Source organism: Bifidobacterium sp. LH_230, assembly GCF_056357555.1.
Map to the genome: position 1 here is coordinate 54,436 of NZ_JBKEWJ010000008.1, position 57,671 is coordinate 112,106.

Here is a 57,671-nt window from a genome sequence, read left to right on the forward strand (position 1 = left end):
GTTTATACGGGTTGCTGAAAACAAGACAACATGCGCCAGTAGCCCAGCGGATTAGAGCAGCTGACTACGGATCAGCAGGTCGCAGGTTCGAATCCTGTCTGGCGCACGCCTCTTGCCACAAGAGGTTAAAGAGTGGTGTTGCGCCAGTAGCCCAGCGGATTAGAGCAGCTGACTACGGATCAGCAGGTCGCAGGTTCGAATCCTGTCTGGCGCACGAGTCTTGGAGGAATCCGGGACGCAGATAACCGAATAACGGTATGCGCCAGTAGCCCAGCGGATTAGAGCAGCTGACTACGGATCAGCAGGTCGCAGGTTCGAATCCTGTCTGGCGCACGCCTCTTGCCACAAGAGGTTAAAGAGTGGTGTGTTGCGCCAGTAGCCCAGCGGATTAGAGCAGCTGACTACGGATCAGCAGGTCGCAGGTTCGAATCCTGTCTGGCGCACGCTGAAACCCCTTGCTTCCGTATGGAGGCAAGGGTTTTTTCAATACCGTGCCGAACGTGCTGCGCCGATGCGGTGTGCGTGGACACGCTCTCGGTGGAATAGAACATATGTTCGGCTATAATCGGAGCAATTGATATGGAAGACGCCGGAACATGGCCCGCAGCGGCGGGATGTACCGGCCTCAACGGATGGGACGCGAACGTATGGAGGATGATATGACCACGCGACGGGGATTGTGGGGCATGATACGGCATATCGCCGCATCCGACCGGCTGTCGGGCCTCATCATGCTCGGATTCGCGCTTGCCGGCCTGATCCTGGCGAATCTGCCGGCGACCGCCCACCTGTTCGAGGCGGTCGCGGAGACGCGTATCGCGGTGCCTCACACCAATCTCGACCTGCCGATCGGCCACTGGGCGCAGGACGGGCTGCTGACCGTGTTCTTCCTGACCGTCGGACTGGATCTCAAACAGGAACTCACCACCGGCTCGCTCGCCAACCCCAAGGCGGCGGCCGTGCCGATGCTGTGCGCGGTCGGCGGCATGATCGCCCCGCCTATCCTGTTCACCGCGGTCACCTTCCTGTTTGCCACATTCGGTCCGGGGGATGCCGGTAGCGTGATTCTGCCGACCACGGGCAGTATGATTCCGTTCTCCGAAGCCGTGCACGGTTGGGCCGTGCCCACGGCCACGGACATCGCGTTCTCTCTGGCCGTGCTCGCCCTGTTCGCCAAAGGGCTGCCCGGTTCTATCCGTGCGTTCCTGATGACGCTGGCCACGGTCGATGACCTGCTGGCGATCATCCTGATCGCCGTGTTCTTCTCTTCGGTCAACGCCTGGTACTGGTTCGCCGGCATCGCCGTATGCGCGGCGGTCTGGGCCGTGCTGGTGCGTATGAGGCGTGTGCCGTGGATCGCCGTCGCCGTGGTGGGCATACTCGCATGGGTGATGATGTTCGAGGCGGGCATCCATCCCACGCTGGCCGGCGTACTGGTCGGATTGCTGACGCCCGCCCGGGAGTGCTTCGGCGAATCGACGCCTCGCGCCGAACGGTATGCCGGCAAACTGCAGCCGTTGTCCGCGCTGCTGGCGTTGCCGGTCTTCGCCCTGTTCGCCACGGGCGTGCATTTCGAGGCGCTGACGCCCGAACTGCTGCTGTCCCCGGTGGTCGTCGGCATCATCGTGGCGCTCGTCGTGGGCAAGCCGCTGGGCATCATGGCCACGGCCTGGCTGTCCACGCATTTGGGCGGGTTGAAGATGGCCGAAGGGCTGCGCGTGCGCGACATGTTCCCCGCGGCATGCGCGTGCGGCATCGGATTCACGGTGTCGTTCCTCATCGCCTCGCTGGCGTATGCGAACCTCGAACTGTCCGCCGAGGCGCGTTTCGGCGTGCTGGTGGCGTCGTTGATCGCCGCGGCGGTGTCCGGTATACTGCTCAGCCGGCAGTCGAAACGGTATGCGGCCGCATACTCGGCCTGAGACGATTCTACAGACGAAAGGAATTGGAATACATGGCTACTGCGGGCAATGATGGCGAGCCGCTGGGCGCGGCATATCAGCGTGGACCGGCCGTTCTTCGCGGCTCGATGATCCCCTCGGACAGCAGCACGGCCACGCTGCTGCGCAATGAGAAAAGCGCTGACTGGCGTGACATGGACCCGTGGCGTGTGCTGCGCATCCAGTCCGAATTCGTGGAGGGATTCGACGAACTCGCCGGCATCGGGCCGGCCGTCAGCGTGTTCGGCTCCGCCCGGGTCAAACCGGACAGTGACGACTATCGTGCCGCCGAACGTATGGGACGCATGATCGCCGAACACGGCATGGCGGTCATCACCGGGGGAGGCCCGGGCATCATGGAGGCCGCCAACAAGGGCGCCGCACTGGCCGGAGGCACATCGGTCGGCCTGGGCATCGAACTGCCCCATGAGCAGGGATTGAACGAATACGTGAACCTCGGCCTGAGCTTCAGGTACTTCTTCGTACGCAAGACCATGTTCACCAAATACGCGTCCGGCGTGATCGTCTGCCCCGGAGGCTTCGGCACCTTCGACGAGATGTTCGAGGTGCTTACGCTCGTGCAGACGCACAAGATGACCTCCCTGCCGGTCGCCTTGTACGGAAAGGACTACTGGCAGGGATTGTTCGACTGGCTGAACGGCGAAGTGAAGCGGCGCGGCATGATCTCGGACATCGACCCGAACCTGGTCGTATTGACCGACGACGTCGATGAAGCGGTGGCCGTGGCCACCAGCGCAGCCGCGCACTGAGCTTCGGCATATGCAGTGATGGCCGTCGGCCACGAATCATCGCAATTCGTGGCCGACGGCCATCACTGCATAAGAGGCATCCCATGCGGGATGAAGCGGCGTGCGCTCAACGTTTGACGGCGATCAGCAACCCGGTGCCGGTGGGCGTGATCGTGGACGTGAACCGTTCGTCCGATTCCACCGTCTCGATCAGTTCACGCATGGCGACGGCCTTGCCGTTGCGGTTCGCCGGATTGAGCACGCCGCCGCTCGTGTCCTGCCCGTCCAAGGCCAGCACATCGGTGAACACGACCGTGCCGTGCGCGCGCAGCAGACGCGGCGCCTGGGCGAATGTGGCGGCATAGTTCGCCGCATCGCCGGCGACGACGATCAGATCGTAATCGTCGCCGTTCAGCCGCGGCAGGAACACGCCGGCCGGCGCGTTCACGGCACGCAGTTTGGTCGCGGTGCCGTCCGCCAGCGAGGCGAACAGCGAGCGGATCAATACGATGCCCTGCTCCGAGGAATCCACGGCCGTCAGCTGGCCGGCCCCGTTTAGACCGTTGATCAGCTGCATCGTCTCCACGATCGAACCGGTGCCGACGACGATCACCGAGGAAGCGTCGGTCACATGCACGAGCGTGGCCAGCAATTCGGCCTGCGCGGCGGACCCTTGCGAGAATCCCGCCTCCTCGGCACGCATACGGGCCGCCTGCAGGGCCTCCGTCTGGCGCGCGAGCGCATGGTTCTCGGCAAACTCCCACGTTTTGGCGAGATTCGTGTACGACGTCCTATCCATAACCACCTACTGTAATCGGTACGTTCCGAATGATTGCCGGAACTCAGCGTTCCTTGACCTTGGCCACGATCTGCCACATCTCCTCGCCGACGTCGATGCCGCGCGGGCATTGACGGGAACACGCGCGCACCGACTGGCATGCGGCCACGCCGTCCGCCGTGTCGATCGCGTCGAGACGCGCCGCCGTGGCCGTGTCACGCGAATCATTGACGAACCTGGAGGCCGCGATCAGCGCGGCCGGTCCGATGAACGCGTCGCCGCCGGCGAACACCGGGCAGCTGCCCTCGCACACGCCGCACGCGATGCAGTTCGTCAGCATCTCGTACTTGGCCAGCTGCTGCGGGTTCTGCAGGTATTCGAACACGTCCACCTTGCCGTCATGCGTGGTGGCGAGCACGCCGTCTGCCTGAAGATACGGCTTGAGCTTGCGGATCTGGTCGAGCATCGGATCGATGTCGGCGATCAGATCGCGCTGCACGGCGAATCCGGGAAGCGGCGACAATTCGATGACGCCAAGACCATCCGATACGTCGGCGGCGTCCGCGGCATCATCGGCGTCCACGGACACGTCGCCGGTATGACGGAACCCCTCGTCATCCGTATGCGACAGCATGGTCGGCCGTTGCGCCCAATCCTTGACGCTGGCGGTGCACAGCAGGGTCGGCGTGCCGTTGATCGCGACGGCGTCCGATCCGCACATGCCGTGCCCGCACGAATACCGGAAGGCGAGCGTCGGGTCGACGGTGCGTTTGATCGTCAGCAGACAGTCCAGCACCGTGTCCTCCGGGCGGACGGACAGCGTGTAATCCTGCGTCCATTGCTTGCCGCGCGGGCGACGGTTGCGGGACGCCCCGCCGCCGAACGGGGAGCCGCCCTTCTTGGCGAACGGGCTGCCGCCGCGCGCGCCGCGGTCGCGTTCGGGGCGCGGCGTGAATCTGTTCACCCGCAACGTCACCGTGGTCAGCGCATCGTCCATGCCGCTCATATTGCCTCCCTCAACACCAGAAACGACATCATATTGTGCCATAAGCCGTGGCCGTCAGTATGCGCGCGCCTTGGGCGGGTAGTCGACGATATGCACCGGCTGCCAGAGGATGTCGCCTGTGGCCGAGGCCATCGAATGGGCGAGGAACCGCTCGTCGTCGCGTTCGGGGAAGTCGAGCCGTTTGAGCGAACCGCGAGACTCATGTCGCGCGTCGGAGGCTGCGAGCACCGCGTCCGCGAGCGCGACCAGATGACGAGCCTCCCAGATCGCGGTGATCTCCTGATTGAACGCCGCGGTGTCGCTGTGCGCGTGCAGGGCGTTCGCGCGGGGCGCCAGCTCGTCATGCAGCTGTGCGCGTGCGGCGGCGATCGTTTCGGCGCTGCACCGCACGGCGAGGGCCTGTTCCATGACACGGCCGAGATCGGCGAGCAGCTGATACGGGTTGTCGTCCGGCGATTCGACCGTTTCGGCGGGGGAGAGCAGTTCGGTGACGTCGTGCTTGCGGCTGTCCGCGATCGTGTCGACCGCCGCGGAGCGTTCGTCGTCGCTCGTGTCGGATTCGTCGGCCATCGGGTCATCCACGGGATGCTCGGCGATGCGTTCGGCCAAGGCCAGTCCCGCCCGGTTGCCGAACAGGCATGCGTCGAGCAGCGAGTTGCCGCCGAGCCGGTTCGCGCCGTGCACGGACACGCAGGAACATTCGCCGGCGGCGAACAGTCCGTCGACGATCATGCGTTGCCGGCTCTCGCCATCCTGCGTCCAACGGTACACTTCGCCGTCGGTGGTGATCGGGATGCCGCCCATCGTGTAGTGCGCGGTCGGCTTGACCGGCACCCACTGGTCGGCCGGATCGATGTCCGCATATTTGCGGATCGTTTCGACCACCTGGGGCAGCACGGATTCCATATGGTCGCGGTCGATGCCGGTCATGTCCAGCCACACGCAGTCCTTCGGCCCGTCCGGGTCCTTCGGGTCGGCGACACCGCGTCCCGCGTCGATTTCGGCCATGATCGAACGGCTCACCACGTCGCGTGCGGCCAGATCGCGATGCTCGGGCGCATAGTCGGCCATGAACGCGTCGCCGTTCGCATTGCGCAGCACGCCTCCTTCGGCGCGTGCGGCCTCCGACAGGAGGATGCCGGTGTGCGCCAGCCCGGTCGGATGGAACTGGATGAATTCGGCGTCCTCCAACTGCAATCCGGCGGCGAGGGCGAGCGCCATGCCGTCGCCGGTCAGATCCCACGAATTCGAGGTCGTATGGAACAGGCGGCCGGCGCCTCCGGTGGCGAACAGCACGTTGCGCGCATGAACCGCGTGCAACGTGCCCGCATGCGTGTCGTAGGCGACCACGCCGGCGACCGCGCGGCCGTCATCGGCGAGCGCCAGATCGGTCACATACCATTCCTCGGCGAATTCGACGCCGGCCGCGACGCACTGCTGCCATAGCGAATGCAGGATCTGATGACCTACACGGTCGGCCGCATAGGCGGCGCGGCGCACCGGCTCCTTGCCGAAGTCGCGCGTGTGACCGCCGAAGCGGCGTTGCGCGATATGCCCGTCGTCGGTGCGCGAGAACGCCACGCCGTCGCGTTCCAGGTTGATCACCGTCTGCGGCGCGTATTCGGCAAGCAGCTTCGCCGCATCCTGATCGACCAGCCAGTCGCCGCCCTTGATCGTGTCGTAGTAATGCCAATGCCAGTCGTCGGCCTCCACATTGCCCAGGCTGGCGGCGATGCCGCCTTCGGCCGAACCGGTATGCGAACGCAGCGGCTGCAGTTTCGAGATCACCAGGATCTTCGGCTCGATGCCGGCCTCGCTCAGGGTGCGCATATGGTCGGAACGCAACGCTCCCAACGCCGCTGACAGTCCGGCCGCGCCGGCTCCGACGATCACCGCATCATACATGTCTTCGATATGCTTCGGACTCATACCCTTGATTGTCGGGAGACGTCGGGACGAACGCGCGATAATGGGGCGTATGACAGGAACGTTCAATCAGCGGGTGTATGCCGTGGTACGGCGCATCCCGCGCGGCATGGTCGCGACCTACGGGCAGGTCGCGGCGTTGGCCGGCAATCCGCGCAACGCACGGTTCGTCGGATTCGCATTGCACGCCAATCCCGAACCCGGCGTGATCCCATGCCACCGCGTCGTGTTCCGCGACGGTTCGCTCGCACCCGGCTTCGCGTTCGGAGGCCCGGACGAGCAGCGCATGCTGCTCGAAGAGGAAGGCGTGCCGTTCCTCCCGCCGAAACCGGACGGTAATGCGGGAGACGCCGGATGGCGCGTGGATCTGGCCCGATGCCAGTGGGATGCCTGAATCCGATTCGCCGTCGGAGTTTCAGTTCTTCCTGACGATCGACACGATGCCCTGCGCGATGGTGATCAGGCCAGCCAGTTCCATACGCCCCAGCGTCGCCAGCACGTCGGGCAACGACATGGCCCCGTCCGTGTATGCGGCGATATGCTCCGCATCCGCCGGCATCCGTTCCTTGCGACAGCGACGGATCGCGGCCAGCAACGTACGCTGACGTACGGCCGATTCATCATCGAGATCGTTCTCCGCCGGCTCCTGCCGGCGCGTGGCGGAACCGGCCTCGGCCTCGACGGGACAGGCATCATGCGATGACGGCTCGCCCGGCGAATCCGGCGCATCGAGAGACATCGCCGGCCGATGCGACAGATGGCAGATCTCCTCGACGTCCTGCGCGCCCATAAGCAGCATCGCCTGCTGGTCGCGAATCAGACGGTTGCACCCCGCGTTATACGGCATGCCCGCATACCCGGGCGCCGCATACAACGCACGATTGAGCTCCACGGCCCAATTCGCGGTGTTCAACGCGCCCGAACGTAATCTGGCCTGCGTGACGATCACCGACGATGCCAACGCCGCGATGATCCGATTGCGCAACAGAAACCGCCGGCCCTCGGGAATCGTATCGGGACACAATTCGCTGACCAGAGCGCCACGCGCCTCAACGATCCGATCGAACAACAGCCGATTGCATTGCGGCCCCGCATGATTCAACCCGCCCGCGAACACCGCCACGGTACGGCCCACGCCATCCGCGTCCCCACCGGACTCCACCGCCGCCAACGCACCCCAATGCGCGGCGGCATCCGCGCCCATCGCACCACCCGACACCACCAGATGACCGGCAGCGGCGATCCTACGGCCCAACTCACGTGCCAACGATCCGCCATACGCGTTCGCATCACGCGAACCGACCACCGCCACCGGACTCGGACAGCTCGTCAACGCACGCGCGTCCCCCACACCCCACAGACACAACGGCGGAGCCCAGTCCTTACGAATAGACAGATCCGCCAACTGAGACGGCCACCACGGACTATGCGCGGCGATCACCCACTGAGATCCACCGGCCGTCAGCCAATCCTCCAACACGCCGGCATCCGACGACGGCAGCAACGCCAGACGAGACAGCCAACGATCCCGCGCAAGATGAAACGAATCCATCATCCGAGCAGTCAAACGCCGCCCCCACCTCACCACGCCACGCGCGAACGCATCATCCAACGCACCGCGCGCAGCGACAGCCAACGACGATTCCCCATCACGCGCATCACGCAACAGACGCACCGTATCGCGCGCGCAACCCACGCCCCTGACCGTCACGCACATGATCGCATCCGCGCCATCCAAGCAAAACGTCAACACGGCACACGCCAACGTCTCCTCATCAACCATCACCCCGACACCTCCCACTCACGTCACCCGAGTACGCAACATGATGCCCTGATTCATCTCATCGACACCCGGCGAAACCCGACCGGACAAATCAGCCAACGTCCACGCCAAACGCAACGCACGATCCGCGCCACGCAGACTCAGCCGCTTCGACTCCAACGCACGGTTCACCACCTCGATCGCCTTCACCGACGTATGCTTATGCAGCCAATCCCCGGACGCCTGAGCATTGCACGACCAATCAAACCCCGCAAACCGCTCACGGGCCGTATTACGGGCAAGAATCACCCGCTGACGCATATCACGACTCGACTCGGACGGCTCCACCGAACCAACCTCAATACGATCCACCGGCGGCACCTCCACCTGAATATCGATCCGATCAAGAATCGGCCCCGACAAACGCGAAAAATACCGCACCCGATCCCGAGCCTTACACGTGCAGCGCTCGCCATTGCCATACGCAAACCCGCACGGACACGGATTCGCCGCCATCACCAGCTGAAACCGCGCCGGAAACAACGCCGTCCCCTTCGAACGAGACAACGACACATACCCCGACTCCAACGGCTCACGCAACGTCTGCAACGTCCGCGTCGAAAACTCAGGCGCCTCATCCATGAACAACACCCCACGATGCGACCTCGTAATCGCACCAGGCTGCGCCACGCCACTGCCGCCACCCACCAGCGACGCCGTCGACGACGAATGATGCGGAGCCTCAAACGGCGGCACATCACTGATCCCATGACGAGGCAGCGTCCCACACAACGACCGAACCGACGCAACCTCCAACTGCTCCAACGGCGTCAACGGACACATGATCCCCGGCAACCGCGACGCCAGCATCGTCTTGCCCGACCCGGGAGGCCCCGTCATCAACACATGATGGCCACCCGCCGCAGCCACCTGCAACGCCCACTTCGTCATCCGCTGACCAACCACCTCGCCCATATCGCCCAACACCGGCGACCCCGACGAATCCTCATCGCACACACGAGCAACCGACGGCGAATCAGACGGCAGCGAATACCGCGCACGCCCACCCATCAGCTCAATCAACTCACCCACATGGCGAATACACGTCACCTCAAGCCCATCAATCAACGACGCCTCATCCTCATTCGCCTTCGGCACAATCAGCCGCCGCATACCCTGATCGCGCGCAAACAGCATAATCGGCAACAACCCATGAATCGGCAGCACCGTGCCATCCAAATTCACCTCGCCAAGCGTGATCGTCCGAGCCAAACCATCCAACGGAATCGCCCCCGCCGCACCCAACACACTCGCCGCAATCGCCAAATCATGCGACGAACCACGCTTCGGCATCGACGCCGGCGACAAATTCACCGTCACCCGCGTCTCCGGCCAACGAAACCCACTCGCCTGACACGCCGACTTCACGCGCTCGCGGGCCTCGCTCAGCGACGCGTCCGGCAATCCGATGATGGAGAAATAGGGGAGTCCCGGCGAAATGAACGCCTGCATCTCGACGAGGAAGGCCCTCAAGCCGAGCAATCCGACCGATGTTGCGCTGCCGATGGCCATGTCAGAACGCCTCCCGGATGTGCTGGAGGGAAGGCGACTGTCCGAGCGGCGCGAGGATGCCGATCACGTCGAACCGTACGCCCCGATGCGGGGTGCGATGCGCCGGGTCCATCAGCCATTGCACGCTGGCCCGGCGCAGATTGGTCTGCTTGTGCGACGTGACCGCCTCCTGCGGGGAGCCGAACCGGGCGGAACGTCGCGTCTTGACCTCCACGAACACCAGAACCCGGTTCGTGTCCAATACGACAAGATCGATCTCCCCGTATCTTGACTGCCAGTTGCGGTCGAGCACGATGCATCCCTGGTCCTGCATCCACAGCGCGGCGATCTGCTCGCCGGCCTTGCCGAGCTGTTTCGTGGTGAGCAGATCCTCGGCCAGATGGTGCGCGAGACGGTTCAGCGCAAGATCCGGCGGCATGCCGTCCATGATGTCGAGCGACGGACGCGTCGCGGATGCCGCCGCTGATGGTGCTGTTGATGCTGTTGTAATGTCCATGACACCAGTGGACCAGATCGCGCGGCTGCACACAAGGAAAACAGGGGGCTGTGGACGCAACCTCGAGTTTCGGGCGTGTTGTGGATAACTCGCTGTGGATAAGGCGTCGAACAGACCGTATCAAACGTTTGACGAAGGGGTAACGTATGCCAAATAATGGCAATTATTGACGTTGTGGACAACCCGAGCCAGCTTCGTGACCGTCGCGGATCGTCCTCGACCGTCACAAACCGGCATCGGCCAGCGAAATATACCCCGGATCGATCAGCGCATCCTTGAGATTGTAGGCGCTGACGGCCTGCGGTTCCGCGCCGATGGTGGGGACGGTCTTGCCATTCACCTTCGACGACGTCAGCGAGGGAATGTCGATGGATTTCAGCTCGACGCCCTTGTTCAGCCGCACGCATGCCTTTGCCGTGTCCGACGCGATCGACAGACGGTCCTCGAACGCGGTCATCCACTGCTGGCCGGAGACGATCTGCGGCATGACGTCCGTATACGCCCCGTATCCGGTGACGATGGGCCAACGGGAGTTGATCTCGTCGAGGGATTTGCTGTCCTTGTCGCCTGACGATGCCGCGTCGCCTGATGTGCCGGACTGATCCTCGGGCGCCTTGATCGGGTCCGGCACCTTCTCGCGTTGCAGGTCCTTCTTGCCGGTGATGTTCTCCACGATGCCGGAAATGGTGATCGACGGGTTGATGTCGGCCGCCGAACCGGTGTATCCGAGATCGTCCAGTTCCTTGACCGCGCCGGCGGCCACGAAATCATTCATCGCGATGATGCCGTCGATACGCGTGTGGACGGTGCCGTGCGAGGTCATGCCCAGACGCTCGCGAAGGGCGTCGCGCGCGTCGCTGTCTTTCGCGCAGGGGAACGTGACGTCCTCCCAGTCGTCATCCGTGGTATTCGCCGTCAACGTCGCGGAAGTGCTGACGGCCTTGCCGCTGGCGAAATACGGTTTCAGCACGGACCACAGTCCCTTGAAGGCGGCCTTGGCGAATGTCGCGCTGGCGTCGGTCGGCTCGTCCCGCGACCCGTCGTCGGTGGAGGGCGTCAGTCCGAGCACGGTACCGACGCCGCCGTCCTGCGAAGAGCGCGGCGTCACCGGTATCAGAACCTCGATGTTCTTGGGATTGTCCTTGCTGACCTTGTCGAGGTCCAGCTTGTTCACCAGTTTCTGGGCCTGGACCTTGCCGATCGACTCGGCGGTGGACATGCGCACGTATAGATTCGGCTGGAAACCCTCGACGGTGCCGGACAGCATGACCACATGCATGCCGTTGTCCTGTGCGAGCTTGAGCGCCGAGACAAGGCGGTTGACCGCTTCTCGCGTGGTGGCGGCCGCATCATCATCCGCATCTGTCGTGTTGTCGGATGCGGACTTATCGGCGCTGATGTGCTGGCTGACGTAGTCGCCGTACTGTCGGACGGCGTCGTCCGCTTCGATCACCGGGGCGACGACCAGCGTGACGGGCGTCGCCTGGCCGGCTGCGGAACCATTGCTCGCCTGTGCCGACGACGAGTCGGACGCGGACACGCGATCAACCACGTAATCCTGGATGTCGCGGCTCTGCTTGTCCAGGCTGTCGGCGTTCGACGTGCTGATGTTCTTCTTCGCCACGCCCTCCTCGCGCAGCGCGGCGGTCAGCGCGGGAACGAATTTCGTCCACTTGTTCAGCGGCGTGTTGCCGGAGATCGTCACGCCGTCGGACGGGGTGAAGATGGCGACGCTGCCGACGGTGGAAGTCTGCGAGGAGGGCTGCTCGCCGGACTGTTCGCTTGCCGCGCACGCCGCCGTGGACAGCGTCATCGCCGCGCACGCGGCCAATGCGACCAGTCTCGACACGAGCGTCCTTGGGGTTGTTCGTGATGTGGTCGTCATGCTTCGCAGGGTCATCGTCCATCCTTTGCGCGTCGCGTGCGGTTCCTGTCTGCCACACGATTCTAGTCGACCGCATGAGAAAAGGTCCTCAACCGCACGGATGATGCGGTCGAGGACCTTGTCGTTTCAGCTGCCCGGCGTGAGGATGCCCTCGAGCCGAAGAGGATCGTCAGTGCAGCGCCTTGGCAAGATTCTCGTCGAGCGCGTTCATGAAGCCCTCGGTGTCGAGCCACGGCTGGTCGGGGCCGATGAGCATCGCGAGGTCCTTGGTCATCTGGCCTCCCTCCACGGTGTCCACGATCACCTTCTCCAACGTTTCGGCGAAGTGGCGCACCTCGGGCGTGCCGTCAAGGTCGGCGCGGTGCTTGAGACCGCCGGTCCACGCGAAGATCGAGGCGATCGGGTTCGTGGAGGTCTTCTCGCCCTTGAGCCAGCGGCGGTAGTGGCGCGTCACCGTGCCGTGTGCGGCCTCGGCCTCCACGGTCTGGCCGTCCGGGGTCATCAGCACCGAGGTCATCAGGCCCAGCGAGCCGAAGCCCTGCGCCACCGAATCGGACTGCACGTCGCCGTCGTAGTTCTTGCACGCCCAGATGTATCCGCCGTGCCACTTGAGCGAGCTGGCCACCATGTCGTCGATCAGGCGGTGCTCGTACGTGAGTCCCTCGGCCTCGAAGCGCTCCTTGTATTCCGTCTCGTACACCTCGGCGAAGATGTCCTTGAACTGGCCGTCGTACGCCTTGAGGATCGTGTTCTTGGTGGACAGGTACACGGGGTAGTGGCGCATCAGGCCATAGTTGAAGCAGGCGCGCGCGAAGCCGCGGATCGAATCGTTCACGTTGTACTGCACCTGCGCCACGCCGCCGTCCGGGCCATAGTCGTAGACGACGTGCTGGATCGGCTCTGAGCCGTCCTCGGGCGTGAACGTGACGGTCAGGCGGCCCGCGCCCGGCACCTTGAAGTCGGTGGCCTTGTACTGGTCGCCGAACGCGTGGCGGGCCACGACGATCGGCTTGGTCCAGCCCGGCACCAGACGCGGCACATTGCTCATGACGATCGGCTCGCGGAAGATCGTGCCGCCCAGAATGTTGCGGATCGTGCCGTTGGGGGACTTCCACATCTTCTTGAGGCCGAACTCCTTGACGCGCGCCTCGTCCGGCGTGATCGTGGCGCACTTGACGCCGACGTGCTCGCGCTGGATCGCATGCGCCGCGTCGATGGTGACCTGGTCGTCGGTGGCGTCGCGGTTCTCGATGCCCAGATCGTAATAGTCGAGATTCACATCCAGATAGGGCAGGATCAGCCGGTCCTTGATGTCCTTCCAGATGACGCGCGTCATTTCGTCGCCGTCGAGTTCGACGACGGTGCCTTCGACCTTGATTTTGGCCATGTTCCCTCCTTGGCGGGGATATCGTGCAGATGCGGATACAATCCCAAGTCATAACGCATGTTTGTAACGGTGCGGTCGGGCCTTCCGAAACGTGGGACCGACGCGTCCGCAGCCGCCGGGACTGTCACGAGCCGGCATTAGCCTTGAAGCCATGTCTCAGGAAATTGAAATCGGATTGGGCAAGAAGGGCCGTCTGGCCTATTCGCTCGACGACGTAGCCATTGTTCCCTCCCGCCGCACCCGCGACCCCGAGGACGTGTCCACCGGTTGGCAGGTGGACGCCTACGAGTTCGACGTGCCGGTGATCGGCGCGCCGATGGACTCGGTCACCAGCCCGGCCACGGCCATCGCGATGGGCAAGCTCGGCGCGCTCGGCGTGCTCGACCTCGAAGGCCTGTGGACCCGCTATGAGGACCCCGAACCGCTGCTGGCCGAGATCGCCGATCTGCCGGCCGACAAGGCGACCGCCCGCATCCAGGAGATCTATGCGGAGCCGGTCAAGCCGGAGCTCATCACCGCTCGTCTGCACGAGATCCGCGACGCCGGCGTGACCGTCGCCGGCGCGCTCTCGCCGCAGCGCACCCAGCAGTTCTATTCGACCGTGGTCGATGCGGGCGTCGACCTGTTCGTGATCCGCGGCACCGTCGTGTCCGCCGAGCACGTCAGCCAGGACCATGAGCCGTTGAACCTCAAGAAGTTCATCTACGACCTCGACGTGCCGGTCATCGTCGGCGGCGCGGCCAACTACACGGCCGCCCTGCATCTGATGCGCACCGGTGCGGCCGGCGTGCTGGTCGGATTCGGCGGCGGCGCCGTGGCGGCCACGCGCAAGACCATCGGCGTGCATGCCCCGATGGCGACGGCCATCGCCGACGTGGCCGAGGCCCGCCGCGACTACATGGACGAGTCGGGCGGCCGTTACGTGCAGGTCATCGCCGACGGCGGCATGGGCGACTCCGGCAGCTTCGTCAAGGCTTTGGCGATGGGCGCGGACGCGGTGATGCTCGGCGCTCCGCTCGCCCGCGCGGTCGAGGCGCCCGGCCACGGCAAGCACTGGGGCTCCGAGGCCCGTCACCAGACGCTGCCGCGTGGCTTCCGCACGGACGTCGGCACGGTGGGCACGCTCGAACAGATCCTGTTCGGACCGAGCCACCAGGCCGACGGCCAGGTGAACTACATCGGTGCGCTGCGCCGCGCGATGGCATCCACCGGCTACGTGGACGTCAAGAACTTCCAGCGCTGCAACGTGGTCGTCACCCCGTACGGACGCTGAGCCGGCGGACGATAGCCGCGCCGTAAGTTATCCACATATCCACAATGGCCTTCCCTCACTCTTGACGGGAAGGCCATTGTGTGTTGAGGTAGGGGGACGGCCGCTCGACGAATGAGCGGCCGGCGGCCGGCACAAACCGACCGTACCAAGAAGAGAAAGAACTCCCCTATAGTGGATAGCCATATTCCTGACTACCATCCGTGGATGCGCGATCCCATCCCGTCCGAAGACGGCTTCCTGCATCTGGAATACTCCGGCAGACCGGTGCCCTACCATATTGCGCGTTGCTTCGACGGGCGGGTGGACTCGCACACCTGCCGCACGCTGGCACTGTCGGCATGCCGTGTCTCGTGCATGTCGATGGACATCGTGCGCGGCCGTCTTCCGTCAAGCAAGTTGCACCGCACCGTCACAGGCCAATGCCTGAGACGGTTGGACACGATGCGCGTTCTGCTGGGGCGGGAGACCGACAGCCGTCTCAAACGGGACCGGCTTCCGTTCCATCCTTTGGGGATATTGCCGGTGGTCCCGCAATCATTGACCGGCATGCTGGTCAGCCCGACACGCATCGAGCTGACCACCCATCTGACCATCGGCTCCGACCATCATTCGGTGAACGTCATCCTGCGGCAGCAGGGCTGCCGATGGATCTGCGTCATGGTCGACGTGGGCTGATCGATACGCGACGGGCCGGTTCAGTCCAGTGGCGCCGAGGGCGCTATAGTATCTGATATGTTGCGTGAATATTCAGTGGATACGATTCGGCCCACAACCGAGAAGGACACCATCTATTCGCTGCTCGCCCATCGCGTCGAGCGCGATCCCGACGAACTGATCGCCCAATGGCAGGACGATGAGACGCGCCAATGGCATGACGTGACCGCCGGTCAGATGGGGCAGCGGGTCCGCCAGATCGCCAAAGGCTTGATGGGTCTCGGTGTCAAGGCCGGCAGCATGGTGCTCATCTATTCGGCCACCTGCTATGAATGGGGCGTCGTCGATTTCGCATGCGCCGCGATCGGTGCGGTCAGCGTTCCCGTGTACGAAACGGATTCGGCCAAGCAGGCCGCGACCATCGTCGAGGACGTCGATCCGGTCATCGCCTTCGCCGGCGACTACGCGCACGCGCAGATCCTCGACCAGATCCGCGACGGTCGAGACGGCTTAAAGTACGTGTTCAACTTCAAGTCGTCGGGGCTGGATGCGGTGGCCGACTTCGGCGAGTCCGTGTCGGACGAGGAACTCGACGCGGCCATAGCACGGGTCAAGGCGGACGACATGGCCACGATCGTGTACACGTCGGGTTCCACCGGCAAGCCGAAGGGCGCGATGCTCTCGCACCGCAACTTCACCCACACGGTGCTCAACGGCTACGAGGTGCTCAACGACATGCTCTACCAGCCGAGCCGTCTGCTGCTGTTCCTGCCCCTGGCGCACTGCTTCGCCCGTTACATCCAGTACGTGGCGATCGGATCGAACGGCGTGGTCGGCTACATCCCGGGCGCCAAGCACCTGCTGTCCGATCTGCGCAGCTTCAAGCCGACCTATCTGCTCGGCGTGCCGCGCGTGTTCGAGAAGGTCTACAACGCGGCCTCGCAGAAGGCCGGCAACGGCATTCAGGGCCGGGTGTTCGCCAAGGCGGTCGCGCATTTCGTCCAATGGTCGAAGGACGAGCAGGACAGCGGCAGGCACTCCGTCAAGGCGCGCATCGAGCATGCGTTCTACATGAAGACGGTCGGCGCGTCGATCCGTTCCGCCCTCGGCCCGAACCTCAAGTACCTCGCCTGCGGCGGCGCTCCGCTCAACGTCGATCTGGCGCATTTCTTCAATGGCCTCGACGGCATCACGTTCATCCAAGGCTATGGCATGACCGAAACGGCCGCGCCATGCATGGTCAACTTCCAGGATTCCAACCGCGTCGGATCGGTGGGCCACCCGGGCTGCGCCGAGGTGAGGCTGGCCGACGACGACGAACTGCTCATCCGCGGCGAAAGCGTGTTCCTCGGCTACTACAAGCAGCCCGAACTCACCAAGGAGGTGCTCGAACCGGACGGATGGCTGCACACCGGCGATCTCGCGAAGATCGACGACGACGGGTTCATCTACATCACCGGCCGCAAGAAGGACATCATCATCACCGCCGGCGGCAAGAACATCAGCCCCGCGCCGATGGAGGACACGATCGGCACCTGCCCGATCGTCTCGCACGCCGTCGTGGTCGGCGACGGCAAGCCGTTCGTCTCCGCGCTCATCGAACTCGATCCGGACATGACCAGGTCGTGGCTCGAATCCCAAGGGCTCGACCCGGACATGCCGCTCGAGGAAGTCGCCCAGTCGGATGCTGTCCGCGCGTTCATCCAGCAGTACATCGACCAGGCGAACAGCAACGTGTCCCGCGCCGAATCGGTGCGCAAGTTCGCGATCCTCGACGATACGTTCAGCCAGGACAAAGGCACGCTGACCGCCAGCATGAAGGTCGTACGGCCGAAGGTGCTCCAGCGCTACGCCGACGTCATCGAAAACGTGATCTACACGTCCAAGTCCCCGGCTCGCCCGCTGCCCAAGACCGTGCAGATCCTCGACCGGACAACCGAGACGGTCAAGCAGGCGTCCGAAAGCGTCAAGCAGGCGTCCGAGAACGTCACGCCGATGGTTCGCCAGGCATTTGATACCATGCAGGACAGGATCAAGCGGCAGCAGACCGAGCCCGCGCAGGAATCCGAAGCGGACGAGTCCGCGGACGGATCGGAAGACAAGTCGGCCGCAGACACCGAACACCAGGAGTAACACAGTGACCATTCGAGACATCAGAGTCGTTCCCGATCCCGTGCTGCGCACCCCGTGCGACGAGATCACGTCCATCACGCCGGCGGTGCGCCGTCTGGTCGAGGACCTGCTGGAAACCGTCGACGACCCGGGCCGCGCCGGTCTGTCCGCCAACCAGATCGGCGTCAGCCTGCGTGCGTTCTCGTACAACATCGAAGGCAAGATCGGATACATCCTCAACCCGGTGATGGAGGAGCAGCGCGGCGAACAGTACGGCGACGAAGGATGCCTGTCGGTTCCCGGACTGTGGTACAAGACGCGGCGCGCCGACTATGCGCGGGTGCGCGGCATCGATCTGGACGGCAACGAGGTCGTGCTCGAAGGCAGCGGACTGATGGGCCGCATGCTGCAGCACGAGTGCGATCACCTCGACGGGCATGTCTATCTCGACCGGCTCGAGAAGGAGGAGCGCCGCGAGGCGATGCGCTACATGCGCAACCACACGAAGTAGCCCGCTGGCCTCGCATCGTTCGCAACGTGTCGCGGCCGCCCACCACGTCAGGGCGGCCGCGACACGTTGTTGTATACGGCATGTAATATCCTGAAACCTTGTGTGCCATCCGGCAACGATCGCAGTCGCAGGCGGTCCGAGCCAACCAACTGTTGTCAACCGGCACACACCATATCGCGCCATGTCCGCGACGACCTGTGTCGGTCGGCCAAGCCCGCAAGGGCGACGCTGCACGCAGGTGCGCATGGCCAGGCAATAACCGACAAGAAAGGTAGTGCATCATGGCACAGATCACCATGAGCGAAATGCTCAAGGCCGGCCTCCACTTCGGCCACCAGACCCGTCGTTGGAACCCGAAGATGAAGCAGTTCATCCTCACCCAGCGCAACGGCATCCACATCATCAACCTGTTCAAGTCGCTCGACATGATCGACAAGGCGTACGACTTCATCAAGACCACGGTCGCCCACAACGGCACCGTGCTGTTCGTCGGCACCAAGAAGCAGGCCCAGGAAGCCGTCTCGGCCCAGGCCACCCGCGTGAACATGCCGTATGTCTCCGAGCGTTGGCTCGGCGGCATGCTGACCAACTTCCAGACCGTGTCCAAGCGCGTGAGCCGCCTCAAGGAACTCGAGGAGATGGACTTCTCCGACGTGCACGGCTCCGGTCTGACCAAGAAGGAACTGCTGCTGCTCGAGCGCGAAAAGGACAAGCTGTCCAAGCAGCTGGGCGGTATCCGCAACATGACCCGCACCCCTTCCGCGATGTTCGTCGTTGACATCAACAAGGAAGCCCTGGCCGTCGAGGAAGCCCACAAGCTGGGCATCCCGGTCGTGGCCCTCGTCGACACCAACGCCGATCCGGAAGCCGTCGAGTACCCGATCCCGGCCAACGACGACGCCATCCGCGGCATCGAGCTGCTGACCAGCCTCATGGCCGACGCCGTGGCCGAGGGCCTGCTGGAGCGCTCCGGCAAGGCCGCCAAGGCCGAAGGCGAGACCGAGCAGCCGATGGCCGCTTGGGAGAAGGAACTGCTGACCGAGGGCAACGCCGAGCAGGCCGCCCCGGAAGCCGCTCCCGCCGCCGCTGAAGCCGAGGGCGAAGCCCAGGCCTGAGCATCCGTTATGATGGGAGGCGGCAACGTCTCCCATTCATATATGGGAACACATCGAGTCTAGAGGAGACAAACCAATGGCAGCAATCACTGCAGCTCTGATCAAGCAGGTGCGCGAGGACACCGGCGCCGGCATGATGGACGTCAAGAAGGCCCTGACCGAGGCCGAAGGCGACGTGGCCCGCGCCAAGGAGATCATCCGCGCCAAGGGCATCCAGGCCGCCGGCAAGCGCGAAGGCCGCAAGGCCCAGGAAGGCACCATCGCCTCCAAGGTCGTCGAGACCGCGAACGGTGAGACCGGCTACGCCGTCGAGCTGAACTCCGAGACCGACTTCGTGGCCAAGACCCCGAAGTTCGTCGAGTTCGCCGACACCGTGCTCGGCTACGCCGTGGCCGCCGACGCCAACTCCGCCGACGAACTGCTCGAGGCCAAGGCCGAGGACGGCACCGTCAAGGTCGCCATCGAAGAGGCCGCCGCCCTGTTCGGCGAGCACGTCAAGGTCGGCCAGTTCGCCAAGATCTCCGGCGAGCACGTCGAGATCTACGCGCACAAGAAGTCCGCCGAGATGCCGCCGAGCATCGTCGCCATGATCGCCACCGACAAGGCCGGCGCCGCCGTGGCCCACGAGGCCGCCCTGCAGATCTCCGCCATGGGCGCCAAGTGGCTGACCCGCGAGGACGTCCCGGCCGACGTTGTCGAGTCCGAGCGTCGCGTGGCCACCGAGAAGTCCCTGGCCGAGGGCAAGCCGGAGAAGATCGTCCCGAAGATCGTCGAGGGCCGTCTCAACGCCTTCTACAAGGAAGTCGTGCTGCTCGAGCAGCCGTTCGTCAAGGACCCGTCCAAGACCGTCGGCAAGCTGTTCGAGGAAGTCGGCGGCAAGGCCACCGCTTTCGCGCGCATCGAGGTCGGCAAGGGCGAAGAGGACGCCGAGTGATTTAGGCTACATGCCTCATCACACGGCGGCTCACGCTGAACCGCACTGATAAAGACGGACTATGCCAAGACGCATGGTCCGTCTTTTTGCATCTTCATCGGTCTATAGTGGTACCCGGAAATCACCATCCGACCTGTGAAACGACATGAGGGAGCCACATGATAGAGACAACGATGGGGGAGGGCGGCATCACGCCCACCTGCGCCCGACGGGGCTGGCGCAAGAACAGGATCGCCGCGCAGGACGCGTCCAAACGCGTGCTGCTGATGCCGGGCACCGGCTACAACTGCGACCGTCCGCTGCTGTACTACGCGGCGACGGCGTTGATCGAGGACGGCTGGCACGCCGATCGGCTGGACGTGAACGCCGATCTGTCGAAGACGCCGGCGCGACGCATCTTCGCCATGCTGTCCGCGGCGGTGGACCAGTGGCTGGACGACGTGCGTGCCGACGCCGGCGACGGTCCCATGCCGGACGTGTTGATCGTAGGAAAATCGCTGTCCACCTTCATCTATCCTCACGTCGCGCAACTCGGCGTGCCGATGGCATTGCTGACGCCGGTGTTCTCCCCGGCCGATTTCGATCCCGCCCGTTCCGTGATCCCCGTGCCGGGCGATGCGGATTACCAAGCCGGGCACGCTCCCGACCCGCTGATCTGCGCAGGCACCGCCGATCCGCTGTATGACAGCGACCGTGCGCATCGTCTGAGCACGAAGGTCCACGAATACGCCGATGCAAACCATTCGATCGAGATTCCGAGGGACTGGCGCACCTCGATGCGCTATCTTGGCGAGGTGACCGAGAACGTCGTGCGATATGCGCGTTCCGCGACCCTCGGTGACGGCGAAGAACGACCTGCAGACGGGCGCACAAGCCATGAACCGGCGCTGTCGTAGTTTACGGATAATCTGATAGACGGTAAATTTACGGTCCGTCGGACCATGTCGGTTCGCGGGCCGGTTGAAGAAAGGCTGTGTATGACTGGAGAAAACAAGCCTCGCAGAGTGCTGCTCAAGCTGTCCGGCGAAGCGTTCGGCGGCGGCAAGGTCGGCATCGACACGCATGTGGTGCGTCGCATCGCCGAGGAGATCGTGCCCGCCGTCCAGCAGGGCGTGCAGGTCGCGATCGTGACGGGCGGCGGCAACTTCTTCCGCGGCGCCGAATTGCAGCAGGCGGGCATCGACCGTTCCCGCGGCGATTACATGGGCATGCTCGGCACCGTGATGAACTGCCTCGCTCTGCAGGACTTCCTCGAGCAGGAGGGCCAGGCCACCCGAGTGCAGACCGCCATCACGATGGGTCAGGTCGCCGAGCCGTACATTCCGCTCAAGGCCATCCGGCATCTTGAAAAGGGCCGTGTCGTCATCTTCGGCGCCGGCGCCGGCATGCCGTACTTCTCCACCGACACCGTGTCCATCCAGCGTTCCCTGGAAATCCACTGCGACGAGGTCCTCATGGGCAAGAACGGCGTCGACGGCGTGTACACCGCCGACCCGCGCAAGCACCCGGACGCGAAGCGGTTCGCCACGCTCGACTACAACCGCGCACTGGTCGACAACCTCGCCGTCATGGACGCGTCCGCGCTGTCGATGGCGCGCGACAACAAGCAGTGCATCCGCGTGTTCGGCCTCGAAGGCGCCGGCAACGTGACCAAGGCGCTGCTCGGCGAAGGTATCGGCACGCTCGTGTCCGAGGCCGAATCCACGCTGGCCGAGTGACGGCCGCGCGGGCGAACCGGCACCATTCAACGAAGAATCGCGAATAACCAAACCAATCACAAAGGAGCACAATCATGGCTAACCTCGTCGATCAGGCCAAGGACCAGATGAAGAAGACCGTCGAGAACACCAAGGAGAACTTCTCCGGCATCCGTACCGGCCGCGCCAACCCGGCGCTGCTCAACGGCATCACCGTCGAATCCTACGGCATGACCATGCCGCTCAAGTCCGTCGCCACCATCGGCGTTCCGGAACCGCGCACCCTGTCCGTCTCCCCGTTCGACCCGTCGCAGGCCAACGCCGTCGAAAAGGCGCTGCGAGACTCCGACCTCGGCGCGTCCCCGCGCCGTGACGGCAACGTGATCCGTCTGACCATGCCGGAGCTCACCGAGGAACGTCGTAAGGAATACGTCAAGCTCGCCAAGACCAAGTCCGAAGAGGGCAAGGTCGCCGTGCGCAACATCCGCCGCAAGACCAAGGAGACCATCGACAAGGCCGTCAAGGACGGCGACATGGGCGAGGATGAGGGCGATCGTCTGCTCAAGGAACTCGACAAGGTCACCAAGCAGGTCACCGACGAACTCGATGCGCTGCTCGAGACCAAGCAGAAGGAGATCATGGAGGTCTGACACCTCCCTGCGAGGGGCCGCCCAGATCGTTACGAGCAGCCCCTCACCATTGGACGATGCACGGCGAGAAAGAAAACCGAACGATGGAAACCCGCGAACAACGAGAGCATGAAGCCGAAGAGGCGATCGATGCGATCAACAAGAAGACCGGTCGCAACATGCCGCAGGCAATCGGCACCGCGGTCGTATTGATCGCGATCATCCTTGCGTGTCTGCTCATCAGCATTGACCTGTTCATGGCGTTGCTGGTCGTGTTCATGATTCTTGCCTTGTGGGAGCTGCGAGTGGATTTCGCCACCGCCGGACTGCATATCCCGGTGGTGATGCTGTGGATCTGCTCGACCGTGACGTTGACGGCCGCATATTACAGCCCGTACCATATCGTCACCATGGCGATCTGCGTTATGGTGTCGGCCATTCTTGTCGCGTTGTCCGCCAGCGCCAAGATCAGCATCGGCACCAGACTGTCCACGGCCGTCGCCAGCAAACTCGCCAATACCGATGCCGCCGCACGACTCGAATCCTCCTTCAATCACGAAGGCGGCGAGCAGCATCACAGCCGGCTCAGCCACGTGGCGGTATCCCTGTTCACGCTGCTGTATATTCCCGTGCTCGGCTCATGCCTGGTCATCCCGTTGACGTTCAACGGGCACCCCGTCTCCCACGCGATCATGCTGGTGTTCCTGCCGGCGTTGAGCGATACGGGCGGACTGTTCGCCGGCGCATGGTTCGGCAAACATAAGCTCAGCCCACGCATTTCTCCCAAGAAGTCGGTCGAAGGTCTGGTCGGTTCCATGCTGTTCGCGATGGCCGGAGCGTTCGCCGTCTTCGCCTGCACCTATGACGCATCGCTGTGGGCGACCCGCTGGTGGGTTCCGATCATCGCCGGCATCATGATCGGTGTCGTCGGCACGTTCGGCGATCTGTGCGCGTCCATGCTCAAACGCGATATCGGCATCAAGGATATGGGCCATCTGCTTAAAGGGCACGGCGGCGTCATGGATCGTGTCGATTCGATCCTGATGTCCGCGCCGTTCACCTGCGTCCTGCTGTGGGCCACGGGCCTGTGAGCCATCCGTGTGAACAGTGAACATACGTAGCAATGCCATTTCAGCCTTGCGACTGGAATGGCATTGTTCATGATAAGGGGATTGCAATGACCAACGAACATGACGAATCGCCGGAAACCGGCATCACTCCGGGAGGCACTTCCGGGGCGTTCCGCGACGTGTTGTCCAAGGACCATGCGCGTCGCGGCAAGCCGCCGCTGCATTTCGCGGACATGACGCCGGACCAGCGCGTCGACAAGGCCAAGGAACTCGGTCTGCCGAAATTCCGGGTCAAGCAGCTGGCCAACCACTATTACGGCCATTTCGACGTGAACGCCGAGGAATTCACCGATTTCCCCGCAGCGCGCCGCGCCGACGCCGCCGAAGCGTTCTTTCCGGAACTGATCCACGAGGTCACCCGTCAGGTGGCCGACAACGGCACCACCATCAAAACCCTGTGGCGCCTGTTCGACGGATCACACATCGAATCGGTGCTCATGCGATACCCGACCCGCACCACCCTGTGCATCTCCAGCCAGGTCGGCTGCGGCATGGGATGCCCGTTCTGCGCCACCGGCAAACTTGGTCTCACCCGCAACATGTCGGCCGGCGAGATCCTCGAACAGGTGCGCGTCGCCGCCCGTATGATGCGCGACGGCGAAGTCGCCGGCGGTCCGGGACGCCTGAGCAACATCGTGTTCATGGGTATGGGCGAGCCGATGGGCAACTATAACTCGGTACTGTCCGCCGTACGCCAGATCAGCGCCATGCCGCCGGAAGGATTCGGCATCTCCGCACGCAACATCACCGTGTCCACCGTGGGCGTCGTCCCCGGCATCAAGAAACTCACCGCCGAAGGCATCCCGGTCCGTCTGGCCGTCTCCCTGCACGCGCCCAGCGACGAACTGCGCGACGAACTCGTGCCGATGAACAGACGATTCAACACCACGCAGGTGCTGGACGCCGCGCATGACTACTATCTGGCCACCAAACGCCGGGTGAGCATCGAATACGCGCTCATGCGCGGCATCAACGACCAGGCGGAACACGCGAAGCTGCTGGCCAAGCGGCTCAACCATTACGGTGACGACTGGGTGCATGTCAACCCCATTCCGCTCAACCCGATCGAAGGCTCCCGCTGGACCGCATCCAAGCCGGAGGACGAACAGCGCTTCCTCGACATCCTCCATGCCGCAGGCATCACGGCGACCCTGCGCGACACGCGCGGCCAGGACATCGACGGCGCCTGCGGCCAGCTCGCCGCGAAGACCAGGGAAGCGTTCGGCCAACAGGCGGCATAATGCTCGTCACACCGCGGTCGGGGGAAAGGTCCCATTCCTCCGACCGTTCGCATGCGGCTTGGGGAAGGACTGCGCTTGTCGCTCATGGCAGACGATGATTGTCGGGGCGGCAAGTCAACGGGCGACGTGCAGGGAATGTCTTTGGACCGGTTTTTCGAACATCCGCTGCATATTTCGCAACAAGGCGATTATGCTGTCATGCGGCAGTTTTGTAGGCTCGGAAAGGAACGACAATGGGGTTCATCGATTTCGTGGAGCATTTATTTACGCACGACGCGCCGAATACGGTGACCATCGGCAAGCCGTTGACGTTGCGTGATGCGAAAACCGCGCTGGCGATGATCGCCGTGCATCAGCCACTGGCCGATATGCGCAAGGTCGCGGATGCGGTCAAACAGCTGCAGGACGAGTTTCCGCAATTCGTCACATATGGCATGACTCACTATTACAACGAGCCGAAGCGCGTACGTTTCCAATCGGAGGGAGGCAAGTTCATCGACGCGGACGCGATCGCCACGGCGTTCGCTCAATCCGCGATTCTGCAGGACGAGATCACGATCCAGCATCTCATCGGTGATATTGCCGACAACCGCGAGCATCGCGATCCGTCCACGACGCCGGCGATCCCGATCGACGAACTGGCGAAACGTACCGGTGACCATCTCACCGGTCAGGACGACGCCGCGCGTCGTGCGTGGCTGTTCGCCTTGTACGACCAGCTCGACGACATCGACGAGGCGACCAAAGGCGGATTGGAGCCGCTACGGGTTGTTTTGGCGAATGCCGGGGCATCGGACAAGACCGCGGATGAAGCGGGCGATGCCAAGTCGTTGGTGCGGGCGCAAATCATCACGCTGCTGTTCCCCGACGTTCCGTCCGCATCCGGCGATGCTGCCTATCGCGCGCTGTCCAACCCCCAGACCGCAACCGACGACTATATGGCCGCGGTGCAGATCTTCCGCGACCACGGCGTATCCGTCCCCGAATCGGTGACACTGGAACGCTGACGCTGACCGAGGCCTGAACACGCATCACCGTCGCAACGATTAGGCCGGTCTCGGGAACAACACGTCGAAGCCAGCCCAGGAACCCGGATAAGGAACCCATGACGACAAGAACGAACACGAAGGATTCGGGTCTCGGCACCAGACCGGTGCCGCGTCTTGCCCTGACGATGTCGATCCCGACGATCGTCGCGCAAGGGGCGAATGCATCGTATACGATCATCGACCGACTGTTCATCGGGCATATTCCCGATGTCGGCAACGAGGCCATGACCGGAGTCGGTATCTGCTTCCCGATCCTGCTGGCCGTCACCGCGTTCGCGTCGCTGATCGGTGCGGGAGGCGCGCCGCGGGCATCCATCGAACTCGGCCGCGGCAACTTCCGCAAGGCCGAGCGCATTCTCGGCACCAGCGCCGCGTTCCTGATCGCCATAGCCGTGACGCTGACCGTGCTTCTGCAACTGACGAAACGCCCAATCCTCATTGCGTTCGGCGCAAGCGACGCGACCATCGAATACGCCGTCGACTTCATTTCGATCTACCTGTGCGGCACGATCTTCGTGCAATTGACGCTGGGACTCAACAATTTCATCTCGGCGCAAGGCCGTACGATGATCGCCATGATCTCCGTGCTGATCGGCACCGGCATCAGCCTCGCGCTCGACCCGATCTTCATCTTCGTCTTCGGCTGGGGCGTTCGCGGTGCTGCGGCCGCCAATGTGATCGCGCAGATGATCTCCACGATCTGGATCGTATGGTTCCTGTCCTCCGGACGCAGCGCGATTCGACTGCGACCGCGCAACATCCGTTTCGAACGGCTGATCCTGCCGGTCCTGTCGCTTGGCCTGGCACCGTTCATCATGCAGATCACCGAATGTCTGATCAACGTGGTGTTCAATGTTGGACTGCAACGTTACGGCGGCGACGATTATGTCACGTCGATCACCATCATCACGTCGCTCATGCAGATCGTCAGCGTACTCACCGCCGGATTCCAGCAAGGCATCCAACCGATCATCGGATACAATTTCGGCGCACGTGACATGGACCGTGTGCGGCAGGCGATCCGCATGGCGTTCATCACGCAGATCACATCGGCGACGGTGCTCGTCTCGGTGCTCGCCGCGTTCCCGGCCTTCTTCGCCGGATGGTTCACGGGCAGCGAGGACGTCATCGGCATCGTGACGCGGATGATGCCGATATTCGTCTGCGGATGGGGAGTGTTCGGCATCCAGATGGGCGTGCAGTGCGCGCTGGTCGGCATGGGACAGGCAAAACTGTCGATCTTCCTTGCCATCCTGCGCAAGATCATCCTCCTGGTGCCGCTCGCGCTGGCATTGCCGCACTGGCTTGGCGTCAACGGCATTTTCATCGCCGAGCCGATCTCCGATGCGACGTCCGGCATCGTCGCCGGCATCCTGTTCTTCTTCGCCTACCGCCGTATACGCGCATCCATCGGCTCTGAGACCGGCGTCAGTCGGCAGACCGACGACCTCGCATCAGCGAATCGATGACGCCGATGGCGACGCCGACCATCGCCGGAACCAACCAGCCGAGCTGGTACCGCTGCAGCGGCAGCATGGAGAGCATCGCATCCAGCCACGGCAGCGATCCACCGAATACGACGGCCAGACTCGCAACGCAGGTGGCGAACGAGGTCAACGCGACCAATGCCACGGTCCAGATGTATACGCGCTCGAATCGTCCGGCGAGCACGCGGTGGGTGAGCGCCAGCAGCACCAGTACGATCGAGATCGGATACAAGGCGGCCAGCACCGGTACCGACACCTTGATGATGGCGCTCAGACCGGCGTTCGACACGACAAGGCTGAAGACGGTGAACAGCATCTGCCACATGCGGTAGCTGACCGGCCGGCCGGCGACGGTGCCGAAGCGTTCGTGGAAATACGTCGCGCAGGTGCAGATCAGACCGGTGCAGACGTTCAGACAGGCGATGACGAACACGAGTCCCAGAAACACGACGCCGACAGTGCCGAACATCGACGAGGTGAGATTGGTGAGCACGGTCGCGCCCGTATCACGGGACGGATCGATGGCGGTGATCGCTCCGGACACCACGCCGACATAGCTCAGCACGCCGTAGATCACGATGAGCAGCACGCCGGTGCCCAGACCTGCGATGGCGGTTTCGCGACGGACTTGCAGCTCGTCGGTGATGTGCTGTGCGCGGATATTGACCGAAATCACGATGCCGAAATACAGTGCGGCGAGCAGATCCATCGTCTGATAGCCGTCCAGGAATCCCCGCGTCAGTTGGTTCGTCGTGTAATCGCCGGACGGTGCGGGCAGCATGCCGGTGCCATGAATGAGACAGGTCACGAACAGCGTTACGATCAGGGCCAACAGCAGTGGTCCCATGAACCGGCCGAGCACGTTCGAGAGTTTATCGGGATGCTGGGCGAACAGGAAGGACAGGGTGAAGAACATCAGGGAATACGCCAATTGCACCACGCTTCGGACGGAATCCTGCGGCAGAAACGGCGTCACCATCATTTCGAACGATGTGGTGGCGGTGCGGGGGATCGCGAAGCAGGGGCCTATCGTCAGGATGATCGCCAAGCCGAGGAAGAGCGCGAACTTGGGGGAGACGCGGCCGGCGAGGGCATCGAATCCTCCTGCGAACGTCACGGCCAGGACGCCGAGGATCGGCAGGCCGACCGCCGAGACGATGAATCCGGCCGAGGCGGGGAGTGCGGCCGTCCCTGCCTGTGCGCCGACGAACGGCGGGAAGATCAGGTTGCCGGCACCGAAGAACATCGAGAAGAAGGTGAACGTCATCACCAGTCGTTGACGTGCGGTCAGTTGCATGGATGTCTCCTTCGGATTCTTGACTACGGTCCGGATGGGATGGGGCGGCACGAGTGCCGATATGATGGCGGGTCTCCACCTTACCGGACGCACGAGAAGAACGGTGTCGGATGCCGGCTCCTGCTCGTGACCGTAAACGAAAAGCTCCCGACCCGCGAGATGGACGCGGATCGGGAGCTTTGCTATCCCTGACTAGTCAGCGATGAAGACGCTGCAATCAGGCGTTGACGCGGTCGATGCCGGACTGCACGTCGGCGAGGACGGAATCCCAGGACTTGATGAAGGCGGCGACACCGTCGGCCTCCAGCTTGTCGGTGACATCCTTGAGGTTGATGCCCAGCTCGGCCAGCTTGTTGATGATGGCGTGGGACTCCTCGTAGGTGCCCTCGATGGACGGAGCGCCGTTGCCGTGATCGGCCAGAGCGTTCAGGGTCTTCTCCGGCATGGTGTTGACGATGTGCGGAGCGACGAGCTCGTCAACGTACTTGCAGTCGGAGTAGGCCGGGTTCTTGGTGCCGGTGGAGGCCCACAGCGGACGCTGGACCTTGGCACCCTTGGCGGCCAGCTCGGCCCAGCGCGGGTCCTCGGCGAACTTCTTCTCGAACAGCTCGTAGGCGAGGCGAGCGTTGGCGACGGCGGCCTTGCCCTCGAGGGCCTTGGCCTCGTCGGAGCCGTTGGCTTCCAGCAGCTTGTCGACCGCGGTGTCCACGCGGGAGACGAAGAAGGAGGCGACGGAGCCGATGTGCTTGAGGTCGTGGCCGTTGGCGGCAGCCTGGGCGATACCCTCGATGTAGGCGTCGATGACCTGCTCGTAGCGCTCGAGCGAGAAGATCAGAGTGACGTTGACGGAGATGCCCTTGGCCAGGGTGGCGGTGATGGCCGGCAGGCCCTCGAGGGTCGCCGGGATCTTGATCATCGCGTTCGGACGGTTGACCTTCTCCCACAGCTCAACGGCCTGCTTCTCGGTGGCCTCGGTCTCGTGGGCGAGGCGCGGGTCCACCTCGATGGAGACGCGGCCGTCGACGAAGTCGGTCTTCTCGGCGATCTCACGGAAGATGTCGGTGGCGTTGCGCACATCGGTGGTGGTCAGCTCGCGCACGGCGGTCTCGACGTCGACCTTGCCGAGTTCCTTGAGCTGCGCGTCGTACGGACCGACCTGGCTCAGGGCCTTCTGGAAGATGGACGGGTTGGTGGTGACGCCGACGACGTTCTTGTTGGCGATGAGGTCCTGCAGGGAGCCGGACTCGATGCGGGAGCGGGACAGATCGTCCAGCCAGATGGACACGCCGTTGTCGGACGTACGCTGAGTTGCTTCAGTCATATTGTTTTTCTCCTTGATACCTTATTGGATCAAATCTTTTGGTTGTGGGGAGGGAACCTTCGTGTTGTTGCGAGGTTCCCTCCCGGACCGTCTGACGGGAATCAGGCGTTGGCTTCGGCGATGGACGCCTCGGCGGCCTCGACCACGTGCTCGGCGGTGATGCCGAGGTCGATCATGTTCTGCGCGCCGTTGCCCTGCAGGCCGAACTGCTCGATGGAAACCGGCTTGCCGTAGGAGCCGAGGTACTTGTACCACGGCATGGCCACGCCGGCCTCGACGGAGACACGGGCCTTGACGGAAGCCGGAAGCACGGCCTCCTTGTACTCGGCGTCCTGCTCCTCGAACCATTCCATGGACGGGAAGGAGACCACGCGGGCCTTGACGCCCTTCTCGGCCAGGGTCTTGGCGGCGGCCACGGCCCACTGGACCTCGGAGCCGGAGGCCATGATGATGACGTCCGGGGTGCCCTCGGTGTCAACCAGGACGTAGGCGCCCTTCTTGACGCCGTCCTTGGCCTTGGCGGCGGTCTCGGCGAGGGTCGGCACGCCCTGACGGGTCAGGACCATCGCGGTCGGCAGCGTGTTCTTCTTCTCGAAGAAGTAGCGGTAGGCCTCGGCGGTCTCGAAGGCGTCGGCCGGGCGGACGACCTCGAGCTGCGGGATCGCGCGGAAGGAGGCCAGGTGCTCGATCGGCTGGTGGGTCGGGCCATCCTCGCCGACGGCGACGGAGTCGTGGGACCAGATGTACAGGTTCGGGATCTCCATGAGGGCGGCCAGACGGACGGCGGCGCGCTCGTAGTCGGAGAACATGAAGAAGGTGCCGCCGAACGGACGGGTGTAGGAGCCCAGCAGGATGCCGTTGGTGATGCAGCCCATGGTGAACTCGCGCACGCCGAAGTGCAGCTGACGGCCGAACTCGTTGCACACCGGCCACTGCTTGGTGGCGCACTCCGCCGGGGCGAAGGTTGCGGCACCCTTGAGGTCGGTCTTGTTGGAGCCGCCGAGGTCGGCGGAGCCGCCCCACAGTTCCGGCATGACGGCGGCGATGGCGTTGAGGACGGAGCCGGAGGCGCCACGGGTGGCGACGCCCTTGCCGACCTCGAAGGTGGCCTCGAGATCATCGAGGGCCTTGTCGAAGCCTTCCGGCAGCTTGCCTTCCTTCAGGCGGTCGTACAGGGCGGCCTTGTCCGGGTTGGCCTTGCGCCAGGCCTCGAACTTCTCGTCCCAGGCCTTGTGGGCCTCGAGGCCGCGGTCGGCGACCTTGCGGGCGTGGGCGAGGGCCTCCTCGTCGATCTGGAAGGACTGCTCCGGATCGTAGCCGAGGACCTTCTTGAGGCCGGCGACGGCCTCGGCGCCCAGCTTGGAGCCGTGGGAGGACGGATCGTTGGTCTTGCCCGGGGTCGGCCACGCGATGAGGGTGTCGACCTTGATGAGCTTCGGCTGGTCCGGGGCGGCGGCCTCGGCCTTGGCGATCACGTCGGCCAGGCCCTCGACGTCCTCCTTGTAGGAGCCGTCGGGCTGGATGAAGCTGAACTCGTCGGTGTACCAGCCGTAGGCCTGGAAGCGCTTGAGCACGTCCTCGGCCAGCACCAGGTTGGTGTCGCCTTCGATCTGGATGTGGTTGGCGTCGAAGATCACGGTGATGTTGCCGAGCTTCTGGTTGGCAGCCAGGGAAGCGGCCTCGCCAGAGATGCCCTCTTCGATGTCGCCTTCACCGCAGATGACCCAGATCTTGTGGTAGAACGGGGAGTCTTCCTTCGGGGTCTGCGGGTCGAGCAGACCGCGCTGGAAACGCTCGCCGTAGGCGAAGCCGATGGCCGAGGCGAAGCCCTGGCCCAGCGGGCCGGTGGTCATTTCGATGCCCGGGGTCAGGCCGTATTCCGGGTGGCCCGGGGTGTGGGTGTCCGCGCCGCCGCGGAAGTGCTTGAGGTCGTCCAGGGTCAGACCGTAGCCGGAGAAGTACAGCTGGACGTACTGGGTGAGGGAGGCGTGGCCACCGGAAAGGATGAAGCGATCGCGGCCTTCCCACTTGGGGTCGTTCGGATCATGCTTGATGAAGTGCTGGTAGAGAGTGTAGGCGATCGGCGCCAGCGAGACGGGGGAACCGGGGTGGCCGCTTCCCGCCTTCTCGACCGCATCAGCCGAAAGGACCTTGGCCAGCTTGATGGCGCGCTCGTCCAGTTCGGTTTCCTTGAATTCGGTCATGTCTGTAATTTTCCTTCCAATACTTCGGGCACCACGCGCTCGGCTTATGCCGGGTCATGCATACCCTCACATTGCTCTTACATAGTAACCGCGTGAACAGACTTCACGGTGCGATTTTGGCGTGTTTTTGTGACTTTGTGTGCTGTTAGCGTTCACAGTTATCAGAAAAGATATATTTCGTGAACTTGGTGTGACGCGACAGGCACTGGAAATACTCTCTGGACGAACGCGTTAGCACTCGACACGCGCGAGTGCTAATACAATAGGAACGATTGAAAACGAACACCATATAACAAGGAGGCGCGTATGACGCAATCTCGTCGTATGTTGGTGCTGCGCGCCGTCGTGGAGGACTACATCCGTTCGCAGGAGCCGATCGGCTCATCGGCGCTGACGAAATCGCATGACCTCGGAGTCAGTTCGGCGACCATTCGCAACGACATGGCTGCTTTGGAGGACGAGGGATACCTGATCCAGCCGCATACGTCCGCCGGCCGCATCCCGACCGAAAAGGGGTACCGATACTTCGTGGATCGTCTGGCCACGGTAATGCCGCTGTCGAAAGCGCAGCGCAACGGCATCACCACGTTCCTGTCCGGTTCGGTCAGCCTGCAGGACACCCTGCAGCGTGCGGCCCGTCTGCTGTCGCAGATCACCGGCCAGGTCGCGGTGGTCGCGTCGCCGGCCCTGTCCAAGGCCACGCTGCGTCACGTCGAGATCGTTCCGGTCGCAGTCAACGTGCTATTGGCCGTCGTGATCACCGACACCGGCCGCGTGGCGCAGCATACGCTGCCGGTGGGGCAGATGCCGCAGTCGGACGAACTGTCGGCCTTTTGCGAAAAGGTGAACGGCCAGTGCGCCTCCCTGTCGTTCGCGAAGGCGGCCGATCAGGTGCGTGCGCTGGGACGTTCCGGGATCGGCCCCGGTGCGTCGTCGCTTGCGGAATCCCTGGCGAACGCCTTCGCGACGATGGCGGACGACGAGCGCGCGAACGAACTGTACATGGCGGGTACCTCCCATCTGGCCAATCAGACGTCGACCGCGGACCTGGCGCCCCTGTTCGACGCGCTGGAGGAACAGGTGGTGCTCATGCGACTGATGAGCACGCTGAGCGAGGAAACCAACCGTGACGGCGTCGGTGTCGCCATTGGTTCCGAAACGCATACGCCGGGACTGATGCACGTGTCGGTGGTGACCAGCGGATACGGCAGATCGGCGGCGAACGCCGTGGACGAGAGCGTCAAGGCTGGCGATGCCGGTAGTTCGGCCGATGGCATGGAGAGCGATGACATGGGAGCCGACGGCGGAACGTCTGCAGGACAATCGTCGGATGCCGAACCTGATGCCGCAGACGGAAGCAAGGTCGCCCCGGTCGCATTCGTCGGATCGATCGGACCCACGCATATGGACTACGCCACGACCATCGCCGCCGTGCGGGCCGTGGCGAAATACCTGACCGATTCATTGGCGCACGGCAGCCAGGAGATTTCCTGACCCCGCCTTATGGCACAATAACTCGCGATAAAACACGAATAAAGGACGGACATTGGCAGACTACTACGAGGTGCTCGGCATCGAGCACACGGCCAGCGAAGACGAGATCAAGAAGGCGTATCGCAAGATGAGCCGCAAATACCATCCCGATATCGCCGGTCCCGAATTCGAGGACAAGTTCAAGGAAGTCAACAGCGCCTACGAGGTGCTGAGCGACCCGGACAAGCGCCGCATGTACGATGCCGGCGTCGATCCGAACGATCCGACTTCCGGCGCCGGCGCGGGGGGATTCCCAGGCGGCTTCTCCGGCATGGGCGACGTCGGCGACATCTTCGGACAGTTCTTCGGCGGCGCGTTCGGCGGCGCGCAGGGGCCGACCCCGCGCACCCAACCCGGCCGCGACGCGCTGGCCTCCGCCACCATCGACCTGAAGACAGCAGTGTTCGGCGGTGTCGCGCACGTGAAGATCAACACGTTCGGACTGTGCCAGCAGTGCGGCGGCTCCGGTGCGCAGAACGGCTCCCAGCCGGTCACCTGTCCGCAATGCCACGGTCAGGGGTCCGTGCAGAAGGTCGTGCGCACGATGCTCGGCCAGATGATGACCTCGTCGCCGTGCGAGCGATGCGAGGGCCACGGCACGATCATCGAGAATCCATGCCCGTCGTGCCTCGGACACGGCCGTGTGCGCACCACGCGCGACGTCGGCGTGACGATTCCCGCGGGCATCAACGACAATGCGCGTCTTCGCCTCGCCAGCCAGGGCGAGGTGGGCGAAGGCGGCGGCGTGGCCGGCGACCTGTACATCGACGTGCGCATCCGTACCGACAAGCAGTTCACCCGCGAAGGCGACGATCTGCACTGCTGGATTCAGGTGCCGATGAGCTGGGCGATTCTGGGCCATGATCTCGAGATCGAGACGTTCGACGGCCCGAAGACCATCAGCGTGCCCGAGGGATGCCAGCAGGAGGATACGGTCACGCTCAAGGGGCTGGGCGTCGCGCGCATGCGCCAGCAAGGGGAGCGCGGCGATCTGATCGCGCATATCGCGGTGCGCGTTCCCACCAAACTCAGCGAGCGCGAACGCAAGCTGATCGAGGAATTCGCCGACCTGCACGACGGCGACGCCTCGCACGTCGCGCAAAGCTCCAAGCCTGCAACCTCCGGCGCCCGCAAGGGCTTCTTCAGCAAACTGAAGGACGCGCTGAGCTGAGCACAAGTCGAAAACGGCCGTTTTGCTTTATGAAGGTGAGGCAGGACAGCTGTTTTGAACCGCACCCCGATTGTTGGACTGAAGTAGTTCGGATTCGATGATCGGAGGTGCGGTTTCTCATGTCCGGGGATCGCAGACGTCATTGCGACGATGATTTCATGCGGGTTGCTGTCGTTTATGGTCCGGCTTTGTCATACATTGGAAGAATCGGATGTTGTTGGCAGTGTGTGACAGCCGATCTGTCACACACTGCCGGAAATGCCTCATAAGAGCGTGTCCTGACAAACCCGACAATCCACGGAACCTTGGAATTACAGGCAAAGTGGTTCTTCGGTCGGAAAACGTCTGACACGGCACCTTGTCACACTTGAACGTAATCCCGGGAAAACCTCTAGGTGTGACGCTGTGACATGCCATGTTTCGCCGGTTTCAGGCCGTTTCACCAAAGTGTGACAGACAGCCGTAAATGACCTGTTGCTCGCGGTCTGCTTTCGGTCAGGCAGGAACGCGGTTCATGCCAAGGTATGAGAGGCATGAACCGTATCCTTACGGTATTTCCGATGATTAGGGCGGCTTTTACTGCGCAAAAGTGACCCGGTACAATTGATTAGGGGATGTGCTTGTAAGTCTCTTCGCGCAACAAAGGAGTCGATATGGAGAGGACAGTAAAAATCGGATCGAGCGTTGAAGGATCCTTTGAGGCTGATCAGCTTACCGTAACGGTCAGCATCGAGGGCAATCATGACACCAAGGAGGAATGCGCCAAGGCATACAATGACAACCTTGCTCTGGTCCGGAGCATGCTCTCTCGATCCGGCGTTCCGGAGGCGGCCATCTCCACAAAACGGTTTGTGCTCAGGCCGCACACCGAACGTCTGTATTACAAGAAGGCGCGCAACGATTATTATTATGCCAAAACCATCGTGGAAGGATACGAATATTCCGGCGAAGTTGTCGTGACTACATCGAATCTGGAATTGGCGGCACCGATATGGCTTGCACTATCGGAATGCGGTTCAGACATCACCTTCGATATGAATTTCGGTCTGGCTGATGAGACGCCGTCACGTGACTCTCTGCTGCAATACGCCGTACAGGAGGGGGAGAAGAACGCTCGGACGTTGGCGAAGGCATCAGGCGCCGAACTTGGCCCGGTCGTTTCGATTCAATACGATTTTCGTGCGGGTGGACTCGCATATGAGGACGGTCGTGCATACGCGCCAATGGCTTATGGGGCAGCGCCCACTACACCGCAAGCACCGGAGTTCGTCCCCGAGCCGGCCCGTATCTCATGCCATGTGGACTGTGTGTGGAGTCTGCAATAAGCACAGGGTCGCGAACGCACAAAAAAGTGGTGTCCGTTCCTTGGCAAAAAAGTGAACGGGCACCACGGCATTCCTTAGATCGTCATGGTAACAAAATCACAGCAGCGAGCGGCACATCGAGCGGTATTCGCTGACGTAGCCGCCGCCGAAGAACACGCAGTGGCCGGCGATCGGATACAGTTGCCACAGCGTCGTGCGCTCCTGCCAACCGGCCTTGAGCGGGTGTACCGACTGATAGCCGTCCATGATCTCGCTCAGATAGCTCATGCCGAACAGGTGCAGCATCGCCAGATCCTCCTCGCGATGACCGCCGTGAGCCGCCGGATCGATCAGCACCGCCTCGCACGAACCCGAATCCGCGGTCCACATCACGTTGCCGCTCCACAGATCGCCATGCACGCGCGCCGGCTTGTCCGCGGCCGCACGGCCCAGCAGATCAGGAAGCGCGTCGATCACGTGCTGCGTCAGGTCAAGGTCGTCCTTCGTCAGCTCGCCGCGCGCGATGCCCAGTTCGACCATCGGCAGCAGTCGACCCTCGGCATAGTAGGTCGCCGGATCGTCCCACGTGCCGGTCGCCATCGGCACCGGGTCCTGCAGCGGGCCGAAATAGCAGGTTCCGTCGTATCCGGCGGGTGCCGAACCGAAATGGTCGGCTCCGAAATCGTGCATGCGCGCCAACGTCGCGCCGAAATCATAGGCGGCCTTCGCGGTGGGGGAACAGGCGTTCACGCGCTCGATGTCGAGATAGTCCTTGCCCCAGTCGTACACGTCCACCACGCGGGGGCCACCCGCCGCGTGCGCCTCGCCGAGCCATTGCAGGCCGCGTCCCTCGCACTCGAAGAACCCCTCCGGCGCCCACATGCGCGATTTGCGATACTTGCCCATTGCATCCTCCCATCGGCCTTGCTGTTCACCAACGATTGTGGGTATTTGGCGAGACAATGCCGGCCTTGGCGCATTCTTAGGGGGCTGTGAGTAACCTAGGGCGAGGCAAATGAAACCAAAGACATGAACTAAGAGGGATCATGAATTTCTTTCAGGCAATCATCCTGGGATTGGTGCAGGCGCTGACCGAATACCTGCCGGTCTCGTCGAGCGCGCATATCCGCATCATCGGCGATCTGATGCTCGGCGCGGACCCGGGCGCCGCATTCACCGCCATCATCCAGATCGGCACCGAACTGGCGGTCATCCTGTACTTCCGTCGCGACATCATCAACATCCTGTCGCACTGGTTCGCCTGCCTGTTTGGCAAGAACGGCAAGGACTGGAAGTCGCGCATGGGCCGCGGCGACAAGTGGGCCACGCTCGGCTGGAACGTCATCGTCGGCTCCATTCCGATCGTGATCCTCGGCTTCACGCTGCAGAACGTCATCGAGACGACGCTGCGCAACCTGTGGATCACCGTGACCGTGCTGTTCGTCTTCGGCGTGCTGCTGTGGGTCGTCGACGCCAGGGCACGTCAGGTCAAGACGATGGACGACATGACCAACCGCGACGCCTTCCTGTTCGGTCTCGGCCAGTCGATGGCCCTCATCCCGGGCGTGTCCCGCTCCGGCGGCACCATCACCGTGGGCCGTGCGCTCGGCTACACCCGTGAAGCCGCGGTCCGGCTGAGCTTCCTCATGGCGATCCCGGCCGTGGTCGGCTCCGGTCTGCTGGAAGCCGTCAAGGCCGTCAAGGACTATAAGACCGACGCCATGTTCCCGGGCTGGGGGCCGACGATCGTCGCGACGATCATCAGCTTCTTCGTCGGCTACATCGTGATCATCGGCTTCCTGAAGTTCGTGTCGACCTTCTCGTACAAGGCGTTCGCGATCTACCGCATCATCCTCGCCGTCGTCGTGGCGATCCTGCTGCTCACCGGTGCGCTGGTGCCGCTGGAGGCCATCTCCGCCGCCGCGTAGTGAGCGCAACTTTGCGACGACGGTTCTTCAGTCGAGGTCTTTCAGGAACGCCTCGGCCTCACGAATAAGCCGTTCGCATGCCGGCCCGCCGAGAGACGCCTCTTGGCGGGCTTTTTCGTCCCTGTCGTACTGGCATTCGAGACGCTGGACATAGTCCGCCAGATCATCGTTGCGTTCGACCAGTGCCGTCGCCTGGTCCTTCCACTCGGCGGCCTTGGCCGGCAGATCGCCCATGTCGATCGGCATGTCCATCATTTGCGCAAGCTGCTGCAGCAGTTGCAGCGTCGCCTGGGCGCATCCGTCGCTGCCGAGGTACTGGGGGATCGACACCCACATGGACGTCGTGTCGAAACCTTGCGAGCCGGCCATGTCGTCGAGGATCGTGGGAATGCCCACGGGACCGCTGTAGCGTTGCCCCGGGTCCGATATCGCTTGGTCTCCGTGTTCGATGTCCAGCGGCAGCTTGCGGGTATGGGGGCAATCCGCGAACATCGAGCCGAGCGTCACCACATGCGTGACGTCCAGTTCGTCGGCGATGCGCAGCGTTTCCTGACAGTATTCCTGCCAACGATAATTGGGTTCGGGCGCGATCTGCGCGAACACATGATGACCGGGGGAGAGCGCAATGTCATAGAACGTGGTCTGCGGCCAGATGATGCGTCGTCTGCCGGTCGCGTGGCAGACGATGGGACGGGTGGACTGGTAGTCGTAATATCCGTCGCATCGAATATGGCGGATCTCGCGGCCGTCGTACCGGTTGACCAGATAGCGCACCGCGTCGGTGGACGCCTGGCAGGCATCGTTCCAGCCCTCGAATGCGCTGATCATCACCGATCCGTTTCCCATCGCTTGTCTCTTCATGCTTCCTAATGTAACCTCTGCCCGAAAGCCTTGGGAATCCTTATGCCAGCGGCGTACCGCAAGGGTTTTCGGCATCTTGGGCGACGGTGCGACACGCCGGATTTGGCAAACCACACGAGTGTCAGTATAGTAATCACTCGTGCTCAGGCAGCGACAAGTTGTCAAGCATCGCGGACATAGCTTAGTTGGTAAAGCGCAACCTTGCCAAGGTTGAGACCGCGGGTCCGAGTCCCGTTGTCCGCTCTAAGGTCCGATGAGTTGACGACCTTTACGGTGGGTTAGCCAAGCGGTTAGGCAGCGGCCTGCAAAGCCGTATAGACGAGTTCGACTCTCGTACCCACCTCTCGATCGGCCGAAGCGATTCGGCTGATGACATGCAGGCCCGGGCGGTTGGCGCAGAGGTAGCGCACTTCCCTGACACGGAAGGGGTCACAAGTTCGAATCTTGTATCGCCCACGAACGTCGGCGACGGTTCGGCATTCATAATTGGATATGGGTGATTGGCGCAGCGGCTAGCGCACTTCCTTCACACGGAAGGGGTCGTAGGTTCGATTCCTACATCACCCACGAGCGTGGCAACACGTTTCGGGGCTATGGCGCAGCTGGTAGCGCATCTCCATGGCATGGAGAGGGTCAGGGGTTCGAATCCCCTTAGCTCCACTGGAATCCGCTTCTCACGGCGGAATCCTCTGCGGACATAGCTTAGTTGGTAAAGCGCAACCTTGCCAAGGTTGAGACCGCGGGTTCGAGTCCCGTTGTCCGCTCCGGTTTCACAAGCTCCCTTTCGGGAGCTTTTCTGTTTTACGCCGTCCACATCCATGTCCTGAGAACGTTCACAGCCAATGTCGGCACTCGATCCTATCGTGTCCCATGTTGATTACCGGTCCAGGCCTGCCCATTGGTAACGCGGGCCCCGATAGCAAAGGACACATCATGGCGCAAAGCTCCATCTCCATTACGGTCAACGGCGAAGCGAAGGAGGTGGAAGCTACCACCACCGGCACCGAACTGTTCGCGGACGACAAGAACATCATCGCCGTGCGCCTCAACGGCGAACTGCGCGACCTGTACACGCCGCTTGCCGACGGCGACACGGTCGAATCCGTCGCGCTCGACAGCGAGGACGGCCTCGGCATCATGCGTCACTCCGCCACCCACGTCATGGCGCAGGCCGTGCAGGAACTGTTCCCGAACGCCAAGCTCGGCGTCGGCCCGATCATCAAGGACGGCTTCTACTATGACTTCCAGGTCGACCAGCCGTTCACGCCGGACGATCTCAAGAATATCGAAAAGCACATGCAGCGGATCATCAAGTCCGCCCAGTCCTTCCGCCGCCGCGTCGTCACCGAGGAGGAGGCGCTCAAGGAGGAAGCCGACCAGCCGTTCAAGATCGAACTGATCGAAGACAAGGAAGCGCATCTCGACCCGTCCACCGCCACCGAGATCTCCGGCAAGGAGCTGAGCTTCTACGACAACGTCGACCGTGACGGCAACGTCGTGTGGAAGGATCTGTGCCGCGGGCCGCACCTGCCGAACACGCACTTCATCAAGGCGTTCAAGATCGAACGTTCCGCCGCCGCCTACTGGCGCGGCAACGAGAAGAACCCGACCATGCAGCGCATCTACGGCACCGCATGGGCCACCAAGGAGGATCTCAAAGCCTACCAGACCCGTCTTGAGGAGGCCGCCAAGCGCGATCACCGCAAACTCGGCGCCGAAATGGATCTATTCTCCTTCCCGGAGGAGATCGGACCGGGCCTTGCCGTGTTCCATCCGAAGGGCGCCGCGGTCATCAACGCGATGGAGGACTACTCGCGCGAAATGCACCGCAAGTACCACTACAGCTTCGTGCAGACCCCGCACATCACCAAGGGCGGCCTGTACGAGACCTCCGGCCACCTGCACTGGTACAAGGACTCCATGTACCCGGCCATGCGTCTGGACGAGGAGCGCGACGCGGACGGCAACATCACCAAGCAGGGCTTCGACTACTACCTCAAGCCGATGAACTGCCCGATGCACAACCTCATCTTCAAGTCCCGCCAGCGCTCCTACAAGGAGCTGCCGCTGCGCCTGTTCGAGTTCGGCACCGTGTACCGTTACGAGAAGTCCGGTGAGGTCCACGGCCTGACCCGCGTGCGCGGCTTGACTCAGGACGATTCCCACATCTACTGCACGCGCGAGCAGATGAAGGGCGAGCTGACCAACCTGCTCACCTTCGTGCTCAAGGTGCTGCGCGACTTCGGTCTGGACGACTTCTACCTCGAGCTGTCCACCAAGGACGAGCACAAGTACGTCGGAAGCGACGAGATCTGGGAGGAGGCGACCAACACGCTCGCCGAGGTCGCCAAGGACTCCGGCCTCAACCTCGTCGCCGATCCGGGCGGCGCCGCGTTCTACGGCCCGAAGATCTCCGTGCAGGCCCGTGACGCGATCGGCCGCACCTGGCAGGTGTCGACCATCCAGCTCGACTTCAACCTGCCCGAGCGTTTCCAGCTCGAGTACATCGCGGCCGACGGCACGCACCAGCGTCCGGTCATGATCCACCGTGCGCTGTTCGGCTCCATCGAGCGCTTCTTCGCCGTGCTGCTCGAACACTACGCGGGTGCGTTCCCGGTGTGGCTCGCCCCGGTGCAGGTGCTCGGCATCCCGGTCGCCGACGAGTTCGCGCCGCACCTCGCCGGCTTCGTCAAGTCCCTCGAGGACGAGATGGTCCGTTGCGAGATCGACTACTCCGACGATCGCTTCGGCAAGAAGATCCGCAACGCGTCCAAGTCCAAGACGCCGTTCATCCTCATCGTCGGCGAGGAGGACGCAAAGAACAACGCGGTCAGCTTCCGCTTCCGCGATGGCAGCCAGCTCAACGGCGTGCCGGTCGATCAGGCCCGCGAGCAGATCCTCGATGTGATCAAGAAGCGCGTCCAGGTCAACTCCGTGGACGACTTCAAGGCCGCCGTGGCGGCTCCGGCCGAGGACTGATACCGGTCCGTCGCCGATGGGTGTCCCGTGGGACGTGCATGTGTCCGTCCCACGGGACACCCATGTCCGGTGCTTTGCGATGATGCCGCTGGCAGTTGTCTGCAAAGCGCTCTAAACTTATCCCGTTTGCCAGTTTTATCCGTAGATCTGCTAGGAGCATTATGTCAGGTCATTCCAAGTGGGCGACCACCAAGCACAAGAAGGCCGCCATCGACGCCAAGCGCGGCAAGCTGTTCGCCAAGCTCATCAAGAACATCGAGATCGCGGCCCGTATGGGCGGCGGCGACCCGGACGGCAACCCGTCTCTGTACGATGCCATCTACAAGGCCAAGAAGGCCTCCATGCCGGCTGATAACATCAAGCGCGCCGTCAAGCGTGGCTCCGGTGAGGAGGCCGGTGGCGCCAACTACGAGGACATCGTCTACGAGGGCTATGCTCCCGCCGGCGTCGGCCTCATTATCGAGTGCCTGACCGACAACCGCAACCGCGCGGCCGCCGAAGTGCGTTCCACCCTGACCAAGGGCAACGGCTCGCTGGCCACCTCCGGTTCCGTGTCCTTCAACTTCGAGCGCAAGGGTCAGATCGAAGTGCCGTCCGAGGGCGTGGACTTCGACGACCTGTTCGAGAAGGCCGGCGACGCGGGCGCCGAAGACGTGATCGATGACGGCGACGTGTTCACCGTGATCACCGATCCGTCCGACCTGCACACCGTGCGCAAGAGTCTGCAGGACGCCGGTTTCGACTACGATTCCGCCGATATGGTGATGCGTCCGAAGAACGAGGTCGAGCTGACCCTCGAGGACGCCCGCAAGGTCTCCAAGCTCATCGACAACCTCGATGACCTGGACGATGTGCAGAACATCTACTCCAACTGGACCGCCTCCGACGAGGTCATGGCTCAGCTCGACGAGGAGTAATCCTTCGTGATCATTCTTGGCGTTGACCCCGGGCTTACGCGCTGCGGGGTCGGCGTGATCGAAGCCGGCGCACACCGCCGGCTTTCGTTTATTCACGTCGACGTCGTGCGTTCGTCCCCCGACACATCGCAGGATCTGCGTCTGCTGGCCATCTACAACGGGTTGGTCGACAAGATCGAACGATTCGCACCCGATACGGTGTCCATCGAACGCGTGTTCGCACAGGAGAATCGCAACACCGTGCTCGGCACCGCCCAGGCGGCCGGCATGGCCATGCTCGCCGCCGCGCAGCGCGGCATTCCGGTGGCGTTGCATACGCCGACCGAATCGAAGCTTGCCATCACCGGCAACGGCAAGGCCGAAAAACCGCAGATGGAACGTATGGTCGCCCGTATCCTCGGGCTGAACGAGCCGCCGACCCCCGCCGACGCCGCCGATGCGCTGGCCATTGCAATCTGCCATGCCCTGCGTCCCGCCGGAGCGTTGCAAGGAGGGGAGCGCGAACAGCATCTGACTGCGGCCCAACGGCAATGGGCGCTGGCTGCGCAGCGTTCCAAGCGCAGACGTGGCGCCGACCGCGGCATGTGAACGCGGCCATTGCTCGGTACGGCGTGTTGCCGGCTATCGCGCGTATCTGAAGATTCATTTTTCTCCGATATACGTTGGGCGGTCGAGCGCATCGCATACAGTTCATAGAACAGATGTTCGATTACAGGAAGCGCTGAGAGGTTTGCCATGATAGGAATGCTCAACGGACGCGTGGCCGAGGTGGGGGTCGACTACGCATTAATTGAGGTCGGGGGAGTCGGCTATGAGACTCGCATGCCGGCCGCTGATCTGTCGGCGTTGCATATCGGCAAAGAAGTGCGTATATATACGTCGATGAACGTGTCCCAAGATGCGATCACCCTGTTCGGCTTCATGTCGCCGTCAGCCAAACGGATGTTCCTGCAATTGCAGAAAGTCAGCGGTATCGGCCCCAAGGTGGCGCTATCGCTGTTGTCCACATTGCCGGTGGACCGTCTCGCCCAGGCCGTGGCGGACGGCGATGCGACGGCCCTGGCAAAGGCCCCGGGACTTGGAAAAAAGGGCGCGCAGAAGATCATCCTCGAATTGAAGGGGTCGATTGATCTCGACGCCATAGAAGCCGGGACTCAGCCGGCCTCGCGTCAACGGTCGGAGGACCAGAACCTCGTGCAGGTCGTGGAAGGACTGATGTCGCTCGGCTGGAGACAGCAGGATGCGCAAAGTGCCGTCGAGGCTGCCTGTCGGGACAACGATATCGCGACTCCGATCAGCAGCACCGACGTGCCACGCGTGCTCAAGCTCGCCCTGACATCCCTTGACCGAGGACGGTGATCCCAGTTATGGAATATGATGCCCAGACCAATACCGGCGCGAACGAGGAGTCGCTGCGGATGGTGTCCGCCGCGCCGATCGGCAACGAACCGGTCAGTGATGAGGAACTGCGTCCCCATGCCCTTGAGGGATTCATCGGGCAGCCGCTGCTCAAAGCCCAGCTCCAGCTGTTCCTTGACGCCGCCCGCAAACGTGACGTTCCGCCCGACCACATCCTGTTAGCCGGCCCTCCGGGACTCGGCAAGACGACGCTGGCGATGATCGTGGCCAACGAACTCGGGGTGCCGATCCGCGTCACTTCCGGCCCCGCCATCCAGCACGCCGGCGATCTTGCGTCGATCCTGAGCTCGCTGGACTCGGGCGAGGTGCTGTTCATCGACGAGATCCATCGCCTTCCCCGAGCGGCGGAGGAACTGCTGTATATCGCGATGGAGGACTTCCGCGTCGACGTGATGGTCGGCAAGGGGCCGGGCGCTACATCCATTCCGCTGACACTGCCACGGTTCACCGTGATCGGCGCGACCACGCGCGAGGGCATGCTGCCGTCGCCATTGCGCGCGCGATTCGGATTCACCGCTCACTTGGATTTCTATCCGCATGAGGAATTGGAAAAGCTCATCGAACGGTCGTCGAACGTACTTGGGGTGAGGCTCGAAGACCAATCCGCGCATGAGATGGCGGTGCGTTCTCGGGGCACGCCGCGTATCGCGAACCGTCTGCTGCGTCGTGTCCGCGATTGGGCCATCGTTCATGACCTGGACGTGGTCAAGCCCGATGACGTCAAGGAGGCGTTGGCGCTGTACCAGATCGACGCCGAGGGACTGGACCGACTCGACATCGCGGTGCTCAACGCCGTGGTCCGGCAGTTCAACGGCGGCCCGGTCGGTCTGAACACCCTGTCCGCGATGGTGGGCGAGGAATCGGAGACGGTGGAGACCGTATGCGAGCCGTATCTGGTTCGCGAAGGGTTCCTGATCCGTACCCCCAAGGGACGTGTCGCCACCGAGAAGGCATGGAGTCATCTTGGGCTGGTCCCCAAGGATGATGTCAGCAAGCTATTCTAAACTTTCGACTTTGGGCGTTATATATGGCAAAGCCATATACGCGAACGCAATGCCATTCACCGACCCGTTAGGAGTATCGCCTTGCCAGCAGATTCCATGAATCTCATGATGATCGTCTTCCTTGTCTTCATGATCGCCTTCATGTGGTGGCAGTCCAAGAAAGCCAAGAAGCAGCAGCAGGAAAAGCAGGATTTCCGTGCCAACCTGCAGCCCGGCACCGAGGTCATCACCATCGGCGGCGTGATCGGCAAGGTCGTTTCCGTCGACACCCAGTATGAGGAGATCGTCATCGACTCCGAGGGATCGAAGCTGCGGTTCGGATTCAATGCCATCAGCCGTGAATATGTTCGTCCTGCGTACGTGAGCGACGACGAGGTCGACGAGAACGGCAATCCGTTGCCGCAGAACGACGACGCCGATCAGTCCGACGAAGCTCAGGTTCCCGTGGAGCAGTCCGTCGACGAATCGCAGGAGACCGCTGAATCCGTCGTGTCCGACGACAAGGAAACGTCGGCCAAGTAAACCAAGGAAAATGCCGATGACCATCGGCATTTTCTTATACCAGACCAGATTACGTTCTCAGCAGGAAAGGTGCAGATCATGGCGCAATCCGATATCTCCATCGCCCAACTGGCAGCCATCGGCGAAGACAACGCCCGATATGTGGTGTCCCATATCCGTTCCATCCCGGGGTTCCCGAAGGACGGCATCATCTTCCGTGATTTCATGCCCGTTCTTGCCGATGCCAAGGCGCTGAAGCTGATGCTCGAAGGATTGGAGCGCTCGTTGCCCGTGCCGGCGGATTCCTTTGACATCATCGCCGGTCTGGAGGCGCGCGGCTTCCTGTTCGGTCCGGCATTGGCCGCACATCTCGGCAAAGGTTTCCTGGCCATCCGCAAGGCGGGCAAGCTTCCTCCCGAAACGATCAGCGAATCGTACGATCTCGAATACGGCACCGCAGCGGTCGAAATCGAAACGGAACTGGTGCACCCCGGCACCCGTGTACTGATTGTCGACGATCTCATCGCGACCGGAGGAACGGCCAAGGCGGCTGCCGATCTGATCCGTCAGGCGGGCGGAGAGGTCGCCGGATTCAGCTTCGTCATGAAGCTCGACGGCCTGGACGGATTGGACAAGCTCGGCGATGTTCCCAGCAGCGTGCTGGTGACCATGCCGGCCTGAGACCTGAGACGCGGTTTCACATTCACCGCCTCGTTGTCTATCATTCGTACCAACGCCAACGGGATCACGTCAGCGATGCGGTCCCATACCGGTATAAGGTCATAGTCAGGAACATTCATGGATCTTTACGAATATCAGGCCAGGGAACTGCTCGCGGAACAGTCCATCCCTGAGCCGAAGGCGATCTACGCCCAGAATTCCCACGAAGTGGCGCAAGCCGCCGACCAGCTCGGATACCCGTGCGTCATCAAGGCGCAGGTCAAGATCGGCCATCGAGGCCAGGCGGGCGGCGTCAAGCTCGCGCACAACCGTGACGAGGCCATCCTGCTCGCTGAAAGCATCCTGCCGATGACCATCCACGGACATAAGGTCAATGGCGTGTTGGTCGCCGAAGCCAAGAACATCCTGCACGAGTACTACGTCTCCATTTCCGTGGACCGTTCCTCGCGTGATTTCGATGTGCTCGCGACGGCCAACGGCGGCACCGAGGTCGAGGAGATCGCCAAGGAGCATCCGGAATCGGTCAAGCGTCTTCACATCGACGCACTTGACGATTTCGATCATGACGCAGCCGTCGAAATGGCCAACAGCATCGGCTTCTACCATGCCGACGTCAATCAGGCCGCCGATATCCTGCTCAAGATGTGGCAGTGCTTCAAGGACAATGACGCCACGCTCGTGGAGATCAACCCGCTTGCCAAGATCGGCGACCCGGACGACGAGGCGTCCAAGTCCCTGTGCGCCCTTGACGCGAAGATCTCGCTCGACGGCAACGCCGCATTCCGTCACGACGGATGGAAACGGTTCGAGGACAGCATCGAAGCCGATCCCTATGAGACGCGTGCCGCCGAGCACGGTCTGCATTACGTGCACCTGCACGGCGAGGTCGGCGTGATCGGCAACGGCGCAGGACTGGTCATGAGCTCGCTTGATGCCGTTTCCGGGGCCGGGGAGGAACAGGGGACCGGCATCAAGCCGGCCAACTTCCTCGACATCGGCGGTGGCGCGTCGGCCGAGGTCATGTCGGACAGCCTCGAGATCGTGTTGTCCGATCCGCAGGTCGAATCCGTGTTCGTGAACGTCTACGGCGGTATCACTTCATGCGAACAGGTCGCCAAGGGCATCCTTGAGGCATTGGCCAAGCTCAACGCAGCCAAGCCCATTGTCGTGCGATTCGACGGCAATGCCGCGGCCGAGGGCCTGAGCATTCTCGCCCAGGCGGAGAACCCGAACCTGCATGTCGCCAAGACCATGGAAGAAGCCGCGCAGCAGGCCGCCCGCCTTGCCGCTGACGCAAAGGAGAAGCACTGATGGCACTGTTCATCGAAGACGACGCGCCGGTTATCGTCCAAGGCATGACCGGCCATCAGGGCATGACCCATACCGCCCGTATGCTCAAGGCCGGAACCAACATCGTCGGCGGCACCAACCCGCGCAAGGCCGGCACGGTGATCGACTTCCCCGGCGCCAACGTCGACGGCACGGATGCGCACGTCCCCGTGTTCGCCACCTGCGCCGAGGCCCGTGAGCGGACCGGCGCCAAGGCAAGCGTCGTGTTCGTCCCGCCGAAATTCGCCAAGGGCGCGGTGGTCGAAGCCGTCGAGGCGGGCATCGAGCTTATTGTCGTCATCACCGAGGGAATCCCGGTCGCCGACAGCGCGTACTTCGTCGAACTTGCTTTGCGCAAGGGCGTGCGCATCGTCGGCCCGAACTGCCCGGGCCTGATGACGTTGCCGTCGACGCCGCAATCGCACGGCGTGAATCTCGGCATCATTCCGGACGGCATCGTCGGCCGCGGCCCCCTCGGACTGGTGTCCAAGTCGGGAACGCTCACCTATCAGCTGATGGGCGAGCTGAGCGATATCGGCTTCACCGCGTGCCTGGGCGCGGGCGGCGACCCGATCGTCGGAACCACGCTCCAGGAGGCGCTCGAAGCGTTTGAGGCGGATGACAACACCAAGGCCGTGATGATGATCGGCGAGATCGGTGGCACGGCCGAACAGGATGCCGCACGATGGGCGGCCGAACACATGACCAAGCCCGTCGTCGCCTACATCGCGGGCTTCACCGCTCCGGAAGGCAAGCAAATGGGTCACGCCGGCGCCATCGTCTCGGGCGGCAAGGGCACCGCGCAGGATAAGAAGGAAGCGTTGGAGTCGGTCGGTATCCGCGTCGGAAAGACCCCGGGACAGGCCGCGGACATCATGCGCACCGTACTGTCCGAGCACTCGATTTCATGATCGATCGGATCAAGCCCTGGCTCAAAGGCATCGCCGTCGCGGCGGCATCAATGGCGGTGTTCGCAATAGCGCTTGGGTGCTTCATCGCGCTTATGCTATTGGTCATTTCCATGGAGGAAGGCGGAGACAATCTCTCCGCCTATTCGATGTCGTTGACGGCGGCGATGGTCCTGCTCACTCAGGGGGTGGGATTCACCGCGTCTGTGGTAAACCTCACCTTGATCCCGTTGTTGCTGACCGTGTTGCTGATCGCATTGGTCCGGGCGTTCGCGCAGCGGATGACATGCAGTGTGCAGGGCTATATCTCGGGACTGGCCGTTTGGCTTGCCGTCGACGCGCTCTTCAGCAAAGGCACCAATGCGGTGCTCGACGACGCGTTATGGATGATTCTGGTCAAAGGCGCTGCCGTATTCACCGTCGGCTACTTGCTTGCGGCCGTACCGGTATCGGCGGTCACGGCAGCCGTCAGCGATCGCATACATCAATCCGTGAGCGAACCGATTCGCCGCACGGTACGCATCGGTCTGACGATCAGCGCTGCACTGTTGATCTGCTATCTGCTGGTCGGCGTAATCTCCGTCTGCGTGTGGATCGCCCGCAACCATCAGGCCGTCGTACATCTGTATGAATTGCTCAATATGGGTACCGGATCGCGAATCCTTACCACGATCGCGTGTCTGGCATGGTTGCCCAACCTGTGCGTATGGGCCGTGTCATGGACGTTCGGAGCGGGATTCGGCATCGGTGATGTGGCGACGTTCAGCCTGTGGACAGGCCAGTCCACGTCATTGCCGTCAATACCGGTGTTCGGCGTGCTGCCGGAACCGGTGAACGATGATCGTCTGCGCATGGCTCTCGTTTCGATCCCGCTCGCCTGCGGACTGGTAGCCGGACTGATCGCGTTGCTGGCACGTCGCGGATTCGCCGTTCGCGTCAAACGGTCCTTCGATGCGAACGATTCCCGTACGTTGGTATTCAGCTTGGCATACCCGGCCGGAGCCTTCTGCATCTCGTGCGCGACGATGTCCGTGGTCAGTTCATTGGTATTCCTGCTGTCAAACGGAGGGTTGGGCAAGAATCATCTGGCTCATCTCGGCGTCGACGTCATGCAGTCCACCCAAGCCGTATCCCGTCCCACCGCAGTCGGCCTGCTCGCGGCATGGCTGCTGACGCTGGTTGGCGTGGCGGCGGTTTTCGGGATACGCTGGGCAGCACAACACATTCGACAACAACACAGTACCGCTGACGGAGTCGGCGTGGACCAGTCTGCACCGGCAGAAGCGGACAAGTCCACCGGGACACGTGCTCCGCGAATGGTCAGTGTCATTGCGAACGTGCCCGGAAGCGGGCAGGATCATGTATCAGCAACCACCAAGGAGGAACAAGGATGACAAACACGTATCGGCCGATACGACGGGCCCTGGTCTCGGTCTTCCACAAGGAAGGCATCGAGGTGCTCGCCCAAGCGTTCATCAAGGCCGGCGTCGAAGTGGTGTCCACCGGTTCGACCGCCAAGAAGCTTGCGGAACTGGGCGTGAATGTGACCGAGGTGTCGCAGGTCACCGGCTTCCCCGAAAGCCTGGACGGCCGAGTCAAGACGCTTGATCCGCACATCCACGCAGGTATCCTTGCCGACATGACCAATCCAGATCATGTCGCCCAGCTCGAACAGCTCGGCATCAAGCCGTTCGACCTCGTCGTCGTCAATCTCTACCCGTTCGCCGACACCGTGCGCTCCGGCGCGGACGAGGCGGCCACGATCGAAAAGATCGACATCGGCGGTCCCTCGATGGTGCGTGGTGCCGCGAAGAACAGCGCGACCGTAGCGATCGTCACCGATCCGGCGGACTACAAGCTGGTCGCCGACCGCGTTGCGGACGGCCGCGGATTCGATCTTGCGGAGCGTCGCTGGCTGGCGGCCAAGGCGTTCGCCCACACCGCCGCCTACGACGCGACGATCAACGAGTGGACCGCCAAGCACTGGCCGAAGCCGGAGACCGTCGAAACCCCCGACACCGACGAGAACGGCAACATCGTCAACGACGCGAAGTTCCCGACGGCCTTCACCCGCACCTGGGATCGCGCGCACGTGCTGCGTTACGGCGAAAACCCGCACCAGCAGGCCGCGCTGTACATCGATCCGCTGCACCGTGACGGCTTCGCCCACGCCGAACAGCTCGGCGGCAAGCCGATGAGCTACAACAACTACGTGGACGCCGACGCCGCATGGCGTGCCGTGTGGGATTTCGCCCCGCGCATCGCCGTCGCCGTCGTCAAGCACAACAACCCGTGCGGTCTCGCCATCGGCGAAACCGCTGCGGAAGCCCACAAGAAGGCCCATGCCTGCGATCCGATGAGCGCCTACGGCGGCGTGATCGCATGCAACAGCACCGTCACCCTCGAGATGGCGGAAAGCGTGCGCCCGATCTTCACCGAGGTCATCGTCGCCCCGGCCTATGAGCCGGAGGCTCTCGAGCTGTTGCAGACCAAGAAGAAGAACCTGCGCATCCTCAAGGTGGCCGAGCCGCCGAAGAGCCACACGCAGTTCCGTCAGATCGACGGCGGTCTGCTGGTGCAGGACACCGACCTGATCGACGCGACCGGCGATGATCCGAACGCGTGGAAGCTCGTCGCCGGAGAGCCGGCCGATGCCGCGACCCTCAACGACCTGCTGTTCGCATGGCGCGCGATCCGCTGCGTCAAGTCGAACGCGATCCTGCTTGCGCACGACGAGGCCACCGTCGGCATCGGCATGGGCCAGGTCAACCGTGTCGACTCCTGCCATCTGGCGGTCGAACGCGCGAACACCTTGGCCGACGGCGCCGACCGCGCCACCGGTTCCGTGGCCGCATCCGACGCGTTCTTCCCGTTCGCCGACGGTGCGGAGATCCTCATCAACGCGGGCGTCAAGGCCATCGTGCAGCCCGGCGGCTCCATCCGCGACGAAGAGGTCATCGAGGCGGCGAAGAAGGCCGGCGTGACCATGTACCTGACCGGAACCCGCCACTTCTTCCACTGATCGGAAAAGGTGTGGGGCTGTCTCACCTATGATTGAGACAGCCCCACACCTATAGCAGTCGTATGATTCACGAAAAGGACCGCCATGCATGATCATCCCTTTGTCTCGGAAGCTCACGAAGGCAAACCCTGGTTTGAGTGGCTGATCGCCGTCATTGTGGCCATCGCGGTGATCGTTGCGGCCCTTGGATACACGATGGCCGCAACCGTGATCATTTCGGTTGCGGCCATCGTCACCGGCGTGCTGCGTTTCGTACTTCGTGAACGCAGCCCGTGGAAAGTGCGCTCAGTAGCGTTCGACGCCTTCATCGGCATCGCCTTGGGTGCCGGTCTGCTCATCACGTACTTCAGCTTCTCCGGTCTGCACTGATTCGCTATCGTTCGCGAACGGCATGACGGAAGTCGCATTCATATCGTCCTCGGACTCTTCTGCGGAAGAAGACGGGGACGATTTCGTTTTATGGGAAGCTTCGACTGCCATCTGCGAGACGATCATCACCAAAGCCACCACGGCGGCGGCCAGAATCGGGCACACCCAGAACACCCACAGCTGGCCGAGCGGCTCGGTGTTCAGTCCCTGACCCTGAGCGAACACGGCGATACCGGTCGCACGAGCGGGATTCAACGCGGCACCGGTCACAGGATAGGTGATCGCCGCGCCCAGACCATACGCCAGTCCCATGGCCGAAGCGTGATCCTTGCTCGGACGGCCGTCCTCATCCATCGAACGCATGGCGGTACCTGCAATCAGCAGGGACGCAACGACTTCAACGACGATCGCCAAAACGATACCGAAGCTCAAGCCGACCTGATTGACGGTCGAATACGCGACCGAACCGTTCTCGAAACCGTTCACGGCCGGCATCAGCCAGATCTTCGTCGTGATCTGCTCGGACGTCGGCAACAGGAACCGCAGCACCGCGCCGGCACCGATCGCGCCGATCACCTGGGCGACGATGTACAGCACACCGTCCACCGGACGGGTTTTGGACGACAGCATCGCCGCGACGGTGACGGCCGGGTTGAACTGGCCTCCGGAGATGCCTCCCAGCATCGTCGTCACCGCGGCATACGTCACGCCGATGCCCAGCGCGATGAACGCCATGTTCACCTGATAGATCGCCGTGCCGAACGAGCAGATCAGATAGATCGCAAGGCAGATGAAGAAGCTGCCGGCCAGCTCCGCAAGCACCCGCGCGACAAGCACGTGGCCGGAATGTTCGTGATGCGCATGATTGGCGTGGGAGGAAGCCGCGACGGCGGCGCTGTCGACTTCCTGCATGTCTGGTGACTCGAAAGCAGTCATATTTCAATCCTCTGTATGATGTGTCGCGGGCCGAACCCGCCGAACGTCTGCCATAGTACCAGCAGACATGGGGTACCAGTATAATGATTCCGGCTGCGGGACTCCGGCGCATCACTGTCGGTGCCGCATTCGAATACATTGCACGATACGCGTACGGCAAGTACGCAAGGCCACGTTGGGAGAACGATGCCAAACGCATATTCCCGCGCCGAAAAGGCGCATTTCCATGATGATCGCAACGCCGTCCGTCTGCAGAAGATTCTCGCTCAGGCCGGATTCGGCTCCCGCCGCAAGTGTGAGGAGATGATCACCGACGGCCGTGTCGAAGTCGATGGCGAACTGGTCACCGAACTCGGCACCCGCGTCGATCTCGAACACCAGCAGGTGCGCGTCGACGGCTCGCGCGTTCGCATCAACCCGAACCACGTCACGCTGGCGCTCAACAAGCCCAAGCGCGTCCTGAGCGCGATGGAGGACCCGAAGGGTCGCTACACGCTGCGCGACATCGTCGGCGACAAATACGAGCGCATCTTCCACATGGGCCGTCTGGACTACGATTCGGAAGGCCTCATCCTCATGACGAACGACGGCGAGCTGAGCCAGCACGTCATGCACCCCAAGTACGAGGTCGAGAAGACCTATATCGCCACGATCGAGGGCAAGATCAGCGGCACTGTCTGCCGTCGTCTGGTCACCACCGGCGTGCAGCTTGACGACGGTTGGATCAAGCTCGACAAGTGCGCGATCGTCGATTCGAACCGCGACACCACGATCGTCAAGGTCGTGCTGCACTCGGGCAAGAACCGCATCGTGCGCCGTATCTTCGGTTCGATCGGATTCCCGGTCAAGCGGCTCGTGCGCACGCAGATCGGCCCGATCAAGCTCGGCGAGATCAAGCCCGGCTCCTATCGCGTGCTCTCTCAGACCGAGGTCCGTTCCCTGTCCAAGGCGGTGGGCCTGTGATCCGCGTAGCCATCGACGGGCCCGCTGGCGTGGGCAAATCCTCCACGTCCAAGGCGCTGGCCAAGTATTACGGTTTCGCCTATCTCGACACGGGCGCGATGTACCGCGCCTGCGCATGGTGGTGCCTCAAGCAGGGCATCGATCTTGATGCCGATACGGTTGACGAGCAGCTCATCACCGAAACGGTCGGTGAGTTCTTCACCGAAGGCCATTTCGACATCACCGTCGATCCCGATGACTCGCGCGTGTATTGCGACGACGAGGACATCAGCGAGGAGATCCGTTCCTCCGAAGTCTCCTCGCACGTCTCGAAGGTGTCGAACGTGATTCCGGTGCGCCACGTGCTCATCGCTGCACAGCGTGCCACGATCGCACGCGAAGCCGCCGCCGACTCGTTCTCCGACGGACGTGGCATCGTCGCGGAAGGCCGCGATATCACCACGGTTGTGGCGCCTGATGCCGAAGTGCGCGTGCTGCTCACCGCCCGCGAAGAGGTCCGTCAGGCTCGTCGTACCGGTCAGGCCGTCGCCGCTTCGCACGACGGCGACGGCGTTGCCGTCGGCGCCGAGGATGTGGCCGCGCGCGACAAGGCCGATTCCAAGGTGACAAGCTTCCTGACTGCGGCGGACGGCGTGACCACGATCGACAATTCTGACATGGATTTCGAGCAGACGCTGGATGCGCTGATCGAACTCGTGGACGCCGCCATCGAGGAACAGGAGTACAAGCAGTACGTCGCCAACCTTGAAGGATACGATCTCGACGAGGCCGACGAGGCGCTGGTCGCTGGCATCGGCACCGATGCCGCGGCACGCGAGGCCGGTCCCAAGCAGGTCGGCGTGCTCGCCGTCATCGGACGCCCGAACGTGGGCAAGTCCACGCTTGTCAACCGTATTCTCGGCCGTCGTGCCGCCGTGGTCGAGGATACGCCCGGCGTGACCCGCGATCGCGTCAGCTACGACGCGGAATGGGCCGGCACCGACTTCAAGCTCGTGGATACCGGCGGATGGGAGGCCGACGTCGAAGGCATCGATTCGGCGATCGCATCGCAGGCGCAGGTCGCAGTGCAGCTGTCCGACGCGGTCGTGTTCGTTGTGGACGGCCAGGTCGGCATGACCGACACCGACGAGCGCATCGTCAAGCTGCTGCGTGCGTCCGGCAAGCCGGTCACGCTCGCCGTCAACAAGATCGACGATGCGCCCAGCGAATACATGGCCGCTGAATTCTGGAAGCTTGGTCTCGGCGAGCCGTACGCGATCTCCGCCATGCACGGCAGGGGAGTGGGCGACCTGCTCGACGCCGCGCTCGACTCGCTGGAGAAAGCCAAGAAGACATCCGGATTCCTCACGCCGACACACTTGCGCCGCGTCGCGCTTGTCGGCCGTCCGAATGTCGGCAAGTCGTCGCTGCTCAACCAGTTGGCGCACGAGGAACGCGCGGTCGTCAACGACCTGGCCGGCACCACGCGCGACCCGGTCGACGAGGTCGTACGCGTGGATGGCGAGGACTGGCTGTTCATCGATACGGCCGGCATCAAGCGTCGCCTGCACAAGCTGTCTGGCGCGGAGTACTACTCGTCGCTGCGTACGCAGGCCGCGATCGAACGGTCCGAACTGGCGCTCGTGCTGTTCGACGCGTCCAAGCCGATTTCCGATCAGGATCTCAAGGTGATGAGCTCCGCCGTGGACGCGGGCCGTGCGATCGTACTCGTGTTCAACAAGTGGGATCTCATGGACGAGTTCGACCGCCAGCGCATGGAACGTCTGTGGAAGACCGAGTTCGAGCGCGTGACGTGGGCTTCCCGCGTGAACCTGTCCGCCAAGACCGGCTGGCATACGAACCGTCTGGCCCGTGCGATGCGCGAGGCGCTCGATTCGTGGGACAAGCGTATTCCTACGGGCAAGCTCAACGCGTTCCTCGGCCAGATTCAGGCCGCGCACCCGCACCCGTTGCGTGGAGGCAAGCAGCCGCGTATCCTGTTCGCCACGCAGGCGTCGACGCGCCCGCCTCGGTTCGTGATCTTCGCCACCGGGTTCCTTGAGCATGGCTACCGCCGTTTCATCGAACGGTCGCTGCGCGAGGAATTCGGTTTCGAGGGTTCGCCGATCCAGATCTCGGTGAACATCCGTGAGAAAAAGAAGCGCAAGTAAATTGAAATGGTCTTCAGCTAGATTCTTACGAATTGGCTGAAGACCATTCTTTATGTAAATTAAGACTCGGCAGCGGGGGAGTCCCATATCGGATATGCCAATCTGTACCTATCCGAACTGAGAAAGCCCGGAATCGTTGAAATTCCGGGCTTTCTAGTCGGACCAGCGGGATTTGAACCCGCGACCCCTTGACCCCCAGTCAAGTGCGCTACCAAACTGCGCTATGGTCCGGTTGCTTGAAGCAACAGAAAAAGAATCTACTACATGATCGGGTTTTCGCAAAATCGGCGTGTCTCATAGAGATTATGCTGCGCGAAACAGTCCCTTACATTTTTTGCTGATTGCATGGGCCCTTTTATCCGATGTTGTTCGCCGTCATCGGATCGCATGCTTCCGTTCAGGAAACGCGTGCAAAAGCGTGCAATAGTCAGCCGTCCACAGCCTTTTCAGACGTTTTTCACCGCGAGCATGCCGTCCGGTGCAAGCGTTCCGGATCGTTGGAATTCCAACGGTTCCAACCTGGATCCAAGCCCTTCCGGGGATGTCCTCTAAATCTTTTCTGACATAACGTGCATTATCGGATATATGATGTGAGGGAGTGGGACTGGGATCGTTGGTTTCCAACGTTCCGGCACCTTCCGACGCTTGTCGGAACCGTTGCGATATTCGTCTATTTTCGCCCATTTGCGGCGAAAATAGTCACACGATAGTCACACGGCTTCAGGCGGGCGCATGACGGAAACGAACCTGAAAAAGGAGCCGAACCCGTGACCAGAACGAAACCCGTCCGCCGGCAGAAAGGCGCCGGCGCGATCAGCGTCATGCCCAACGGAAAATACCGCGCCACCATGTGTATTTCGTCAAATCGGCGTTTCGGTTTTCGTCACTGATTTTTTTCGGGTTTTGGCGTGAGGGGTGCCGGCCGTTGGTTGGTGTGGTTATTGGTCACGGTCGGCTCGCTGACCCGCTCGTTGCGCGCTATCGACGCTATGGACTCCCCGTTCCTGCGCCGCGAACGGATAGACTGTATCTTGGGCATGCTGATCATTGCCTTTCCGGACCTTTCCCGAATGGAATCGAAGCACCATCAGGCTAAGGCCCCACGGGCGGTCGGCATGCCTTTCCGCCTAAACCCGAAAAATATTCGTGACTACAACCTCAACTCCCAATTGAACACATACAACCATGGAAGGCGAACCCGACCCGATCAGCGGGCGACGCCGTCGTAGCCACCAGAACCGAAGCGCTCGCCCGCGCGCGGGCGAAACTCGCCGCGCTCGACGGACCCGGAGGCCAGAGTCGCGACCGCGGCAGTCAGTGCGACCGCACGCTTGCCGAGGCTCTTCAACCAGCCACTCCCCTTACTTTTCGGGGATGCTGTGCTGAAAGGTTTCCCCATAATCTGATCTCCTAACGTGAGATGGGTTTATTGAACATCATTCACGCTATGCGGCGGAAAAACGATTACCGGAGCGGGTTGAAAAACTCTGTGGGGAATCCGCTGCCTCTCAAACCATTCCGATCCGCGAAAACGACTGGAT

Annotated in this window: 49 protein-coding genes and 11 tRNA genes; 44 read left to right on the plus strand and 16 right to left on the minus strand. The window is 62.7% G+C overall.

Annotated elements, in window-relative coordinates; all coding sequences use genetic code 11:
* Positions 1–32 precede the first annotated feature (32 nt).
* The 6 genes from AC1A0G_RS05385 (at position 33) to AC1A0G_RS05410 (ending at position 2,710) form a co-directional block, all read left to right on the plus strand.
* Positions 33–106 (plus strand) — tRNA-Arg (locus AC1A0G_RS05385).
* A gap of 34 nt (positions 107–140) precedes the next feature.
* Positions 141–214, plus strand: a tRNA-Arg gene (locus AC1A0G_RS05390).
* A gap of 45 nt (positions 215–259) precedes the next feature.
* Positions 260–333: transfer RNA gene (locus AC1A0G_RS05395), tRNA-Arg, on the plus strand.
* Between the two features lie 36 nt (positions 334–369).
* Positions 370–443, plus strand: a tRNA-Arg gene (locus AC1A0G_RS05400).
* 216 nt (positions 444–659) lie between these two features.
* Complete coding sequence (locus tag AC1A0G_RS05405; RefSeq protein ID WP_476528144.1) at positions 660–1,922, plus strand: Na+/H+ antiporter NhaA; 1,263 nt, start codon at positions 660–662, stop codon at positions 1,920–1,922.
* 32 nt (positions 1,923–1,954) lie between these two features.
* Positions 1,955–2,710: an LOG family protein gene (locus AC1A0G_RS05410; protein WP_476528146.1), complete on the plus strand. Its 756-nt coding sequence runs from the start codon at positions 1,955–1,957 to the stop codon at positions 2,708–2,710.
* A gap of 106 nt (positions 2,711–2,816) precedes the next feature.
* Here the strand turns inward: AC1A0G_RS05410 and AC1A0G_RS05415 are convergent, their stop codons facing one another.
* The 3 genes from AC1A0G_RS05415 to AC1A0G_RS05425 are packed head-to-tail and all read right to left on the minus strand — an operon-like array spanning position 2,817 to position 6,402.
* A complete protein-coding gene (locus AC1A0G_RS05415) occupies positions 2,817–3,488 on the minus strand; it encodes an O-methyltransferase (protein WP_476528148.1) in 672 nt (223 codons plus the stop codon).
* 43 nt (positions 3,489–3,531) lie between these two features.
* Positions 3,532–4,473, minus strand: a complete 942-nt coding sequence (locus AC1A0G_RS05420; RefSeq protein WP_476528150.1) for a succinate dehydrogenase/fumarate reductase iron-sulfur subunit — start codon at positions 4,471–4,473, stop codon at positions 3,532–3,534.
* Positions 4,474–4,527: 54 nt separating this feature from the next.
* Positions 4,528–6,402 carry an FAD-binding protein gene (locus AC1A0G_RS05425; protein WP_476528151.1) on the minus strand — a complete coding sequence of 625 codons (1,875 nt, stop codon included), beginning with the start codon at positions 6,400–6,402 and terminating at the stop codon, positions 4,528–4,530.
* A gap of 49 nt (positions 6,403–6,451) precedes the next feature.
* On the opposite strand from AC1A0G_RS05425, the gene AC1A0G_RS05430 reads away from it, so the two are divergent.
* Positions 6,452–6,793 (plus strand): MGMT family protein, encoded by a 342-nt coding sequence (locus tag AC1A0G_RS05430; RefSeq protein WP_476528153.1) that lies wholly within the window; start codon positions 6,452–6,454, stop codon positions 6,791–6,793.
* 21 nt (positions 6,794–6,814) lie between these two features.
* Here AC1A0G_RS05430 and AC1A0G_RS05435 read toward each other — a convergent pair whose 3' ends face one another.
* The 5 genes from AC1A0G_RS05435 to AC1A0G_RS05455 form a co-directional block, all read right to left on the minus strand.
* Positions 6,815–8,182, minus strand: coding sequence for a DNA-processing protein DprA (locus tag AC1A0G_RS05435; RefSeq protein ID WP_476528155.1), 1,368 nt, complete (start codon positions 8,180–8,182; stop codon positions 6,815–6,817).
* Between the two features lie 18 nt (positions 8,183–8,200).
* A complete protein-coding gene (locus AC1A0G_RS05440) occupies positions 8,201–9,733 on the minus strand; it encodes a YifB family Mg chelatase-like AAA ATPase (protein WP_476528157.1) in 1,533 nt (510 codons plus the stop codon).
* 1 nt (position 9,734) lies between these two features.
* Positions 9,735–10,160 (minus strand): YraN family protein, encoded by a 426-nt coding sequence (locus AC1A0G_RS05445; RefSeq protein WP_476528226.1) that lies wholly within the window; start codon positions 10,158–10,160, stop codon positions 9,735–9,737.
* 292 nt (positions 10,161–10,452) lie between these two features.
* Positions 10,453–12,114: a substrate-binding domain-containing protein gene (locus AC1A0G_RS05450; RefSeq protein ID WP_476528227.1), complete on the minus strand. Its 1,662-nt coding sequence runs from the start codon at positions 12,112–12,114 to the stop codon at positions 10,453–10,455.
* Between the two features lie 169 nt (positions 12,115–12,283).
* Positions 12,284–13,501, minus strand: a complete 1,218-nt coding sequence (locus tag AC1A0G_RS05455; RefSeq protein WP_476528159.1) for an NADP-dependent isocitrate dehydrogenase — start codon at positions 13,499–13,501, stop codon at positions 12,284–12,286.
* A gap of 151 nt (positions 13,502–13,652) precedes the next feature.
* Here AC1A0G_RS05455 and AC1A0G_RS05460 point away from each other — a divergent pair, with 151 nt between their 5' ends.
* From AC1A0G_RS05460 to AC1A0G_RS05520, 13 genes are all read left to right on the plus strand, one after another.
* Entirely contained in the window at positions 13,653–14,774 is a 1,122-nt protein-coding gene (locus AC1A0G_RS05460; protein WP_476528161.1) for a GuaB3 family IMP dehydrogenase-related protein, read from the plus strand.
* 111 nt (positions 14,775–14,885) lie between these two features.
* Positions 14,886–15,449, plus strand: a complete 564-nt coding sequence (locus tag AC1A0G_RS05465; protein ID WP_476528162.1) for a hypothetical protein — start codon at positions 14,886–14,888, stop codon at positions 15,447–15,449.
* Positions 15,450–15,506: 57 nt separating this feature from the next.
* Positions 15,507–17,561: an AMP-dependent synthetase/ligase gene (locus AC1A0G_RS05470; protein WP_476528163.1), complete on the plus strand. Its 2,055-nt coding sequence runs from the start codon at positions 15,507–15,509 to the stop codon at positions 17,559–17,561.
* Between the two features lie 4 nt (positions 17,562–17,565).
* Positions 17,566–18,051 (plus strand): peptide deformylase, encoded by a 486-nt coding sequence (locus AC1A0G_RS05475; protein ID WP_476528165.1) that lies wholly within the window; start codon positions 17,566–17,568, stop codon positions 18,049–18,051.
* A gap of 281 nt (positions 18,052–18,332) precedes the next feature.
* Complete coding sequence (gene rpsB / locus AC1A0G_RS05480) at positions 18,333–19,166, plus strand: 30S ribosomal protein S2 (RefSeq protein WP_476528167.1); 834 nt, start codon at positions 18,333–18,335, stop codon at positions 19,164–19,166.
* Positions 19,167–19,242: 76 nt separating this feature from the next.
* Complete coding sequence (gene tsf / locus AC1A0G_RS05485) at positions 19,243–20,100, plus strand: translation elongation factor Ts (protein WP_219058880.1); 858 nt, start codon at positions 19,243–19,245, stop codon at positions 20,098–20,100.
* Positions 20,101–20,258: 158 nt separating this feature from the next.
* Positions 20,259–20,996: a hypothetical protein gene (locus tag AC1A0G_RS05490; protein ID WP_476528169.1), complete on the plus strand. Its 738-nt coding sequence runs from the start codon at positions 20,259–20,261 to the stop codon at positions 20,994–20,996.
* An 81-nt stretch (positions 20,997–21,077) separates the two neighbouring features.
* The gene (gene pyrH, locus AC1A0G_RS05495) at positions 21,078–21,818 is read left to right on the plus strand and encodes a UMP kinase (protein ID WP_476528171.1); all 741 of its coding nucleotides are present in this window, start codon (positions 21,078–21,080) and stop codon (positions 21,816–21,818) included.
* Between the two features lie 74 nt (positions 21,819–21,892).
* Positions 21,893–22,447, plus strand: coding sequence for a ribosome recycling factor (gene frr, locus AC1A0G_RS05500; protein ID WP_476528173.1), 555 nt, complete (start codon positions 21,893–21,895; stop codon positions 22,445–22,447).
* Between the two features lie 83 nt (positions 22,448–22,530).
* On the plus strand, positions 22,531–23,517 hold the full coding sequence (locus tag AC1A0G_RS05505) for a phosphatidate cytidylyltransferase (RefSeq protein ID WP_476528174.1): 987 nt from the start codon (positions 22,531–22,533) through the stop codon (positions 23,515–23,517).
* Positions 23,518–23,603: 86 nt separating this feature from the next.
* Entirely contained in the window at positions 23,604–24,797 is a 1,194-nt protein-coding gene (rlmN, locus tag AC1A0G_RS05510; RefSeq protein WP_476528176.1) for a dual-specificity RNA methyltransferase RlmN, read from the plus strand.
* A gap of 233 nt (positions 24,798–25,030) precedes the next feature.
* The gene (locus tag AC1A0G_RS05515; protein WP_476528177.1) at positions 25,031–25,804 is read left to right on the plus strand and encodes a hypothetical protein; all 774 of its coding nucleotides are present in this window, start codon (positions 25,031–25,033) and stop codon (positions 25,802–25,804) included.
* Positions 25,805–25,902: 98 nt separating this feature from the next.
* Entirely contained in the window at positions 25,903–27,315 is a 1,413-nt protein-coding gene (locus AC1A0G_RS05520; RefSeq protein WP_476528179.1) for an MATE family efflux transporter, read from the plus strand.
* Here the strand turns inward: AC1A0G_RS05520 and brnQ are convergent.
* The 3 genes from brnQ to tkt form a co-directional block, all read right to left on the minus strand.
* The gene (gene brnQ, locus AC1A0G_RS05525) at positions 27,275–28,630 is read right to left on the minus strand and encodes a branched-chain amino acid transport system II carrier protein (RefSeq protein WP_476528181.1); all 1,356 of its coding nucleotides are present in this window, start codon (positions 28,628–28,630) and stop codon (positions 27,275–27,277) included. The genes AC1A0G_RS05520 and brnQ overlap by 41 nt on opposite strands.
* Before the next feature lie 217 nt (positions 28,631–28,847).
* Positions 28,848–29,951: a transaldolase gene (gene tal / locus AC1A0G_RS05530; protein WP_094729408.1), complete on the minus strand. Its 1,104-nt coding sequence runs from the start codon at positions 29,949–29,951 to the stop codon at positions 28,848–28,850.
* A 101-nt stretch (positions 29,952–30,052) separates the two neighbouring features.
* Positions 30,053–32,155, minus strand: coding sequence for a transketolase (gene tkt / locus AC1A0G_RS05535; protein WP_476528183.1), 2,103 nt, complete (start codon positions 32,153–32,155; stop codon positions 30,053–30,055).
* 306 nt (positions 32,156–32,461) lie between these two features.
* On the opposite strand from tkt, the gene hrcA reads away from it, so the two are divergent.
* The 3 genes from hrcA (at position 32,462) to AC1A0G_RS05550 (ending at position 36,184) form a co-directional block, all read left to right on the plus strand.
* Positions 32,462–33,649 (plus strand): heat-inducible transcriptional repressor HrcA, encoded by a 1,188-nt coding sequence (gene hrcA, locus AC1A0G_RS05540; protein ID WP_476528185.1) that lies wholly within the window; start codon positions 32,462–32,464, stop codon positions 33,647–33,649.
* Between the two features lie 52 nt (positions 33,650–33,701).
* Positions 33,702–34,859, plus strand: coding sequence for a molecular chaperone DnaJ (gene dnaJ, locus AC1A0G_RS05545; protein WP_476528187.1), 1,158 nt, complete (start codon positions 33,702–33,704; stop codon positions 34,857–34,859).
* Positions 34,860–35,512: 653 nt separating this feature from the next.
* The gene (locus AC1A0G_RS05550) at positions 35,513–36,184 is read left to right on the plus strand and encodes an SIMPL domain-containing protein (protein WP_476528189.1); all 672 of its coding nucleotides are present in this window, start codon (positions 35,513–35,515) and stop codon (positions 36,182–36,184) included.
* A gap of 96 nt (positions 36,185–36,280) precedes the next feature.
* Here AC1A0G_RS05550 and AC1A0G_RS05555 read toward each other — a convergent pair whose 3' ends face one another.
* On the minus strand, positions 36,281–37,069 hold the full coding sequence (locus AC1A0G_RS05555) for a fructosamine kinase family protein (protein WP_476528190.1): 789 nt from the start codon (positions 37,067–37,069) through the stop codon (positions 36,281–36,283).
* Positions 37,070–37,209: 140 nt separating this feature from the next.
* Between AC1A0G_RS05555 and uppP the strand changes: the two genes are divergently transcribed.
* Positions 37,210–38,091, plus strand: coding sequence for an undecaprenyl-diphosphatase UppP (gene uppP, locus AC1A0G_RS05560; RefSeq protein ID WP_476528192.1), 882 nt, complete (start codon positions 37,210–37,212; stop codon positions 38,089–38,091).
* A gap of 27 nt (positions 38,092–38,118) precedes the next feature.
* On the opposite strand, the gene AC1A0G_RS05565 is transcribed toward uppP, so the two are convergent.
* Positions 38,119–38,952: a PAC2 family protein gene (locus AC1A0G_RS05565; protein ID WP_476528194.1), complete on the minus strand. Its 834-nt coding sequence runs from the start codon at positions 38,950–38,952 to the stop codon at positions 38,119–38,121.
* 170 nt (positions 38,953–39,122) lie between these two features.
* Between AC1A0G_RS05565 and AC1A0G_RS05570 the strand changes: the two genes are divergently transcribed.
* The 18 genes from AC1A0G_RS05570 to AC1A0G_RS05655 all read left to right on the plus strand — a co-directional run bounded on the left by AC1A0G_RS05570 (position 39,123) and on the right by AC1A0G_RS05655 (position 52,081).
* Positions 39,123–39,195: transfer RNA gene (locus AC1A0G_RS05570), tRNA-Gly, on the plus strand.
* Positions 39,196–39,224: 29 nt separating this feature from the next.
* Positions 39,225–39,295: transfer RNA gene (locus AC1A0G_RS05575), tRNA-Cys, on the plus strand.
* 41 nt (positions 39,296–39,336) lie between these two features.
* Positions 39,337–39,408: transfer RNA gene (locus tag AC1A0G_RS05580), tRNA-Val, on the plus strand.
* A 38-nt stretch (positions 39,409–39,446) separates the two neighbouring features.
* Positions 39,447–39,519 (plus strand) — tRNA-Val (locus tag AC1A0G_RS05585).
* 20 nt (positions 39,520–39,539) lie between these two features.
* Positions 39,540–39,612 (plus strand) — tRNA-Ala (locus tag AC1A0G_RS05590).
* Between the two features lie 31 nt (positions 39,613–39,643).
* Positions 39,644–39,716, plus strand: a tRNA-Gly gene (locus tag AC1A0G_RS05595).
* A 169-nt stretch (positions 39,717–39,885) separates the two neighbouring features.
* Entirely contained in the window at positions 39,886–41,931 is a 2,046-nt protein-coding gene (gene thrS / locus AC1A0G_RS05600; protein WP_476528196.1) for a threonine--tRNA ligase, read from the plus strand.
* Between the two features lie 161 nt (positions 41,932–42,092).
* Complete coding sequence (locus AC1A0G_RS05605; RefSeq protein WP_476528198.1) at positions 42,093–42,848, plus strand: YebC/PmpR family DNA-binding transcriptional regulator; 756 nt, start codon at positions 42,093–42,095, stop codon at positions 42,846–42,848.
* 6 nt (positions 42,849–42,854) lie between these two features.
* Positions 42,855–43,436 (plus strand): crossover junction endodeoxyribonuclease RuvC, encoded by a 582-nt coding sequence (gene ruvC, locus AC1A0G_RS05610; protein WP_219070391.1) that lies wholly within the window; start codon positions 42,855–42,857, stop codon positions 43,434–43,436.
* 147 nt (positions 43,437–43,583) lie between these two features.
* Positions 43,584–44,207: a Holliday junction branch migration protein RuvA gene (ruvA, locus tag AC1A0G_RS05615; RefSeq protein ID WP_476528200.1), complete on the plus strand. Its 624-nt coding sequence runs from the start codon at positions 43,584–43,586 to the stop codon at positions 44,205–44,207.
* Between the two features lie 8 nt (positions 44,208–44,215).
* Entirely contained in the window at positions 44,216–45,271 is a 1,056-nt protein-coding gene (gene ruvB, locus AC1A0G_RS05620) for a Holliday junction branch migration DNA helicase RuvB (protein WP_476528202.1), read from the plus strand.
* A gap of 105 nt (positions 45,272–45,376) precedes the next feature.
* Positions 45,377–45,793, plus strand: a complete 417-nt coding sequence (gene yajC / locus AC1A0G_RS05625; protein WP_476528228.1) for a preprotein translocase subunit YajC — start codon at positions 45,377–45,379, stop codon at positions 45,791–45,793.
* A 78-nt stretch (positions 45,794–45,871) separates the two neighbouring features.
* Entirely contained in the window at positions 45,872–46,453 is a 582-nt protein-coding gene (locus AC1A0G_RS05630) for an adenine phosphoribosyltransferase (protein WP_476528204.1), read from the plus strand.
* Between the two features lie 117 nt (positions 46,454–46,570).
* Complete coding sequence (gene sucC, locus AC1A0G_RS05635; RefSeq protein ID WP_476528206.1) at positions 46,571–47,764, plus strand: ADP-forming succinate--CoA ligase subunit beta; 1,194 nt, start codon at positions 46,571–46,573, stop codon at positions 47,762–47,764.
* The gene (gene sucD, locus AC1A0G_RS05640) at positions 47,764–48,693 is read left to right on the plus strand and encodes a succinate--CoA ligase subunit alpha (RefSeq protein ID WP_476528207.1); all 930 of its coding nucleotides are present in this window, start codon (positions 47,764–47,766) and stop codon (positions 48,691–48,693) included. The genes sucC and sucD overlap by 1 nt, the downstream gene beginning before the upstream one ends.
* Positions 48,690–50,084 carry a cell division protein PerM gene (locus tag AC1A0G_RS05645; RefSeq protein ID WP_476528209.1) on the plus strand — a complete coding sequence of 465 codons (1,395 nt, stop codon included), beginning with the start codon at positions 48,690–48,692 and terminating at the stop codon, positions 50,082–50,084. Before sucD ends, AC1A0G_RS05645 begins: the two co-directional genes overlap by 4 nt.
* Positions 50,081–51,712 (plus strand): bifunctional phosphoribosylaminoimidazolecarboxamide formyltransferase/IMP cyclohydrolase, encoded by a 1,632-nt coding sequence (gene purH / locus AC1A0G_RS05650; RefSeq protein ID WP_476528210.1) that lies wholly within the window; start codon positions 50,081–50,083, stop codon positions 51,710–51,712. The genes AC1A0G_RS05645 and purH overlap by 4 nt, the downstream gene beginning before the upstream one ends.
* 84 nt (positions 51,713–51,796) lie before the next feature.
* Complete coding sequence (locus AC1A0G_RS05655; protein ID WP_476528212.1) at positions 51,797–52,081, plus strand: DUF3017 domain-containing protein; 285 nt, start codon at positions 51,797–51,799, stop codon at positions 52,079–52,081.
* Here AC1A0G_RS05655 and AC1A0G_RS05660 read toward each other — a convergent pair.
* A complete protein-coding gene (locus AC1A0G_RS05660; RefSeq protein WP_476528230.1) occupies positions 51,998–52,993 on the minus strand; it encodes an MIP/aquaporin family protein in 996 nt (331 codons plus the stop codon). The two genes, AC1A0G_RS05655 and AC1A0G_RS05660, sit on opposite strands and share 84 nt — an antisense overlap.
* A gap of 210 nt (positions 52,994–53,203) precedes the next feature.
* On the opposite strand from AC1A0G_RS05660, the gene AC1A0G_RS05665 reads away from it, so the two are divergent.
* Together AC1A0G_RS05665 and der are read left to right on the plus strand one after the other, a co-directional pair.
* Positions 53,204–53,980, plus strand: a complete 777-nt coding sequence (locus AC1A0G_RS05665; RefSeq protein WP_476528213.1) for a pseudouridine synthase — start codon at positions 53,204–53,206, stop codon at positions 53,978–53,980.
* Complete coding sequence (der, locus tag AC1A0G_RS05670; protein ID WP_476528214.1) at positions 53,977–56,130, plus strand: bifunctional cytidylate kinase/GTPase Der; 2,154 nt, start codon at positions 53,977–53,979, stop codon at positions 56,128–56,130. The genes AC1A0G_RS05665 and der overlap by 4 nt, the downstream gene beginning before the upstream one ends.
* 157 nt (positions 56,131–56,287) lie before the next feature.
* On the opposite strand, the gene AC1A0G_RS05675 is transcribed toward der, so the two are convergent.
* Together AC1A0G_RS05675 and AC1A0G_RS05680 are read right to left on the minus strand one after the other, a co-directional pair.
* A tRNA-Pro gene (locus tag AC1A0G_RS05675) sits at positions 56,288–56,361 on the minus strand.
* Between the two features lie 976 nt (positions 56,362–57,337).
* Positions 57,338–57,529 (minus strand): hypothetical protein, encoded by a 192-nt coding sequence (locus AC1A0G_RS05680; RefSeq protein WP_476528215.1) that lies wholly within the window; start codon positions 57,527–57,529, stop codon positions 57,338–57,340.
* Positions 57,530–57,671: the final 142 nt, after the last annotated feature.

Coding starts and splice junctions, on each gene's coding strand:
- AC1A0G_RS05405 (WP_476528144.1), top strand. CDS start 660: ATGACCACGCGACGGGGATTGTGGGGCATGATACGGCATATCGCCGCA.
- AC1A0G_RS05410 (WP_476528146.1), top strand. CDS start 1,955: ATGGCTACTGCGGGCAATGATGGCGAGCCGCTGGGCGCGGCATATCAG.
- AC1A0G_RS05415 (WP_476528148.1), bottom strand. CDS start 3,488: ATGGATAGGACGTCGTACACGAATCTCGCCAAAACGTGGGAGTTTGCC.
- AC1A0G_RS05420 (WP_476528150.1), bottom strand. CDS start 4,473: ATGAGCGGCATGGACGATGCGCTGACCACGGTGACGTTGCGGGTGAAC.
- AC1A0G_RS05425 (WP_476528151.1), bottom strand. CDS start 6,402: ATGAGTCCGAAGCATATCGAAGACATGTATGATGCGGTGATCGTCGGA.
- AC1A0G_RS05430 (WP_476528153.1), top strand. CDS start 6,452: ATGACAGGAACGTTCAATCAGCGGGTGTATGCCGTGGTACGGCGCATC.
- AC1A0G_RS05435 (WP_476528155.1), bottom strand. CDS start 8,182: ATGGTTGATGAGGAGACGTTGGCGTGTGCCGTGTTGACGTTTTGCTTG.
- AC1A0G_RS05440 (WP_476528157.1), bottom strand. CDS start 9,733: ATGGCCATCGGCAGCGCAACATCGGTCGGATTGCTCGGCTTGAGGGCC.
- AC1A0G_RS05445 (WP_476528226.1), bottom strand. CDS start 10,160: ATGGACGGCATGCCGCCGGATCTTGCGCTGAACCGTCTCGCGCACCAT.
- AC1A0G_RS05450 (WP_476528227.1), bottom strand. CDS start 12,114: ATGACGACCACATCACGAACAACCCCAAGGACGCTCGTGTCGAGACTG.
- AC1A0G_RS05455 (WP_476528159.1), bottom strand. CDS start 13,501: ATGGCCAAAATCAAGGTCGAAGGCACCGTCGTCGAACTCGACGGCGAC.
- AC1A0G_RS05460 (WP_476528161.1), top strand. CDS start 13,653: ATGTCTCAGGAAATTGAAATCGGATTGGGCAAGAAGGGCCGTCTGGCC.
- AC1A0G_RS05465 (WP_476528162.1), top strand. CDS start 14,886: ATGAGCGGCCGGCGGCCGGCACAAACCGACCGTACCAAGAAGAGAAAG.
- AC1A0G_RS05470 (WP_476528163.1), top strand. CDS start 15,507: ATGTTGCGTGAATATTCAGTGGATACGATTCGGCCCACAACCGAGAAG.
- rpsB (WP_476528167.1), top strand. CDS start 18,333: ATGGCACAGATCACCATGAGCGAAATGCTCAAGGCCGGCCTCCACTTC.
- tsf (WP_219058880.1), top strand. CDS start 19,243: ATGGCAGCAATCACTGCAGCTCTGATCAAGCAGGTGCGCGAGGACACC.
- AC1A0G_RS05490 (WP_476528169.1), top strand. CDS start 20,259: ATGATAGAGACAACGATGGGGGAGGGCGGCATCACGCCCACCTGCGCC.
- pyrH (WP_476528171.1), top strand. CDS start 21,078: ATGACTGGAGAAAACAAGCCTCGCAGAGTGCTGCTCAAGCTGTCCGGC.
- frr (WP_476528173.1), top strand. CDS start 21,893: ATGGCTAACCTCGTCGATCAGGCCAAGGACCAGATGAAGAAGACCGTC.
- AC1A0G_RS05505 (WP_476528174.1), top strand. CDS start 22,531: ATGGAAACCCGCGAACAACGAGAGCATGAAGCCGAAGAGGCGATCGAT.
- rlmN (WP_476528176.1), top strand. CDS start 23,604: ATGACCAACGAACATGACGAATCGCCGGAAACCGGCATCACTCCGGGA.
- AC1A0G_RS05515 (WP_476528177.1), top strand. CDS start 25,031: ATGGGGTTCATCGATTTCGTGGAGCATTTATTTACGCACGACGCGCCG.
- AC1A0G_RS05520 (WP_476528179.1), top strand. CDS start 25,903: ATGACGACAAGAACGAACACGAAGGATTCGGGTCTCGGCACCAGACCG.
- brnQ (WP_476528181.1), bottom strand. CDS start 28,630: ATGCAACTGACCGCACGTCAACGACTGGTGATGACGTTCACCTTCTTC.
- tal (WP_094729408.1), bottom strand. CDS start 29,951: ATGACTGAAGCAACTCAGCGTACGTCCGACAACGGCGTGTCCATCTGG.
- tkt (WP_476528183.1), bottom strand. CDS start 32,155: ATGACCGAATTCAAGGAAACCGAACTGGACGAGCGCGCCATCAAGCTG.
- hrcA (WP_476528185.1), top strand. CDS start 32,462: ATGACGCAATCTCGTCGTATGTTGGTGCTGCGCGCCGTCGTGGAGGAC.
- AC1A0G_RS05550 (WP_476528189.1), top strand. CDS start 35,513: ATGGAGAGGACAGTAAAAATCGGATCGAGCGTTGAAGGATCCTTTGAG.
- AC1A0G_RS05555 (WP_476528190.1), bottom strand. CDS start 37,069: ATGGGCAAGTATCGCAAATCGCGCATGTGGGCGCCGGAGGGGTTCTTC.
- uppP (WP_476528192.1), top strand. CDS start 37,210: ATGAATTTCTTTCAGGCAATCATCCTGGGATTGGTGCAGGCGCTGACC.
- AC1A0G_RS05565 (WP_476528194.1), bottom strand. CDS start 38,952: ATGAAGAGACAAGCGATGGGAAACGGATCGGTGATGATCAGCGCATTC.
- thrS (WP_476528196.1), top strand. CDS start 39,886: ATGGCGCAAAGCTCCATCTCCATTACGGTCAACGGCGAAGCGAAGGAG.
- AC1A0G_RS05605 (WP_476528198.1), top strand. CDS start 42,093: ATGTCAGGTCATTCCAAGTGGGCGACCACCAAGCACAAGAAGGCCGCC.
- ruvA (WP_476528200.1), top strand. CDS start 43,584: ATGATAGGAATGCTCAACGGACGCGTGGCCGAGGTGGGGGTCGACTAC.
- ruvB (WP_476528202.1), top strand. CDS start 44,216: ATGGAATATGATGCCCAGACCAATACCGGCGCGAACGAGGAGTCGCTG.
- yajC (WP_476528228.1), top strand. CDS start 45,377: ATGATGATCGTCTTCCTTGTCTTCATGATCGCCTTCATGTGGTGGCAG.
- AC1A0G_RS05630 (WP_476528204.1), top strand. CDS start 45,872: ATGGCGCAATCCGATATCTCCATCGCCCAACTGGCAGCCATCGGCGAA.
- sucC (WP_476528206.1), top strand. CDS start 46,571: ATGGATCTTTACGAATATCAGGCCAGGGAACTGCTCGCGGAACAGTCC.
- sucD (WP_476528207.1), top strand. CDS start 47,764: ATGGCACTGTTCATCGAAGACGACGCGCCGGTTATCGTCCAAGGCATG.
- AC1A0G_RS05645 (WP_476528209.1), top strand. CDS start 48,690: ATGATCGATCGGATCAAGCCCTGGCTCAAAGGCATCGCCGTCGCGGCG.
- purH (WP_476528210.1), top strand. CDS start 50,081: ATGACAAACACGTATCGGCCGATACGACGGGCCCTGGTCTCGGTCTTC.
- AC1A0G_RS05655 (WP_476528212.1), top strand. CDS start 51,797: ATGCATGATCATCCCTTTGTCTCGGAAGCTCACGAAGGCAAACCCTGG.
- AC1A0G_RS05660 (WP_476528230.1), bottom strand. CDS start 52,993: ATGCAGGAAGTCGACAGCGCCGCCGTCGCGGCTTCCTCCCACGCCAAT.
- AC1A0G_RS05665 (WP_476528213.1), top strand. CDS start 53,204: ATGCCAAACGCATATTCCCGCGCCGAAAAGGCGCATTTCCATGATGAT.
- AC1A0G_RS05680 (WP_476528215.1), bottom strand. CDS start 57,529: ATGGGGAAACCTTTCAGCACAGCATCCCCGAAAAGTAAGGGGAGTGGC.